At 44.9% G+C, this 55245-nt stretch carries 61 protein-coding genes and 1 riboswitch (1 of these 62 only partly in view); of the genes, 35 read left to right on the top strand and 26 right to left on the bottom strand.

The window, feature by feature from the left end; genetic code table 11:
- Positions 1–163, top strand: partial view of a zinc ribbon domain-containing protein gene (locus JGK14_RS34000; protein WP_442921435.1) — the 3' portion only. It extends 119 nt beyond the left edge of the window; only the last 163 of its 282 coding nucleotides appear in the window; its start codon lies beyond the left edge, outside the window; its stop codon occupies positions 161–163.
- Positions 164–564: 401 nt separating this feature from the next.
- Here the strand turns inward: JGK14_RS34000 and JGK14_RS07570 are convergent, their stop codons facing one another.
- A complete protein-coding gene (locus JGK14_RS07570; protein WP_325314917.1) occupies positions 565–777 on the bottom strand; it encodes a hypothetical protein in 213 nt (70 codons plus the stop codon).
- Positions 778–809: 32 nt separating this feature from the next.
- On the opposite strand from JGK14_RS07570, the gene cynS reads away from it, so the two are divergent.
- From cynS to JGK14_RS07545, 5 genes are all read left to right on the top strand, one after another.
- Positions 810–1253, top strand: coding sequence for a cyanase (gene cynS, locus JGK14_RS07565; protein ID WP_293181252.1), 444 nt, complete (start codon positions 810–812; stop codon positions 1251–1253).
- A gap of 120 nt (positions 1254–1373) precedes the next feature.
- The gene (locus tag JGK14_RS07560; RefSeq protein ID WP_293192285.1) at positions 1374–1496 is read left to right on the top strand and encodes a hypothetical protein; all 123 of its coding nucleotides are present in this window, start codon (positions 1374–1376) and stop codon (positions 1494–1496) included.
- A 15-nt stretch (positions 1497–1511) separates the two neighbouring features.
- Positions 1512–2744: an RNA-guided endonuclease InsQ/TnpB family protein gene (locus JGK14_RS07555; protein ID WP_293181255.1), complete on the top strand. Its 1233-nt coding sequence runs from the start codon at positions 1512–1514 to the stop codon at positions 2742–2744.
- A gap of 173 nt (positions 2745–2917) precedes the next feature.
- Complete coding sequence (gene clpX, locus JGK14_RS07550) at positions 2918–4300, top strand: ATP-dependent protease ATP-binding subunit ClpX (RefSeq protein ID WP_293326732.1); 1383 nt, start codon at positions 2918–2920, stop codon at positions 4298–4300.
- Between the two features lie 55 nt (positions 4301–4355).
- Positions 4356–4961 (top strand): type IV pilin-like G/H family protein, encoded by a 606-nt coding sequence (locus JGK14_RS07545; protein ID WP_293192283.1) that lies wholly within the window; start codon positions 4356–4358, stop codon positions 4959–4961.
- 16 nt (positions 4962–4977) lie between these two features.
- Here the strand turns inward: JGK14_RS07545 and JGK14_RS07540 are convergent, their stop codons facing one another.
- A complete protein-coding gene (locus JGK14_RS07540) occupies positions 4978–6252 on the bottom strand; it encodes a serine/threonine protein kinase (RefSeq protein ID WP_325314916.1) in 1275 nt (424 codons plus the stop codon).
- A 58-nt stretch (positions 6253–6310) separates the two neighbouring features.
- Complete coding sequence (locus tag JGK14_RS07535; RefSeq protein ID WP_293326725.1) at positions 6311–8305, bottom strand: serine/threonine protein kinase; 1995 nt, start codon at positions 8303–8305, stop codon at positions 6311–6313.
- Positions 8306–8447: 142 nt separating this feature from the next.
- Positions 8448–8611, top strand: a riboswitch (cobalamin riboswitch).
- 22 nt (positions 8612–8633) lie between these two features.
- On the opposite strand from JGK14_RS07535, the gene JGK14_RS07530 reads away from it, so the two are divergent.
- Positions 8634–9050 carry a DUF1636 domain-containing protein gene (locus JGK14_RS07530; RefSeq protein ID WP_325314915.1) on the top strand — a complete coding sequence of 139 codons (417 nt, stop codon included), beginning with the start codon at positions 8634–8636 and terminating at the stop codon, positions 9048–9050.
- A gap of 188 nt (positions 9051–9238) precedes the next feature.
- Here JGK14_RS07530 and JGK14_RS07525 read toward each other — a convergent pair whose 3' ends face one another.
- Positions 9239–9814 carry a Uma2 family endonuclease gene (locus tag JGK14_RS07525; RefSeq protein WP_293216655.1) on the bottom strand — a complete coding sequence of 192 codons (576 nt, stop codon included), beginning with the start codon at positions 9812–9814 and terminating at the stop codon, positions 9239–9241.
- A gap of 78 nt (positions 9815–9892) precedes the next feature.
- Positions 9893–10873 (bottom strand): metallophosphoesterase, encoded by a 981-nt coding sequence (locus JGK14_RS07520; RefSeq protein ID WP_293253381.1) that lies wholly within the window; start codon positions 10871–10873, stop codon positions 9893–9895.
- A gap of 181 nt (positions 10874–11054) precedes the next feature.
- Here JGK14_RS07520 and JGK14_RS07515 point away from each other — a divergent pair, with 181 nt between their 5' ends.
- Positions 11055–12314, top strand: a complete 1260-nt coding sequence (locus JGK14_RS07515; protein WP_293225012.1) for a CapA family protein — start codon at positions 11055–11057, stop codon at positions 12312–12314.
- Between the two features lie 165 nt (positions 12315–12479).
- On the opposite strand, the gene JGK14_RS07510 is transcribed toward JGK14_RS07515, so the two are convergent.
- On the bottom strand, positions 12480–13229 hold the full coding sequence (locus JGK14_RS07510) for a cobalt-precorrin-6A reductase (RefSeq protein ID WP_293181277.1): 750 nt from the start codon (positions 13227–13229) through the stop codon (positions 12480–12482).
- A gap of 190 nt (positions 13230–13419) precedes the next feature.
- On the opposite strand from JGK14_RS07510, the gene JGK14_RS07505 reads away from it, so the two are divergent.
- Positions 13420–14238, top strand: coding sequence for a tetratricopeptide repeat protein (locus JGK14_RS07505; protein ID WP_293192275.1), 819 nt, complete (start codon positions 13420–13422; stop codon positions 14236–14238).
- A gap of 484 nt (positions 14239–14722) precedes the next feature.
- Here the strand turns inward: JGK14_RS07505 and JGK14_RS07500 are convergent, their stop codons facing one another.
- Positions 14723–15511, bottom strand: a complete 789-nt coding sequence (locus JGK14_RS07500; protein ID WP_293211253.1) for a TIGR01548 family HAD-type hydrolase — start codon at positions 15509–15511, stop codon at positions 14723–14725.
- A 177-nt stretch (positions 15512–15688) separates the two neighbouring features.
- Here JGK14_RS07500 and JGK14_RS07495 point away from each other — a divergent pair, with 177 nt between their 5' ends.
- Entirely contained in the window at positions 15689–16000 is a 312-nt protein-coding gene (locus JGK14_RS07495) for a 30S ribosomal protein PSRP-3 (protein ID WP_293181450.1), read from the top strand.
- 2 nt (positions 16001–16002) lie between these two features.
- On the opposite strand, the gene JGK14_RS07490 is transcribed toward JGK14_RS07495, so the two are convergent.
- The gene (locus JGK14_RS07490) at positions 16003–16230 is read right to left on the bottom strand and encodes a hypothetical protein (protein ID WP_293317424.1); all 228 of its coding nucleotides are present in this window, start codon (positions 16228–16230) and stop codon (positions 16003–16005) included.
- 254 nt (positions 16231–16484) lie between these two features.
- On the opposite strand from JGK14_RS07490, the gene JGK14_RS07485 reads away from it, so the two are divergent.
- The 3 genes from JGK14_RS07485 to obgE all read left to right on the top strand — a co-directional run bounded on the left by JGK14_RS07485 (position 16485) and on the right by obgE (position 20517).
- Entirely contained in the window at positions 16485–17558 is a 1074-nt protein-coding gene (locus JGK14_RS07485; protein WP_293181286.1) for a class I SAM-dependent methyltransferase, read from the top strand.
- Positions 17559–18223: 665 nt separating this feature from the next.
- Positions 18224–19099, top strand: a complete 876-nt coding sequence (locus tag JGK14_RS07480; RefSeq protein ID WP_293181289.1) for a Mo-dependent nitrogenase C-terminal domain-containing protein — start codon at positions 18224–18226, stop codon at positions 19097–19099.
- 377 nt (positions 19100–19476) lie between these two features.
- Complete coding sequence (obgE, locus tag JGK14_RS07475) at positions 19477–20517, top strand: GTPase ObgE (protein ID WP_325314914.1); 1041 nt, start codon at positions 19477–19479, stop codon at positions 20515–20517.
- Positions 20518–20785: 268 nt separating this feature from the next.
- Here the strand turns inward: obgE and JGK14_RS07470 are convergent, their stop codons facing one another.
- A complete protein-coding gene (locus tag JGK14_RS07470) occupies positions 20786–21163 on the bottom strand; it encodes a hypothetical protein (RefSeq protein ID WP_325314913.1) in 378 nt (125 codons plus the stop codon).
- Between the two features lie 236 nt (positions 21164–21399).
- Between JGK14_RS07470 and JGK14_RS07465 the strand changes: the two genes are divergently transcribed.
- The 6 genes from JGK14_RS07465 (at position 21400) to JGK14_RS07440 (ending at position 25832) form a co-directional block, all read left to right on the top strand.
- Complete coding sequence (locus tag JGK14_RS07465) at positions 21400–22305, top strand: D-hexose-6-phosphate mutarotase (RefSeq protein ID WP_325314912.1); 906 nt, start codon at positions 21400–21402, stop codon at positions 22303–22305.
- A 219-nt stretch (positions 22306–22524) separates the two neighbouring features.
- The gene (locus JGK14_RS07460) at positions 22525–22698 is read left to right on the top strand and encodes a hypothetical protein (protein ID WP_293181301.1); all 174 of its coding nucleotides are present in this window, start codon (positions 22525–22527) and stop codon (positions 22696–22698) included.
- Positions 22699–22906: 208 nt separating this feature from the next.
- A complete protein-coding gene (locus tag JGK14_RS07455; RefSeq protein ID WP_293277142.1) occupies positions 22907–23323 on the top strand; it encodes a XisH family protein in 417 nt (138 codons plus the stop codon).
- Complete coding sequence (locus JGK14_RS07450) at positions 23311–23652, top strand: XisI protein (protein ID WP_293192269.1); 342 nt, start codon at positions 23311–23313, stop codon at positions 23650–23652. The genes JGK14_RS07455 and JGK14_RS07450 overlap by 13 nt, the downstream gene beginning before the upstream one ends.
- A 164-nt stretch (positions 23653–23816) precedes the next feature.
- Complete coding sequence (locus JGK14_RS07445; RefSeq protein ID WP_325314911.1) at positions 23817–25346, top strand: phosphomannomutase/phosphoglucomutase; 1530 nt, start codon at positions 23817–23819, stop codon at positions 25344–25346.
- A gap of 258 nt (positions 25347–25604) precedes the next feature.
- Complete coding sequence (locus tag JGK14_RS07440) at positions 25605–25832, top strand: hypothetical protein (RefSeq protein ID WP_293181313.1); 228 nt, start codon at positions 25605–25607, stop codon at positions 25830–25832.
- A gap of 302 nt (positions 25833–26134) precedes the next feature.
- Here JGK14_RS07440 and JGK14_RS07435 read toward each other — a convergent pair whose 3' ends face one another.
- The 3 genes from JGK14_RS07435 to JGK14_RS07425 all read right to left on the bottom strand — a co-directional run bounded on the left by JGK14_RS07435 (position 26135) and on the right by JGK14_RS07425 (position 29473).
- A complete protein-coding gene (locus tag JGK14_RS07435; protein WP_293197135.1) occupies positions 26135–26536 on the bottom strand; it encodes a hypothetical protein in 402 nt (133 codons plus the stop codon).
- A gap of 178 nt (positions 26537–26714) precedes the next feature.
- Positions 26715–28334 carry a serine hydrolase gene (locus JGK14_RS07430; protein WP_325314910.1) on the bottom strand — a complete coding sequence of 540 codons (1620 nt, stop codon included), beginning with the start codon at positions 28332–28334 and terminating at the stop codon, positions 26715–26717.
- A 215-nt stretch (positions 28335–28549) separates the two neighbouring features.
- Positions 28550–29473, bottom strand: coding sequence for an RNA methyltransferase (locus tag JGK14_RS07425; protein ID WP_325314925.1), 924 nt, complete (start codon positions 29471–29473; stop codon positions 28550–28552).
- A 241-nt stretch (positions 29474–29714) separates the two neighbouring features.
- Here JGK14_RS07425 and JGK14_RS07420 point away from each other — a divergent pair, with 241 nt between their 5' ends.
- Positions 29715–29870, top strand: coding sequence for a DUF2256 domain-containing protein (locus JGK14_RS07420; RefSeq protein ID WP_265237541.1), 156 nt, complete (start codon positions 29715–29717; stop codon positions 29868–29870).
- Between the two features lie 64 nt (positions 29871–29934).
- A complete protein-coding gene (locus tag JGK14_RS07415; protein ID WP_293191278.1) occupies positions 29935–30870 on the top strand; it encodes an isoaspartyl peptidase/L-asparaginase in 936 nt (311 codons plus the stop codon).
- Positions 30871–31023: 153 nt separating this feature from the next.
- Here the strand turns inward: JGK14_RS07415 and JGK14_RS07410 are convergent, their stop codons facing one another.
- From JGK14_RS07410 to JGK14_RS07395, 4 genes are all read right to left on the bottom strand, one after another.
- Positions 31024–31389, bottom strand: a complete 366-nt coding sequence (locus JGK14_RS07410; RefSeq protein WP_293191276.1) for an aspartyl protease — start codon at positions 31387–31389, stop codon at positions 31024–31026.
- On the bottom strand, positions 31386–31709 hold the full coding sequence (locus JGK14_RS07405) for a hypothetical protein (protein ID WP_293191274.1): 324 nt from the start codon (positions 31707–31709) through the stop codon (positions 31386–31388). Before JGK14_RS07405 ends, JGK14_RS07410 begins: the two co-directional genes overlap by 4 nt.
- A 228-nt stretch (positions 31710–31937) precedes the next feature.
- Positions 31938–32150 (bottom strand): type II toxin-antitoxin system ParD family antitoxin, encoded by a 213-nt coding sequence (locus tag JGK14_RS07400; protein WP_293191272.1) that lies wholly within the window; start codon positions 32148–32150, stop codon positions 31938–31940.
- A gap of 75 nt (positions 32151–32225) precedes the next feature.
- Positions 32226–33476: a WD40 repeat domain-containing protein gene (locus JGK14_RS07395; RefSeq protein ID WP_325314909.1), complete on the bottom strand. Its 1251-nt coding sequence runs from the start codon at positions 33474–33476 to the stop codon at positions 32226–32228.
- A gap of 197 nt (positions 33477–33673) precedes the next feature.
- On the opposite strand from JGK14_RS07395, the gene JGK14_RS07390 reads away from it, so the two are divergent.
- The 7 genes from JGK14_RS07390 to JGK14_RS07360 all read left to right on the top strand — a co-directional run bounded on the left by JGK14_RS07390 (position 33674) and on the right by JGK14_RS07360 (position 38522).
- Positions 33674–34051, top strand: coding sequence for a hypothetical protein (locus JGK14_RS07390; protein WP_293197138.1), 378 nt, complete (start codon positions 33674–33676; stop codon positions 34049–34051).
- A gap of 115 nt (positions 34052–34166) precedes the next feature.
- Positions 34167–34811 carry a tetratricopeptide repeat protein gene (locus tag JGK14_RS07385; RefSeq protein ID WP_293225846.1) on the top strand — a complete coding sequence of 215 codons (645 nt, stop codon included), beginning with the start codon at positions 34167–34169 and terminating at the stop codon, positions 34809–34811.
- A gap of 41 nt (positions 34812–34852) precedes the next feature.
- On the top strand, positions 34853–35611 hold the full coding sequence (locus JGK14_RS07380) for a tetratricopeptide repeat protein (protein WP_293181336.1): 759 nt from the start codon (positions 34853–34855) through the stop codon (positions 35609–35611).
- 22 nt (positions 35612–35633) lie between these two features.
- Positions 35634–35894, top strand: a complete 261-nt coding sequence (locus JGK14_RS07375) for a tetratricopeptide repeat protein (protein ID WP_293181339.1) — start codon at positions 35634–35636, stop codon at positions 35892–35894.
- A 74-nt stretch (positions 35895–35968) separates the two neighbouring features.
- Positions 35969–36472, top strand: coding sequence for a hypothetical protein (locus JGK14_RS07370; protein ID WP_293181342.1), 504 nt, complete (start codon positions 35969–35971; stop codon positions 36470–36472).
- A 73-nt stretch (positions 36473–36545) separates the two neighbouring features.
- Complete coding sequence (locus JGK14_RS07365) at positions 36546–37046, top strand: hypothetical protein (protein WP_293181345.1); 501 nt, start codon at positions 36546–36548, stop codon at positions 37044–37046.
- Positions 37047–37811: 765 nt separating this feature from the next.
- On the top strand, positions 37812–38522 hold the full coding sequence (locus JGK14_RS07360) for a hypothetical protein (protein ID WP_325314908.1): 711 nt from the start codon (positions 37812–37814) through the stop codon (positions 38520–38522).
- Positions 38523–38690: 168 nt separating this feature from the next.
- Here the strand turns inward: JGK14_RS07360 and glmU are convergent, their stop codons facing one another.
- The 3 genes from glmU to JGK14_RS07345 form a co-directional block, all read right to left on the bottom strand.
- Positions 38691–40076 (bottom strand): bifunctional UDP-N-acetylglucosamine diphosphorylase/glucosamine-1-phosphate N-acetyltransferase GlmU, encoded by a 1386-nt coding sequence (gene glmU / locus JGK14_RS07355; RefSeq protein ID WP_325314907.1) that lies wholly within the window; start codon positions 40074–40076, stop codon positions 38691–38693.
- On the bottom strand, positions 40073–40297 hold the full coding sequence (locus JGK14_RS07350; protein WP_293181360.1) for a hypothetical protein: 225 nt from the start codon (positions 40295–40297) through the stop codon (positions 40073–40075). The genes glmU and JGK14_RS07350 overlap by 4 nt, the downstream gene beginning before the upstream one ends.
- Before the next feature lie 127 nt (positions 40298–40424).
- Entirely contained in the window at positions 40425–40550 is a 126-nt protein-coding gene (locus JGK14_RS07345; RefSeq protein WP_293197143.1) for a hypothetical protein, read from the bottom strand.
- Between the two features lie 16 nt (positions 40551–40566).
- Between JGK14_RS07345 and JGK14_RS07340 the strand changes: the two genes are divergently transcribed.
- Positions 40567–41562 carry a hypothetical protein gene (locus tag JGK14_RS07340; RefSeq protein ID WP_325314906.1) on the top strand — a complete coding sequence of 332 codons (996 nt, stop codon included), beginning with the start codon at positions 40567–40569 and terminating at the stop codon, positions 41560–41562.
- 371 nt (positions 41563–41933) lie between these two features.
- Positions 41934–42758: a sulfurtransferase gene (locus JGK14_RS07335; protein ID WP_293277145.1), complete on the top strand. Its 825-nt coding sequence runs from the start codon at positions 41934–41936 to the stop codon at positions 42756–42758.
- Between the two features lie 92 nt (positions 42759–42850).
- Here JGK14_RS07335 and JGK14_RS07330 read toward each other — a convergent pair whose 3' ends face one another.
- From JGK14_RS07330 to JGK14_RS07315, 4 genes are all read right to left on the bottom strand, one after another.
- The gene (locus JGK14_RS07330; protein WP_325314905.1) at positions 42851–44323 is read right to left on the bottom strand and encodes an MBOAT family O-acyltransferase; all 1473 of its coding nucleotides are present in this window, start codon (positions 44321–44323) and stop codon (positions 42851–42853) included.
- Between the two features lie 478 nt (positions 44324–44801).
- Positions 44802–46361 (bottom strand): ATP-binding protein, encoded by a 1560-nt coding sequence (locus JGK14_RS07325; protein WP_325314904.1) that lies wholly within the window; start codon positions 46359–46361, stop codon positions 44802–44804.
- Between the two features lie 82 nt (positions 46362–46443).
- Complete coding sequence (locus JGK14_RS07320; RefSeq protein ID WP_293181378.1) at positions 46444–47463, bottom strand: ATP-binding SpoIIE family protein phosphatase; 1020 nt, start codon at positions 47461–47463, stop codon at positions 46444–46446.
- A gap of 407 nt (positions 47464–47870) precedes the next feature.
- Positions 47871–48269, bottom strand: a complete 399-nt coding sequence (locus JGK14_RS07315; protein ID WP_293191250.1) for an anti-sigma regulatory factor — start codon at positions 48267–48269, stop codon at positions 47871–47873.
- A gap of 95 nt (positions 48270–48364) precedes the next feature.
- Here JGK14_RS07315 and JGK14_RS07310 point away from each other — a divergent pair, with 95 nt between their 5' ends.
- Positions 48365–48511 carry a hypothetical protein gene (locus tag JGK14_RS07310; RefSeq protein ID WP_325314903.1) on the top strand — a complete coding sequence of 49 codons (147 nt, stop codon included), beginning with the start codon at positions 48365–48367 and terminating at the stop codon, positions 48509–48511.
- A 51-nt stretch (positions 48512–48562) separates the two neighbouring features.
- The gene (locus JGK14_RS07305; protein ID WP_293225836.1) at positions 48563–48691 is read left to right on the top strand and encodes a hypothetical protein; all 129 of its coding nucleotides are present in this window, start codon (positions 48563–48565) and stop codon (positions 48689–48691) included.
- 24 nt (positions 48692–48715) lie between these two features.
- Here the strand turns inward: JGK14_RS07305 and JGK14_RS07300 are convergent, their stop codons facing one another.
- The 3 genes from JGK14_RS07300 to JGK14_RS07290 form a co-directional block, all read right to left on the bottom strand.
- Positions 48716–49090, bottom strand: a complete 375-nt coding sequence (locus tag JGK14_RS07300; protein WP_293146581.1) for an STAS domain-containing protein — start codon at positions 49088–49090, stop codon at positions 48716–48718.
- Positions 49091–49344: 254 nt separating this feature from the next.
- Positions 49345–50214: an STAS domain-containing protein gene (locus JGK14_RS07295; protein WP_293181387.1), complete on the bottom strand. Its 870-nt coding sequence runs from the start codon at positions 50212–50214 to the stop codon at positions 49345–49347.
- A 116-nt stretch (positions 50215–50330) separates the two neighbouring features.
- Complete coding sequence (locus JGK14_RS07290; RefSeq protein WP_293181456.1) at positions 50331–50825, bottom strand: adenylyltransferase/cytidyltransferase family protein; 495 nt, start codon at positions 50823–50825, stop codon at positions 50331–50333.
- Positions 50826–51561: 736 nt separating this feature from the next.
- Here JGK14_RS07290 and JGK14_RS07285 point away from each other — a divergent pair.
- The 3 genes from JGK14_RS07285 to JGK14_RS07275 all read left to right on the top strand — a co-directional run bounded on the left by JGK14_RS07285 (position 51562) and on the right by JGK14_RS07275 (position 55077).
- Positions 51562–52551, top strand: a complete 990-nt coding sequence (locus tag JGK14_RS07285) for an RNA-guided endonuclease InsQ/TnpB family protein (protein WP_442921434.1) — start codon at positions 51562–51564, stop codon at positions 52549–52551.
- A 381-nt stretch (positions 52552–52932) separates the two neighbouring features.
- Positions 52933–53763 (top strand): hormogonium polysaccharide biosynthesis protein HpsJ, encoded by an 831-nt coding sequence (hpsJ-B, locus tag JGK14_RS07280; RefSeq protein ID WP_293146585.1) that lies wholly within the window; start codon positions 52933–52935, stop codon positions 53761–53763.
- A gap of 396 nt (positions 53764–54159) precedes the next feature.
- Positions 54160–55077 (top strand): glycosyltransferase family 2 protein, encoded by a 918-nt coding sequence (locus JGK14_RS07275; protein WP_293191248.1) that lies wholly within the window; start codon positions 54160–54162, stop codon positions 55075–55077.
- The last annotated feature ends 168 nt before the right edge of the window (positions 55078–55245 follow it).

Below are 55245 nucleotides of genomic sequence, written 5' to 3'. Positions count from 1 at the left end.
GGTGTTAGACCGCGACCATAATGCAGCTTTGAATATCCTAGCGAAGGGATTAAAGCAATCAGGAATTATTTTAAATACGGTGGGGCACACCGGAATTAACGCTTGGGGACAGACCGACCTCTACTCGTTGGTGGTGGCATCAACGAGCAAGTTGACTGATTGATCCAAGAATCCCCGTGCGTTCACGCCGGGGAGTGTCAATACTCCACAGATGAATCTGGGAGCAGAGGAACCTGATTCTAAAATTTGGGGCGACTGGCGACTCCTGTCGGGGAATTCTATCCGTGTTTGGGCGGGGGGCACGCTGGCACGATCCAAACTGGGCCGTTTGCCTTTGTTTGTGTAACTTGCACTGGATATACTGCCAACTGTATCATTGTCAGAGGGCAGTTAGGAGTGTTTTTGGGGATTGATCTGTTGCGAGGCAATTTGAAATAAATCATCCAACTGTAGACCAGCTCTAAACCCTGGTAGTCATCAATTATTCCCAATCTCAAATCTTCTATACTACTATGCAAAACTTGTATAAGTTGTCAATCGATTTTAGATTTTAGATTTTAGATTTTAGAGGCGACCTAAATTCGGGGGAAGAGAGGATTTTCGATTTTCGATTTGGGATTGATTCCACGGATAAATCACGTGGCGGGTACCACAGGTCGAAATTCGCTTGTCAAGGTTGATGAGACCTGGTTTTGCTGAAGCTCTGCGATCGATCGCTTCTGTTTTTTCGATCGAGTTGCCATTGACAAAATCACCAAAATGTGAGAGATATTTCATATCTGGTACAGCAGTGAGTTGGAGAATATTTAATGGCAACTTCAGAAATTACAGAAAAGCTTTTGGCTGCTAAAAAAGCTAAGGGAATTAGTTTTGCCGAGTTGGAAAAAGTTTTGGGTCGCGACGAAGTTTGGATTGCGGCGGTTTTTTACCGTCAAGCTACCGCATCGTTGGATGAAGCCGAAAAAATTGTCTCGGCTTTGGGATTGGATGGCGAGACGGCTGCGGTGCTCTGCGAACCTCCGTTAAAAGGTTCTTTGGATGCAGCAGTTCCGGTTGACCCGTTGATTTATCGCTTCTATGAAATTATGCAGGTGTACGGGATGCCGCTCAAAGCAGTGATCCACGAAAAATTTGGTGACGGGATTATGAGCGCGATCGACTTTAGTTTGGATGTCGAGAAAGAAATAGACCCAAAAGGCGATCGAGTGAAAATAATTATGTCGGGAAAATTTTTGGAATACAAAAAATGGTAAGCCAGTTTGGTTTCGGCAGAAGGCTTGCTTTCGGGACTTATGTAGAAGGCCTTGCCTTCGTCAGAATTTTTTATTATTCCCAAGGACTAAGGTAATATAGGGGTATGAAGCGGTCGGACTATGCCAAGAAAGCAGGAGTTTCCTATAATACTGCTCGCAGATGGTGGAAATCTGGTCAGAGCGAGGGCGATCGGCAAGGAAAACCGAGAAGTGAATTTTAGAGTTGCAGTCGAGTTCAGCTAGCAAAGGAGAAGAAGAATGAGATTGGTAGAGCGTCACATTATTGATAAAAGTCACAGTTTCTCTAAGGAGTGCGACGATTTAGCATGGCGTTCCAAAAATCTCTACAACTATTGTAATTACTTAGTGAGGCAGTCTTTTGTTTTAGAGAATACTTATCTTGATAATTGCCAAATCTATCATGAAGTTAAATCTCATGAATCCTACAAGGCGCTTCCTGCCAAAGTCAGCAATCAAGTCCTGATTAGTCTGCATCGAAACTGGAAGTCATTTTTTGAGGCTATGAAGGAATGGAAACAAAATCCAGGCAAGTTTTTGGGCAAACCTAAATTGCCGAAGTACAAAGATAAGCTCAAAGGACGTTTCTGCGTTGTCTATGAGAAAGGAGCGATTAGCAAGCCTGCATTAGTCAAGGGATTAGTAAAGCTTTCCAAGACAAGCATTGAATTTCCCACTAAATGTCAAAATGTTCAACAGATTAGAATCATCCCGCAATCAGGTCAGTATGTCATCGAGGTAGTCTATGAAATAGCATCAAAGCTTAACCAGTTAAACTTCCAGCATATTGCAGCAATTGATATTGGAGTCAGTAACTTAGCGGCAGTAACTTCAAATCAGAAAGGGTTTAATCCTTTATTGATTAACGGCAAGCCACTCAAAGCACTCAACCAGCACTACAACAAGCAGAAAGCTAAGCTGCAATCTCTGCTCAAAGGTAAAGCTCAAACATCAAAGCGAATTCAGCAATTATCCGCTAAGAGAAACAATCAAGTTGATGGTTACTTGCATAAGGCTTCTCGCTTAATCATTAATTATCTGCTCCCGAATGAAATAGGAACGCTGGTTATCGGTAAGAATGATTTATGGAAGCAGGAGTCGAGTCTGGGAAGAAGAAACAATCAACAATTTGTTTCTATTCCTCATGCAAAGTTTGTGGAGATGCTGACTTACAAAGCTGAGTTAGTTGGAATTAAAGTAATTCTCACCGAAGAAAGCTACACTAGCAAATCAAGTTTCTTAGATAATGACCCAATCCCAACTTATGGAAAGAAGGACTCAGCACTCAAGTTCAGTGGACGTAGGATAAAGAGAGGACTCTACAAGTCAGCAGACGGAACAATAATCAATGCTGACGTAAATGGTTCTTATAACATACTCAGGAAAGTATTCCCAACAGCACTTGTGTATAGGGATAGTGGGTGTGCAGTTCGCCCGATTCGGATAACACCGAATGAATTTAAAAAAGCATGACAGGATATTTGTCCATGTTTTTGCTAACTGTTAACTTAGAAATAGAGTCCGCGAAGCTTGACTGGTTTTGGTGTCAGATCGGGAAACCTTTCTAGGGCTGAGCACTCGATCGAGCCCGCTGCAACTTCCCCAGTCAAAACAAACAACCGCAACCGTAAAGTAAGAGGCTAAATATGTCAAAATATGACTCCCATCTCAGATGCTCCTTTTGCGGTAAGTCGCAGGAGTACGTCCGCAAGTTAATAGCTGGGCCCGGCGTCTACATTTGCGATGAATGCGTGGAATTGTGCAATGAAATTTTAGAGGAGGAGTTCTTTGACTCTAGCAAAACAATTGGTCAACAGATTCCCCAGTCAGAGGTGCGAGAGTCTCAGGGACAAGGATCGAAACGCCAGAGTCGATCGAGCAAATCGAAAATTGTTCTAGCTCAAATTCCCAAACCCACAGAAATTAAACAGCATTTAGACAACCACGTCATCGGCCAGCACTCAGCCAAAAAAGTCCTTTCTGTAGCAGTTTACAACCATTACAAGCGCTTGAGCGTAGACCAAGCCAAAGACAGCGGCAAGTCTTCCCCCGACAGCGATGTCGAACTGCAAAAATCCAACATCATGCTAGTCGGGCCGACAGGTTGCGGCAAAACCTTGTTAGCGCAAAGTTTGGCACAAATGCTCGAAGTTCCCTTTGCGGTAGCTGACGCGACGACGCTGACAGAAGCTGGATATGTCGGCGACGATGTAGAAAATATCTTGCTGCGGCTGTTGCAAATGTCAGATTTTGATGTCGAATCTGCACAGCGCGGGATTATTTATATTGATGAAATTGACAAGATTGCTCGCAAAAGCGAAAACACTTCGATCACCAGAGATGTATCGGGAGAAGGAGTGCAACAAGCGCTACTAAAAATGTTGGAAGGAACGGTGGTTAATGTGCCTCCGCAAGGCGGCCGCAAACATCCTTACCAAGATTTTATTCAAGTTGACACGAGCAAGATTCTATTTATTTGTGGCGGTGCTTTTGTCGGTTTAGAAAAAATAGTAGAACAGCGTTTGGGTAAAAAATCTTTGGGCTTTATTCAGCCAACAGAAAGCGACAGCAACTCGACTTTGCCGGCAAAGGATAAGCGGGCGGCTGATATTTTGCAGCAGGTACAGCCGGATGATTTGGTTAAGTTTGGTTTGATTCCTGAGTTTGTCGGGCGGATTCCGGTGGTGACGGTGATTTCGCCGCTGGATGAGGCGGCTTTGATGCAGATTTTGACTGAGCCCCGGAATGCGCTGGTGAAGCAGTATCAGAAGCTGTTGAAGATGGATAGCGTGGAGTTGGAATTTGAGCCGGATGCGCTGCGGGCGATCGCCCAGGAGGCCTACCGACGCAAAACCGGCGCGAGAGCTCTCCGCAGCATTTTGGAGGAGTTAATGCTCGATGTGATGTACGAATTGCCTTCCCGCAAGGATGTGGCTCAGTGTACGATTACGAAGGAAATGGTCGAGAAGCGATCGACTGCCGAGTTGCTGTGGCATCCCGCATGGCACAAACAGCACGAAACTGCATAATTTATAGTTTGTAGGGTGCTTGTGGCGCACCCTACAAGCTTGGCAAATTTACTTTATGACAGTTAAAAAAATGTCAGTCAATGTAGTTAAAGCCAGTAAAAAATCGAGATTGTCAGTATCCAGTTTGCTGCCGAGGATTGCAATTTACAGCGCGCTTGTGGCTGGCATCATGGCGTCATGTTACGATTTCAAACTCAATACGATCGCCCTGCCCTCGTCCCCGCCAAGGGGTAAGACATTTTTAGAAGGCAGACAGTATATTACAAGCATCAATAGAGGGCAGCAAGCTTACTATGCAGAGTACGGTCAATTTAGCGATTCCATTGCAAAATTGGGTCTGGGACTTAAAGAACAGACCAAGAACTATAATTACACGATCGTCTCATCAATGGGTCCGGTTCAAACTAGGCACAATCACCGCGAACCAGCACAATTTGAAAGCGCGATCGCGAGCGCCAAACCTACTGATAGGAACCCCGAGAGATCCTACACTGGCGCAGTATTTGCTTACAAACAAAAGGGTAGCAATCTAATAAAAACTATTAGTGCTATATGCGAGAGCGATCGGGAGAACGCAAGTTCTGCAGAAACTTGGAGTCCGCCAACTTTTGACGGCAAAGAAATTCACTGCCAGCCCGGAACAAGGTTACTGCCCGGTTAACTTCCAGCCCGGAACGTTAAGGTAAGACCTTGAAACTATTTTGCGTCACTTTTTGACCGTCTAAGTAAAATTGAAACTGCCAATTGCCAGGTTTGTCATCTTGTTTAAAATTGTACCAGCACCAAGTATTTAATCGATCGCCCGTCGTTTTTAAATAAGATTGACTCTGGGCTGCGAATAGTCCTTCAGGGTTGACAACCTTACAATAACTTCTATATTTTCCTTCTGGCAAGTTAGTAGCACTTACACTAAAGTAGACTTTCTTTTTTTGTTTCAAAGACCAAACATCTCTAGTTTTTTTCGATTCTAATTCGTCAGTTAACATCACTTGAGTCTGAGGATTTAACTTTACTGCGTTGATTATTCGTTTGAGATTGGCTGCTGTTTGAGGTTCGGGAAATTTCCAGAGTAAAGGAATAAAAATAGCAGCAATTGCTGTTAATAATCCGACTGATATCAGTGCGAGTTTTGACTTGTTACGCTGCTGAACTACCTCTAGGGGAATCAAAGCATTGAGGGCAGCATCCGCCGAAGGATAGCGGTGTTTGAAATTAGGTTCCACCATTTTTTGCAGCCAGTCAAGAAACTCTGGAGTTAGCTGCGGCAAGCGATGTTTAAAATTAATCCGCCCGGTATCGTCCATCAAGCTGCCAATTTCGGTAGAATTGATGCCGATTAGCAAGCAAATTAGCGTCGCGCCGAGGCTGTATAAATCGGATGCGACTGTTAGCTGGCGGTTGAACATTTGTTCTGGCGGCATAAAGCCCAAAGTGCCTTTGACAACGCTGCTGGCGGCCACTTCTCCCCCCCCGATTCTAGCAAATCCAAAATCGACAAGGCTGACATTTAGGCGATCGTCCACCAAGATATTTTCCGGCTTTAAATCTCTGTGGATAACTGGCGGCACCCGATTTTGCAAGTATTTGAGTATTTCTAACACAGAAATAGCAATTTGCTTAGTTTTTTGCGGTGTTTGCTGCGGCGAAGTTGCGAGGGAATTGGCATCTTTGTATTCCTGTACCATGCAGAAACCCGATGCAGTTTGGAAGGAATCTAAATAACGGGGAATGTTGGGGTTATCGAGTGCGCGCAAAATCTGAATTTCTTTTTCATAAGCTTGATATTCCGCCCAATTAGCGCCTGTTTGGGCAAATTGAAATTGTTTGACGGCGACGGAACGTTTGGTATTAATTTCGGTAGCGAGATAAGTAACTCTACCGCCCGCCCGGTTGTGTCCGAGTTCGCGAGTTATTTGATAGCCGTAGTTAGAAAAATCAGGAAAATCATTCATAGGTTTAGTAGTAAGAATTTCATTCATTAAAAACAGTAGAATATCGCCGAACAGTTGGTTAAGGTTTAATTAAATTTGGTTCTGATTTGCGATAGTTGGCAAGGATTCTTTTTGGTCGAAAAACAATGAGTTCAAGTAATGGAATAGCAGTAACTGATAGAAAGGCGATAGTCACTCCTCCGACTGCCCACATTTCCATTGGTTCAACCCATTCTATTTGAGTAAAAAGATTTACAAATACTCGCAATACTACTCCTAAGCTAGTACAAAATCCGGCAGTGAGAAAGGCTATATTGACAGCATCTACCTTAATAAATTTTTGGATCGTTAGCTCGGAAATTAGATTGTAAACCATCGAATTAGCTGTTGTGTAAAAAATAGGAGCAATCAAAATAAAACCTAGGATTTTTAGACCACTTTCATCCCAGATTAGTTCCATAAAACTATACGATACACAACCTAATGCAGATAACAATAAAAAACGGAATAAAATACTTACAGGTCTATTTATTTTACCCAATAAATGTCCAATTAAAGTTAAGACTGGAGCTATCGTTATCACAGCAAACGCACTAAATAATTGATGAATTGTATTAGCGTCACCGCTTATTAAATTAAAAAAAACTAAAATAACGACGGTCACAATATATAATATCAATCCAATTAACCAACCATATAACGATCCAAACCAATTAGACTTAAGTCGATTTAATTTTGCCGTGATTGTGATTTCAGCCAGAGCAAATCCATATAAGGCACTGGAAAAAATACCGCTAGTAGTTAAATAGTTGTAGCCAGTTAAATTGAGATATGCAATCAGGTTCAACAGAAAACCAGCCACAACAAAGCAGCACATAAAATTCAGTCTTCCCTTATACAAGAAAGTAGTTTTTTTGGGTATGGGTAGGGGAGAAGTTGTGACTTGCAATTCAATTGTATAAGTATCCGGCTCAGAATTTGCGTGCAATACAAGCTGACGATTGTAAGTTGTATCAGCTAATAATTTACCAGTATCAATTATGATTTTGCAGTCAACCTCATTGCTTTCAAAATTCTGTGGTTCAAAGGAGATCCAAGGGTGGTCATAAGGTGTGTGGGGCGGGTCACTCGGATGCGGTGCGACTTCCCATCTGCCGCAAAGTATTGTATCTGGAATTGGGTTGCTGATTGCGAGGGATTGTGTTAATATTTCTCTATAGTCTGTAGCAATACTATTTAGCCGATCGCGCTCAAGCCTCACTTTCGGCAAACTGCTGGCATCAAGAGACCTCAAAGCCGTCAAAGCATCAGCCGCCGACTTGTATCTATCTTGAATTCTCGGCGCTACCATTGTTTCCAGCCAGTTCATCCAACCCTGCTGCAAGGGCGGGACTAAATGCCGAAAATGAATGCTATAATTATCGTCGATCAAGTTGCCGACATCCACAGATTTTGTACCAGTCAACAAACAAATTAGCGTCGCGCCCAAGCCGTACAAGTCGGATGCTTCTGTTAATTGCCGGTTAAACATTTGCTCCGGTGGCATGAATCCCATTGTGCCTTTGACAACGCTGCTGGCGGCGATGTTTCCGCCTCCCAAGCGCGCAAAACCGAAGTCTACTAGGTAAACATTTAACTCGTCATCGATTAACAAGTTTTCCGGTTTGATGTCGCGGTGGATTACGGGCGGTTTTTGGGATTGCAGGTAAGCTAAAATTTCTAAAGTGGCGATCGCAATTTGTTTAATATCCGGCGGCGAGAAATTACGGGCGATCGCACTTTCGGCATTTTTGTATTCCTGCACCATGCAAAATCCGCTGTCAGTCCCGAAAGCATCGAGATAGCGGGGAATTCCAGGGAAATCCAAACTTTCGAGAACTTTGATTTCCTGTTCGTAAGCTTCGTATTCTGTCCAGCTAGCACCTAATTGGGCGAATTGAAATTGCTTAATTACAACGAAGTTTGTTGTGTTAATTTTTGTGGCGAGATAGGTAACGCGGCCGCCCAAACTGTTGTATCCGAGTTCGCGGGTTACTTGATAGCCATGGGTGGAAAAGTCGGGAAAAGCGTTCATAAGGTTTGTAGTGAGGACTTCAGTCCGCAGAAATATCAGAGGACTAAAGTCCTTACTACGAACGGGGTTAATTTATGTGGTTAGATATTAAAACTTGCTGTTACCAAGATAACTTTTTTGGGAAAGGGCGGCAAGTGTGATAGGATTTGAATTCGCGATCGGTTCTAGCGGGGAGCAGCCGCCAGAGGAAACGGGGAAAGTTCGGTGCAAGTCCGGCGCTGTCCCGCAACTGTAATGAGGTTTGTAGTAAGGACTTCAGTCCTTTACCTCTCAAGTCAGAATGCCCGCCGATATCTAACTCACTTTTGAACGCATCTGCGAGGTACGGATGATGAATGGAACTAAACGAAACACGGTTGTACGCACAAAACACTGTCTTTTGGTTTGCACTGCTTGCGCTAGTGTTTGGAAAGATGGCAAGCGCGAAGGTAAAAGTGGTGGCCAACAATTCATGGAAGATTTATCTAAACTCGCTAAAGATTGGGAGTTGTCTGATGAGTTTGAGATTCAAGAAGTTGAGTGCATGAGTGCTTGCAGTCACTCTTGTGCGGTCTCTTTTGCTGCTGCTGGAAAGTATACTTATCTGTTTGGTGATTTGCCTCCAAATGAACCGGAAAGTGTCGAGGCTGTACTCGAATGCGCGAGTCAATACTATGCTAAGCCGGATGGTTTGTTGCCTTGGTCTGAGCGTCCTCAAGCTCTGAAAAAAGGTGTGTTGGCTAAGATTCCACCACTGGGAAATTAGAGATAAGGAGCGAAAATTTGGCGTTGCTGAACTTGAGTATGAATTCACATTTTTTACCCTTGAGTAAAACATAGACTTTTTGGGTATAACTCAATTCATACTGTCAATCAGCAATGCGATTGTGTGCTTAGGTAAAGGTTCGTAGTGAGGACTTGAGTCCTCTGTTTTGATGAGGACTAAAGTCCTCACTACGAACCTGTCGTTGATGCTTGCATTCTCAACCAGCTAAATACTTGTTCGGCGGTGATATTCAAGGGAATGATTTCGGGTACGGGAACGACATCGCTACCTTCGCAGAATTGCGGTTGTTGATTGGGTAAAAATGCTAAAATCGATCGATCGCCTGGATCGACTAGCCATCCCAACTGACAGCCATGTTCGAGACAGTGAATAATTTTTTTAGTTACGCGGTTTGAGCTTTGTTCTGGCGATAGAATTTCGATCGCCCAATAGGGTGCAATTAGCACATCATCCAACGGTTCGCCGCTGTCATCAAATTGAATCTGTTCCCACAATAGTACCGCAACATCGGGAACAATAGATCGCCCGCCAAACGTACACCGCAACTCTGGAAAAGCGTAAGCTATCTTGGGAGTCTGCGTCACCTGATTAATTTCGTTGCAGCTTCTTAACTGTAATAGGCTGTGCTTTGTTTTAGGCATAGGTTTTTGGATGATTTCGCCCTCAATGTATTCGCTGGCTGGTTTAGTTTCTGGCAGTTTCAGAAATTCTTCAAGGGTAATGCGCTCAGTTGCGATCGTCATAAATAAATTCCTCCATGCTAGCGATCTTCAGTATAAGCGAAACAATATTTATCTGGGATACAACTGGTGTTAATTTGCCTAATTTTTGGGAACAATCTGCTGTTTAAATTCAAACACGTTAGGATTTTTGGGGTCATAAAAAGCCCGCAACCAATGCACGTTTGGAGAACCAAAAGTTTCAACTCTGGTAAAGTTTAGCAGTCTGGGGAGTTGAGTGTCATCGTCAAAACGAGGTAAAGGTTTGTCGATGCGGAAATAGTGAGTATCGCCGTGCACGAATACGACTTGTCCGGGAAAATTGCGGGTTTCTGTTTCCAGAGTTGCGATAAAATCGTTGTAGCCGGTTATTCTTTTGTCGGTTCGATCGAGTTCAAAGCCCGGATTTGCTTGTGCAACTAACATGATTCCTTTGCTGTTGCTGCGTTTTGCTGAAGCAAAAGATTCTTTAATCCAGGCTAAATTAGCGAAATTGCGATCGGCATATTCTTTATCCTGTTCGGGAGTGCGGCCAAAATTGTTGTTGCTTCCCGGCATATTTATCGCCAAAAATGTTATCCCGTTATAAATCCAGCGGACATTTTCACGATATTTAGCAAACTGCGAATTTTCGCTTTGGCGGGTGAGAGTTAAGGTACGTTTCCCCAAACTTTGAGTGCCTTTGCTGAAGATTTCCCGCAGTTTAGCAAGTCTTTCTATGGGATTGTTGTAACTGGCGTTATTTGAACGGTGACAGTCAGTCCATTCGTTATCACCATAGGCGAGAATGAAGGGCATTTCAAATTTATTAAATAACTGCTGGCGGCTGACAAAAGTTGCATCATCGCAGACAGATCCACCGCTTTTGATATCGCCGTCGTGAATGACAAAGGCTGCGGGCGATCGATTGATATCTGCAATCAAATTCGGAAATTTTGCTTCTTGTTCTGCGCTGTAAGGCAAATCGCCAATTAAGGCAAATTCAAAAGGTCGATCGCTCGAACTCTGAGCGTAACTCAAAATACCAAAACCCGTAATTGAGAAGAAAACAATAAAGGCAATAATGAGATATTTTTTTGTCATTTATTTGGGTGTAACTAATCGAGTCATTATAAATTGCGTAATCCGAACAAAGAACCCGGGCTTTTTAAGGAAGATTGAGAGTTTTTAGCCAATATTTTTGTTGAAAAACTTAGTTTCCAGCCAACGGTGTGCAAGGCATAATGATGATATCATAGATGCCGATAAATCACTCTTAAAAGTTATGACTTTTCGTCGGTTGCTTTCGGTAATTGCCGTGTTTTCGATCGCAAGCTGCGACATCCAAACGCCAAAAACCAACACACAGCGTACAGAAAGCCGTAGCTTGCGGGGCGGGACGCCATCGCCAATTGCAACACCTGCACCGGCTAAACCCAAGTCTGAGATTAAAGAAGCGCAACTAATTGCTGTCGGCGATATCATGATGCACATTACTCAAACAATCTCGGGCTACGATGCAAAAAAGCAAACATACAATTTTGACAGCTTCTTCGCACCAGTTAAAAGTATCCTGTCAAAGGGCGATTGGGTAACGGGAAACCTGGAAACACCTTTAGCGGGCGAAGATGCGGGCGGATATACGGGATATCCGCTATTTAACGCACCAGTGCAATTACTGGATGCTGCGAAAAAAGCTGGATTTAATATCTTGACAACCGCGAATAATCATGCTTTGGATCGGGGAGAAATAGGGGTAATTAGGACGATCGCAAATTTGGGCGATCGCAAAATTGCATCAACAGGGACAGCCAAGTCTAAAGCAGCGGGCGATAGGACTTTAATCGTCACCAAAAACAATATTTCTCTAGCCATGCTAGCCTACAGCTACGGCACAAACGGCATCCCCATACCCAAAGGCAAAGATTACCTAGTTTCGCTAATCGACGAAAAACAGATAATCAAAGACATCGCCAAAGCCCGAAAAAAAGGAGCAGATGCGATCGCAATTTCCCTGCATTTTGGCGACGAATATCAGCGACAGCCAAACACCCAACAAAAACAATTAGTTGAAAACATTTTAAAAGCCGGTGCAGACATCATTCTCGGCAGTCATCCCCACGTCGTCCAGCCTTACAAAATATTTAAATTCAAAGGAAAGAATGGGAAAACCAGAAAGGCCGTAGCAATTTATTCAATGGGAAACTTCATCTCGGGGCAGACCAAAGATTATACAGACTTAGGCGTAATTGTGCAAATAAATATCCGCAAGAAATTTCCCGAAAAAACCACAGAAATTATCAGCATTAAAACAATTCCGACTTGGGTACACCGCTATACTTTGAACAATAAATCTAAGTATCGCATTTTGCCGTTAGAAACAACCGTCACTCAGAAAAAAGATGCGCTGCTAGCAACTTCGCAGTATCCAGTTTTAAAAGCATATCTACAAGAAATGAACAATCATCTTAACTCATTGAATAACAAAGATAAGACGGCGGTTGAAACCGCGCCTAGACAAACAAATTCCGCCTCCGCGGAATGAAGAAAATAACGCGACAATATTTCGTTGTTACCCGCAGATTCAGAAAAACCTGGTTTCTTGATTGCGGTAGCCGAGAAACCGGGTTTTTTTCGACAATATTTCGTTGTCACCCGCAAATTTATAAAAAACCCGGTTTCTTTAGTCGGAGTGCGTAAGTTGTGATTTTCACTTCAACTGCTGAATTAGCCAATCAATCGCCCCCGACACATCAGCAACCCGCTCAACATTAGGAATCGGAGTCCGCTGCACCATTACAACACGAATACCCAACTCCCTAGCGGCGATAATTTTTGGATATGTCGCTGCACCACCGCTGTTTTTGCTAACAATTGTATCAATCTGATATTCCAAGAGCAATTGCCGCTCGTCTCCCAATGAAAAAGGCCCCCTTGCTAATAATAATTCACCATGAGGAACAAGAGTATTTGGTGCCGGAGGATCGATCGCCCGCATCAAACACCAAACATCCTCCAAACCCGCAAACTCCGCCAATTCCTGCCTCCCAATGGTGAGAAACACCCGCCGAGAATGCCCTGACAAAGCCCTTGCAGCCTCCGAGTGGCTGGCGACTTCAATCCAGCGATCGCCCTCCACGGCCTCCCACGCAGGGCGCACCAGCATCAAATGAGGGACATGACACTCAGCCGCAGCCACCGCAGCATTGGCTGAAATCTGCGCTGCAAACGGATGAGTCGCATCAATTAAAAAGTCGATCGGGCTACAACGCAAAAACTCAGCCAGCCCAGCCGCCCCACCAAACCCCCCAATCCGCACCGTACCCGTTTTTGGGGTCAAAGGCTGTTTAGTCCGCCCTGCAAGCGAAGATATCACCTCGATATCAGCAATTTGAGCAGCTCTGGCAGCTACTTCAATAGCATCACCCGTTCCGCCCAAAATTAATAAGCGTTTTTTCATAAAATTACTTTTAACTGATAAGATTTAACCAACGACCGCAATTTAGGTTAATAATATATTTAAGCTGTTCTGTATTTAAATTGTTCTGTGTCAAAAACAAATCAAAGTCTTGTGGGATGGGCTTCTAGCCCGTCCCAAATACTCAATTTAAATACGCAACAGCTTAGTAAAGTTTCAACTGCCACCAAAGATGATTCGCTCACTTTTCACATTTTTTACAGTATTAATTGTAACCGGGTTAGTTTGGTTGGGAAATATCGCGCCCGCCGCCGCACAACTACAAGCAACAGAGCTCACCCCTCAGCAGCAGGAATTAGGAGAACTTGTTCAGAAAGCTTTTGAGGCTACAAACGAAGGCAAATTTCCCGCCGCAGAAACTTTGTGGACAGAAATTATTGACAAATTTCCCTCACAAGCCGCCGCTTGGAGTAACCGAGGCAATTCGAGAGTCAGCCAAAACAAACTACAATTAGCAATTGCTGACTACGAAAAGGCGATCGAACTAGCTCCGAATGCTCCCGATCCCTACCTAAATCGCGGCACAGCCTTAGAAGGTTTAGGACGCTGGGAAGAAGCGATCGCCGACTACAATCATGTGCTAGAATTAGACCCGAAAGATCCAGCCGCCTACAACAACCGAGGTAACGCCGAAGCAGGTTTAGGACAATGGGAAATAGCAATTAAAGACTACAGCAAAGCTTTTGAATTGGCGCCCGAATACGCCTTTGCTCGTGCCAATCACGCCCTCGCACTTTATCAAAACGGGCAAACCAAAGAAGCAATTCGCAACATGAAAAACATTGTCCGCAGATATCCCCAATTTGCGGATATGAGAGCAGCCCTCAGCGCCTGTCTTTGGGAGGCTGGACAGCGCGGTGAAGCTGAGAGCAATTGGGTGGCCGCAGTCGGTCTCGATTCCCGCTACAAAGACCTCGATTGGGTGGCAAAAACCCGCCGCTGGCCGCCAGTTGTAGTTAGCGCTTTAGACAAATTCTTGAACTTGAAATAAGATTAGACGGCGGTTCATTAGACGGCGGTTGATTAGACGGCGGTTGATTAGACGGCGGTTGAAACCGCGTCTACACAAACCAAACCCGCCGACGCGGGTTGAAGATTATACGGCGGTTGAAACCGCGTCTACATAAACCAAACCTGCCGACGCAGGTTGAAGATAAAACGGCGGTTGAAACCGCGTCTACACAAACCAAACCCGCCGACGCGGGTTGAAGATAAAACGGCGGTTGAAACCGCGTCTACACAAACCAAACCTGCCTCCGCAGGTTGAAGATAAAACGGTTAAAATTATGTTATTTTCTTGAGTCCGCGGAGGCGGACATCGTTTGTGTAGACGCGGTTTCAACCGCCGTCTGAGCGGACATCGTTGGTGTAGACGCGGTTTCAACCGCCCTCTTTCTTAAGTCTGCGGAGGCAGACATTGTTTGTGTAGACGCGGTTTCAACCGCCGTCTAATTCTCCAATGTACCGACGCGGTTTCAACCGCCGTATAATTCTCCAATTCGTGCAGCATTCAACTCCTCGATATTCCTAAAAATCGCCGCAGCACCAGCTTTTTTCAGCGCCGCAGCATAGGCTTCACAGCGAGCAGAATCATCCAAAACGTGAGGTGGCAAAATTCCTGCACCCAGCCAAATCCGATTCGGTTGCAATTCCCGCGCCTTCACCACGGTGTAAATATCGGCAACCGTATCTCCGGCGTAAATCACGGGCAAATTGCTTTCTAAACCGTGCCGATTTTCCAACTGTTCAATTGTCGAGAAAAGTCCAGTCGGATCTGGTTTTCCCGGTGCATCTTCCATCGCGACTAACACGGGGGAATTTAAGCCGAGTTTCCCTTCCAAAACATAAGCTGCTTCATCGTGCATCGCGCCACTAAAAAATCCCCAAGCAACGCCTCCAATTGTTAGATTTTCCAGGTAAGCTGGATTTAACAGCAGCGGTTCGTCACAAATGTAACCAGTCCAATTTTTATCGTCATTCCCGCGATAGCGACTTTGGAAAAAAGCGACTAATTCGTCATATTTGAAATCGAGTTGATTTCGCGATCGCCCAATTCCATCAAAATAACGGCAAACTAACTCCAAAGACGCTTCCCAGTCATTATTCCACACACCCTCAGACTTCAGAGAGTCGATATCGATCGAATTCGGGCGAAAAGCACCAGCCGTGAAATGTTCTACCGCATCTGCGATCGCCCTTCGATAGGAACCGGACACATCCCGCACCACACCATCAATGTCAAAAACTAAAATAAATCTGCTCATAACTTAATTATCCCTGTAGCTGGGGCGAGTGAGTGCACAAATTTTATTGGTTTCGGGCCCCTAAGCAGCGGGAAACCCAGCCCTTCGACAAAACTTTTAATCGCCGATGAGCCATTATTGAACAGAATGTGCTACGCTTAGCGATTGTAGAAATTTTTAATAAGTTCGATCGGAACCCTGGAGGTTTGCTTGTCCAAGTTCATCTTAAAAGTTCTCTGGCTAGAAGAGAATGTTGCCCTCGCCGTTGACCAAGTTGTCGGTAAAGGAACTAGCCCGCTGACAGCTTATTTTTTCTGGCCGCGCAAGGATGCGTGGGAAGAACTCAAAAACGAACTCGAAGCCAAACACTGGATTGCTGACAACGATCGCGTCGAAGTCCTCAACCAAGCTACAGAAGTAATCAACTACTGGCAAGAAGAAGGCAGACGGCGCCCGATGACTGAAGCTCAGTCAAAGTTCCCTGAAGTGACTTTTACCGGCAGCAACTAAGCCTAGCTTTCAGTTGCTACCCAGATAAATTGCCTGTGATGGCTAACAGGAGAACGAGAGAGGGGGAGAAGGCGAGAGGATTTGCTTTTTCCACCTCGTCCTGAAAAATACACTTTAAATGCGCTACAGCCGATCGAGATATTGCCCTTTTCAAGGGCGGTGAGGTATGTCAGGTAATGGGTAATGGGTAATTGGTAATTGGTAATGGGTAATTGGTAATTAGTAATCACTTGAGTGCACTAACTTAAGAAGCGCTATATTAACTCGAATTTTCAGACATAATCGGGTTTTGGGCTTGGTAGATTTGAGATGAGAGATTTAAGATTTATCCAAAACAAAGCTCTAAGTAGATAAGGGCAAAAATATCGTATCTACAAGATACTATTGTTTTTTACTAACAACTGACAACTAACAACTGACAACTGGCAACTGTCAACTGTCAACTGTCAACTGTCAACTGTCAACTGACTTCTTCCCGGAACTTATGGGCGCCGAAAGCACGATCGACCAAACCGAACAAATGCCGCTGGTAGTCAATCCCGACATTCTCCAGCAAGCCATCCTCTACAAAATTAACACTCGCGTCACCGCACGCGGAGAATTAGTTTTCCCCTGCGTACCGGGAATGGTAAACCACTATCTCAAGTCAATCGAAAAGCTATTTAGCACCCTCGACAGACCCCTGCCAGAAGACCGTAAAGAGGAACTCAGAAAGCTTTTAGCGACTAAATTAGAACAGGGCTACCGCACTTCAACAGCATCGATGATGATTCTGCAATACGAATCAGTGCAGCCGCCACAAACCGGTTTAGCTTGCAAAGTAATTGTCACTACTTCAACAGTAGGAGAACAATATAAAAGCTGGGTTGACACCAGAGAACCGCCTCTATTTGGTTCCCATCCCGATGCAAAATTGATGGCAACGGCTGCTAAATTGGGAAATCCCGATCGCATCCGCATCTTAGACGTGGGGGCCGGTACCGGGCGCAATACCTTACCGCTGGCAAGATTGGGCTATTCTGTAGATGCGATCGAGCTAACCCCAGCTTTTGCAGAACAATTGCAAACAGCCGCCACCGCCGAAAACCTTCCCGTCACAGTAACAGAAGGCGACGTGCTCGATCCCTTAATGCGGATGAAACCAGCCCGCTACCAACTTGCAGTTGCCGCCGAAGTCATCTCACATTTTCGAGACATCGATCAAGTACGGCTTTTCCTGGCGAAAATGTGCGATTTCCTCTGTCCCGGAGGCGTGTTGCTATTTAGCACATTCTTAACCGTCGGCGACTACCAGCCAGACGCCCTCGTGCGACAAGTTGCACAACTTTCCTGGTCTACTTTATTCACGCCCCAAGAGCTCGCCGCCGCCATGGAAGGCTTACCCTTAGTCCAAATATCCGACGAATTGGTGTGGGAATACGAACGCCACCACCTGCCAAAAGAAGCCTGGCCGCCAACGCCTTGGTTCCCGAGTTGGGCCACAGGTAGAGATGTCTTCCCGATGGCAAATGGACGGCCGCCCATGGAATTGCGCTGGATTTTGTGCCGTCGCAGCTAATACTATTTTCGATCTGAGGTACGTTGTTGCGCTTGAGCGCTCTTTATAATCTTAGGAAAGAGCGCTTTCATTGCAACAACGTACCTTGATTTAATTTTGATTGTTCCGTCTTGGTATTTCTGCAAAACCCAGATGCACCCGGAGCGCTGAAGCGCAACTACGTACCTTCGGAGCGCTGAAGCGCAACTACGTACCTTCGGAGCGCTGAAGCGCAACTACGTACCTTTTTTTATTGTGATTGTTCCGTCTTGGACTGATTTATAAGCTGCCCCAGCAATCAAAACCTTTGAGATAGCGTGATAGTTCCATCAAGTCTTTTTATTTTCACAGCATAAAGCCGACTTATTGTCAAATGTTACGGAGCCGACACACAAAAATTTACAAATATATATATTAAAATGTAAACATAGCGAAGTAAAATCGCCCGTGGGTGAGAAACCCGGTTGCTGATTAGATCCTATCTTGGCAAACCTGTGATTGCTTGCGATAAATTGGGTCGATCTGGCGTTGAAATTACGTAAAATTCGATACGCTATCTAAAATCGGTGCAACTATACTTAACAATGAATCAACAAAACCTATTCCTCCAGATAGACGACACTTTAGGGGAAGAGGATTAAACCATAGATTAGCTCGCTAATTGGCGAAGCTCCTGAGACACAAATATGCTTTTAACACGTCCACTACAAGCGTTTGGAGCAATCTTCGGGCACAAACCTTTCACAAAAAGATCGATCGAGCAAAAAACCAGTAAAAATTATTTAGAGGGGAATAGTTATCCCGCTCCAAACCAACAACTAGACTGGTATATCATCCAACTGGAAACGCTGATGAGTAACGCAAAATCTAACTGCACCGATGGAGAGATTGCCGCTTGGCTGCGGGGATTGCTGACAATTGCTTGGGCTGACGGCAACTTTGACGAAAACGAGCAAAAAATGATTGCTAGCCTGACTCAGGATGAACTAAATCCGGTATCTTTTGAGACCGGTTTTGAACCGATTACCGCAGAGGAACTAGCTGCTGTATTCGGGACAGGTACCGCCAACGGGGAGAATTTTTTGAGAACAGCAGTCATGGTAGCCTTAGCAGACGGTACTTACTCTCTGAGCGAAGACGAGGTACTTTACAAGTTTTGCACAGCTTTGGGTCATAACGTGGAGGCGATCGAATCTCTGCGACACACGATCGAAGATAGCAGCGCGCAGCCGCAGGAATCAAGCAGCCAAACAGCCGTTGATTATGCAGCAACACCGCTTTCTGGGCGGCCTCAACCTCAGCAGAAAAATGTCCTGACACCCGTGAAAGACTGGCTTGACGGCTGGGAAGTTCACGATCCGAGAGTGGCACGTTTTGTCTGCAAAATGATTCCACCGCAGTGTCCGTTTGAGCGAGATGTCGTATTATTCGGCCGCAAAATCGTCCACATTCCACCGATGTGCAAGCTTAACCCGCTGTACGAACAATTGGTGGGGATGCGCTTTCGAGCTCTCTGCTATTTGGCAGATGATTGCAAGGAAGATGTATCGTCATATTGTTAGGGGAATTGGGCATTGGGCATTGGGAATGGGGAATGGGGAATTGGTAATTGGTAATTGGTCAATTTTGTGAGATTTTCGATTAATGACTGTATGCTATGAACCAATGACTCCTAATTAGTTGAGTAGGATGGTGAATTTCTGTTTTGTAAAAAGCATTTTTTCTTTGAGTGCTGTCCCTGCTCGCGTGATTATATAAGCACTAGAACGGGGACAGCACTACATACAAAAGTAAAACACATCCTACTCCCTACTCGGGAGTAGGATGTGTAATTCACACCAAAAGATAAACATTTTACTTGGATCTGGTATCATAACTAATGACTACTGACTAATGACTACTGACTACTGACTATTGACCAATAATTATTGATTAAATTATGCAATTTATCGATCGCGCAGATGTTCAAGTCGCAGCCGGCAAAGGCGGCGACGGTATGGTAGCTTTTCGCAGAGAAAAGTATATACCGGCGGGCGGGCCAAGCGGCGGCACCGGCGGGCGGGGCGGTTCTGTGTTTATGGTGGCGGTGGAAAGCCTGCAAACGCTGCTGGATTTCCAGTACAACCGGATTTTTAAAGGCGAAAACGGGAAGAAGGGCGCGCCGAAGAATATGACTGGTGCTTCAGGAGCCGATCGCACGATCGAAGTTCCCTGCGGTACAGTAGTTTACGATGCGGAAACTCAGGCAATTTTAGCAGATTTGGTGACGCCAGGACAGACTTTTTGTGTTGCCAAAGGTGGTAAAGGCGGTTTAGGAAATAAGTGTTTTCTGACAAATTCTAACCGCGCTCCAGATTATGCGTTACCGGGAAAAGAAGGAGAACACAAGTTTTTGCGCTTGGAATTGAAGCTGTTAGCTGAAGTTGGAATTATTGGTTTGCCGAATGCTGGCAAATCGACGCTAATTTCTGCTTTGTCGGCGGCGCGTCCGAAGATTGCAGATTATCCGTTTACAACTTTAATCCCGAATTTGGGCGTAGTCAAAAAACCAACCGGCGACGGTACTGTTTTTGCTGATATTCCAGGATTAATTGCTGGGGCTCACGAGGGCGCGGGTTTGGGTTATGAGTTTTTGCGGCACATTGAACGGACTCGGTTGTTGCTGCATTTGGTGGATATTACCGATGAAGATCCGATCGCCGATTACATCACAATTCAAGAAGAATTGAAAGCTTACGGGCGAGGTTTGGGCGATCGGCCGCAGATTTTGGCTTTTAATAAGGTAGATGCGATCGATCTTGAGGATGAGGAAATTGGAAATGCGATCGCGCGATTGCAGGAAATCAGCGGTGCTCCGGTGTTGATGATTTCGGCTGTGAGTCGAGTTGGGTTGGATGAGTTGATGCACCAAGTTTGGCTGAAACTCGATGAGATGAATGAGGTTGAAGCGGAGGCGCTGTTAGCAGTGGGAGTCTTGTAGCCCTTATTTCCTGACATAGGGATTGAAACCGTTATCTGTGAAGATTGACACAATCAAAAACAGCAAAAAAACCAAAATTCCCGATCGGGGATTTTGCATTATTTTTGGCAATTGATATCAGAAACCAGTTGTATTAATCTTTGCATAATTCCCAGAAACCGGGTTTCTTCCGAAATCTCTGGCCACCAACCTAGGTTATCTGAGAAACCCGGTTTCTTAATCTTTGCATAATTCCCAGAAACCGGGTTTCTTAACTAAATGAACGCGATTATGGCTTGACAACAATAATTCCCTTACCTGGGCCCGAGAAAATTTCAACGTGAGCGACTCGCCCAGTCCCAGAATAAAATCTGACTTCGGCTTTCGCTTCAGAAGGCATTGATTTCCAACCACCATTAGAGGAAACTAGAATAGTTTTTAATCCATCATTCCAGTCAATTATAATTTGGTTGGGACTCTGCTTGATCGAACAGCCTATTGTTTGAGCCTGCGTTTGATTCTGTCCGTAAAAACTGCATTTGGAGCTATAATTTTCACCAGAATTTCTCGTCTGGGCTTGAGTATTGGTACAGAAAGCTATTGTCGAACCTAGTAGCAAATTAGCCACTAAAAATGTTTTATAAAATAAAGATAACTTAAGTTTCATAGTTGGGCGCTCCAGATACAAAAATGCGGTATTCGTTCAAAATTCAGACAGTGAAATTGCAACCAGGATAAAAATTCAACAAACCTTGTTAACTCTCAAATCTTCTTAATGTCCTCCCAACACCAGAATACAACCAACATTAGCCGATCGCACATTCCACTCAAACTCAACAATACAAACAATCGCAGCAACCATAATATCGGATAATTGGGAAGCAATTAACCTCCGCCACCAGCATGAGTATTGACCAACTAAACACAGACTACAGCATCGCCGGCCACCTCACCTTCGCCAGCGGAAACGGCGGTTTCCCGATGATTCACATCGACAACGGCCAAGCCAAAGCCTTGATATCTGTGTATTCCGGCCAAGTGCTCTCCTTCCAACCAGCCACCGAAACCGCAGACTTGATGTTCCTCAGCGACAAAGCCTACTACGCCGAAGGGAAAGCCATCAAAGGCGGTGTACCCATCTGTTGGCCCTGGTTTGGCCCAGATCCCGAAGGCTTGGGCCGCCCAGCCCACGGATTTGTCCGCAATCGCCTCTGGAATGTCGTCAACACCGGTACAACTCCTGACGGCGCCACCCAAGTCACCCTAGGCCTCAAGGATACCGAGGAAACTAGAGCAATTTGGCCCCAAGCTTTTGAACTGGCGATCGCAATTACGATCGGCACCACTCTCACAGTAGAATTAATCACCCGCAATCTCGGCGACAAAGCATTTCCCCTCACCCAAGCCTTCCACACCTATTTCCTAGTCGGAGACATCAACCGCGTGCAGGTGTTGGGTTTAGAAAACAGCCAATATCTTGATAAAGTTGACGGTGGAGTCGAAAAAACTCAAGTAGGTGCAGTCGTAGCTGTCGGTGAGGTCGATCGAATTTATCTCGATGTCACCAACGAATTCGTCATAGACGATACCGCCCTCAATCGTCGGATTCGGATTAAATCATCTGGCAGTAAATCCGCCGTTGTGTGGAATCCCTGGGTGAAAATTTCTGCAAGCATGGCCGACCTTGATGATAGCGATTATCAGCGTTTAATCTGCGTGGAAACGACCAATGCGGCGACGGATATTGTCGAAGTCCCCGCGAAAGGCGAGTTCCGCTTAGCGGCAGTTTACAGCGTTGAGCATGATTAAGGATTGAGAGCTTAATCTCAGCGGTGATGGGGCTAAAATTCCCAGAGTTGGATTGAAAAACTCTGTCACCGTAATGCCTAAGTCTTACCCTCAGAGATATTGCTATAATGAGATATCAAGATAAGTTATGGAAAAATCAACAGCTAATATCGTTTAAGCTTGGATCGGAATGATTTAACCGCAGAGAGCGCAGAGAACACAGAGTCAGAAAAGAGAGAGATGAATAATTCTAATACCAATGAATTTGATATAATATCCGAATATACTGAGTGGCAAAGTACCGAGTGGCAAGACTATTCATTAACGCAACTTTTCTACGAAGATGATGAAATTGAATATTCCTTGGAAGATGCTCAAGAAATCTATCAAATTAATCAATTTAAATCTACATAATGGATACAAATAAAAGACCATTCTTTGTCGTAAAATAAACCTCAAAGAACAAAAAAGTGATTTTTCTTATTGGCAAACTCAATCTTATCAAGCCAGACTTAAGGCATTAGAAGAAATTCGTCATAGTTATCACCAATGGAAATACAAAAATACTGAATCAAGACTTCAAAGAGTTTATACAATTTCTCAACGATAATCATTAATTACTATGGCAAAAGACATATTTCATAACACCGTCAAAATCGCTCTTCAAAAAGAAGGTTGGCAAATCACCCACGATCCTTATCAACTGCGCTATGGTATAGCTGATATCTACATTGACTTAGCTGCCGAATCAGCGATCGCAGCCGAAAAAGAAGGCAGTCAAATCGCAGTAGAAGTAAAAAGCTTTATTAGTGGCTCTAACATTTCAGCATTTCATACGGCTCTTGGTCAATTTCTAAACTACCGAATTGCCATAGAAGTTTCTGATGAACCAGGGCGTATTTTGTATCTAGCAGTACCCAAAGATGCTTATCAAACCTTTTTACGTTTTGAACCAGCAAAAACTGTCATTGAGCGGTATCAGGTTCGGTTAATTGTTTATAATCCAAATAGTGAGGCTATTGAACAATGGATAGAATAAATGAGTATCGCCAAATTGTTTGTCAATTTCTCGAAGACTTCGCCAAAGACGACACCCAAGCTCAGTTAATTTTTGACCATTCACGCGATCGCTATTTGGTGATACATCATAGTTGGCGCGATGAATATCGCATATATGGTTGCGCCATGCACTTAGATATCATCGAGGGCCAAGTTTGGATTCAGCAAAATAGCACCGAAGTCTTCATCGATCAAGAGCTAATTCAGCGCGGTGTCTGTAACAAAGATATCATTTTGGGATTTCGCTCACCCACAATTCGCAAACATCTTGCAGCTATCCTAGACAGTCAAGAAAGTGATACAGTTTGACAAGGCTTTTAACAATGGGCAATTGATAATTGGATCGAAAGCGGGTTTAACTCCCTCACCTATAATATGGATTGTTTGAGGGTAGGGTTTGAATCTCCATCAAAAAAATTCACTGTCAACTGTCAACTGTCAACTGTCAACTGCTATACTTACCATCAATGATTATGCAAAACTATAACTGGAAAAAACTCCAAAATGGCTCAGATATTCGCGGTATCGCCCTCGAAGGGGTTCCCGATGAAAAAGTTAACCTCACTCCCGAAATTGCGACAATTTTAGGTCAATCCTTTGTCAGTTGGTTGGTGCGAAAAGTCCATAAACCTGCGGAAAAGTTGATAATTGCGATCGGGCGTGACAGTCGCCTATCCGGGCCAACTTTAATGCAAGCAGTCATGGATGGTATCGCCTCAGTTGGTTGTACAGTATATGATTTTGAAATGGCATCAACTCCCGCCATGTTTATGAGTACAATCACTCCAGGTTTTGAGTGCGACGGCGCGATTATGCTGACTGCTAGCCATTTACCTTTTAATCGCAACGGCTTAAAGTTTTTCACCGCTAAGGGTGGATTACAAAAAAAAGATATTACCGATATCTTAACATTTGCCGAAACCAATGAGTTTAAAAAAGCTGCCGTTTTCGGTACTATTACCAAGCATGATTTTATCTCAGTTTATGGCAACCAATTTGTCGAAAAGATTAGGGAATCAGTCAATCATCCCGATAATTTTGAGCAGCCGCTGACAGGCTTGAAAATTGTTGTGGATGCGGGGAATGGTGCGGGCGGATTTTATGTGGATAAAGTCTTAAAGCCTTTAGGTGCTGACACTACCGGCAGTCAATTTTTAGAACCGGATGGTACATTCCCGAATCACGTGCCGAATCCCGAAGATAAACAGGCAATGCAGTCAATTTGTCAAGCGGTAATTGCCAATCAAGCTGATTTTGGGATTATTTTTGATACGGATGTCGATCGCAGTGCGGCTGTGGATCAATTTGGCAAGGAACTGAATCGCAATCGGTTAATCGCGTTGATTTCGGCGATCGTCCTACAAGAGCACCCAGGCTCTACCGTCGTTACGGATTCTATCACATCCGATGGTTTAACGCAATTCATCGAACAGGATTTAAAAGGAATTCACCATCGCTTTAAACGCGGTTACAAAAATGTGATTGACGAGTCGATTCGCCTCAATGCAGCGGGACAGGAATCGTGGCTGGCGATTGAAACTTCTGGACATGGCGCTTTGAAGGAAAATTACTTTCTGGATGATGGCGCTTACTTGGTGAGCAAATTATTGATTGAGTTGGCTAAATCCAAATTAGCTAATCAATCTTTGCCGGATTTAATTGCGAATTTACAAGAACCTGAAGAAAGTGCAGAGTTTCGGATTAAAATTGGTGTGGATGATTTCAAAGCTCAGGGAAATTTGGTAATTGAGAAACTGCAAGAATTTGTCTCAACCCAAGCCGACTGGGGAATTGTACCCAATAATTACGAAGGTTTGCGAGTTTCCTGCACGTCAGCTAGCGAATCGGGCTGGTTTCTGCTACGCTTGTCACTGCACGATCCGGTGATGCCTTTGAATGTTGAGTCGAATGTTAAGGGTGGTGTTGCTCAAATAGTCGATCGCCTTTTAGCTTTTTTCCAAACAACAGAATCTCTTGATTTGTCGGCACTATCGAGTAGATAAAGAAGACGGCGGTTGAAACCGCCAGAAAGATAAAGAAGACGGCGGTTGAAACCGCCAGAAAGATAAAGAAGACGGCGGTTGAAACCGCGTCTACACAAGCAAAGTCCGCCTCCGCGGACTGAAGAAAATAACTGAAGAAAATAACGCAATTTTCACCGTCAATTCTTCAACCTGCGGAGGCACGTGCAAGTTTGTATAGACGCGGTTTCAACCGCCGAGTTTTCTATTAATAAACCAAACCCAAGGAGGGATTTTATCATGTGGCTTTTAATCATTAAATGTTCTGCGGAAAGCTGGACTCTCAATTCCAAAGCTTTCAAAGTCATTGCTGACAAATATCCGGCTACGCCTCTTTCTTCCAAAAAGATGAAAGGCGACGGTGAACGCATCATGGAATATAAACTGGAAAATGTCAATGATGTAGAGGATTTTATGGAAGAATGCTTGACTTTAGAGGGTTTTACTGCCACTTTTGAATCTCTGTAAATCTCAAATCAAAAAGGTACGTAGTTGCGCTTCAGCGCTCTTTCATAGATTAGGATGAAAGAGCGCTAAAGCGCAACAACATACCTCAAATCAAAAAGGTACGTAGTTGCGCTTCAGCGCTCTTTCTTATATTAGGATAAAAGAGCGCTAAAGCGCAACAACATACCTCAAATCAAGAGCGCTAAAGCGCAACAACATACCTCAAATCAAAAAGGTACGTTGTTGCGCTTCAGCGCTCTTTCTTATATTAGGATGAAAGAGCGCTAAAGCGCAACTACATACCTAGAAGAGTCCTGGTGTTTCTAAAATCGGCTTGAGCTACGAATGCGTCCGTTGTAATTAACTGTGATTCTGCCATGTTGGGAAACAGTCACAACTGTCTCTACCGTATAGACAGACGAACCGGGTTTGTAACCTTGAAAAGTAAATGTCCAAGTACCATCACCATTGTCAACAAAAGGCGATTCGGCTGATGCGCCGTGCATCGATGCTTCGGCTCGATATTCGCCCAAACCGCCGTTAGCATTCTCTGCTGCTTGACGGGCTAAATTTTTGGCTCGATTCAGTTCAATGTTATTGGAAATAACTGTAATATCCGTGAATTCACTTTGAGAAGAGCGAAGGGGATTGCTGAAGGCGGGGGAGACTCCCACGGCTAAGGTTGAGAGTGCTAGCAAACAAGCAAGTCGGGTGGTTAGTTTCATAATACAAACTCATTTATAGTTTGTAAACTCTACGGGACTTGCGCTAACTGGCCCGGAATAGAGAAGACGGCGAATTCCATTCGCCCGATTTTCTTCAACCCGCGGAGGCGGGTTTTGTTTGTGTAGACGCGAATGACCTTCGCCCGGTTTTCCTTAAACATATTTTAGGGTGAATCAATTAATTTTTAATTTTCACTTTGGACTCGGCGGGTGTTTCCCCGTCGTTTAAATAGCGGTAACTCATCTTAGAAATATCCCGAATCAATGTTTGAGCTGGCTTCTCGGTTTCCGGCGGATGCTTCACCATCACCGCTACTAAATAACGCTTGCCGTTTGGCAAATCTACCATCCCCGCATCGGCTAGCATTGTATTAATGTTGCCGGTTTTGTGAGCAATCACTGCTCCTTCGCCCAAGCCTCTCGGTAGCAAAGAATCGTTTTTAGTTTGCCGCATGATTTGCAAAATACGATCGCGCGATTTGACAGAAACCAAATTTCCGCGATCGACTTGAGCTATAATATTTATCAAATCCTTCGGGCTGCTAGTATTCGTTCCCTCCAAATCTGGCAACTTATTGTGCAGCACCGTCGCCCTCAATCCCCAGTTGGCAAATTGCTGATTTAAAACCTCCGCACCTCCCAGCAACTCAACCATCATATTTGTCGCGGTATTGTCGCTGACAACAATCATCTTTTTCGCAACTTCCAAAGCCGAATATTTTTCACCCGGTGCGTCGTCTTGCATATCCCCAGAACCGCCGACAATGTGTTCCGGTTTCAGCGTCAGCACTTGATCTAACTGGATTTTGCCTTCATCTACTGCTTGGAAAAAAGCTACTAAAATTGGCACTTTTATCGTGCTCGCTGAAGCAAAAGGAGCATCGCCGTTAAAATTTACATAGCTTCCTGTATCTAAATCAACTAGAAATATTCCCGCTGTCAAAGTGGCATTTTCCGTTGCTATCACCTGAACTTCTGTTTTCAAAGCTGCTATTTCTTGATTCAATTGCAATGCTTCTGGGGTGGCTGGTGCAGCAACTGCGCTATCGGCTGGGTTTTTCTGGCCTGCGGGGGTTTCCTGTGTCGCTACGCCCGATCGACTCACAGCATTCACCACTGACAGCAGCGTACCGCAAATCACCGCCATCCCAACTCCCAAAATCAGCAACCGAGTAGCATATACCAACGGCGGCACGTTCCCAGTTGCAGAGCGTTTGCCCGGTCTCTGATTCGCTTGCGGGCGCGGTTTCGGCACGGGGGCTTTTTTGACCTTGGGGGCTGTTACCGGGTCTGGAATGCTCTCTGGTGGTGCGCTGGCTCGACTTTTACGGGCTGGGGGAGGAGTTGTCGTTTCGGGTTCGCTGATGGGATTGCTGGCCCGAGTGCTGACAGGGGAAGTCGGTTCAGGAAAAGCGAACATATCGACAGCAGCGAGGCCTTTTTTGCGAGGTTGGCGACTCTTCGCCTCCCCAATTTTGGTGGTTTTGCTGCTTCTGGGTTTTCTGGGATTAATTGCTGATTGGGGATTGGACAAAAAGTCCTGCGCGCTCAATTCTTCGGAGGTAGGTGCGGGAGAATTGGCTCTACTTCTCTTGCTGCGGCTTGGTTGTGGTGAGAAAGTCGCAGTTTCTGATGTGGGAATTTCGGAATTGCTGTTTGGCTGTTGGGGAGGGCGACGGCGGCCGGATTTGCCAGACTCGCTTGCTGTGCCGGATTGAGGCGGCTGCGGGCCGGAGTTGGCAGAGGCTATCGAGGACATCACTGATAATATCGATCGTTTGGGAAACCGCTCTGCCACGTCTTACTCCTTCTGCACTGTAAATTTCAAGTTTAAGATTTTTTAGCTTAACAGCCAATCGATTTTAGATTTTAGATTTTAGATTTTAGATTTTAGATTTACTCCACACGCACCCCTGCACCCAATTGTCACCCAAGAAACCGGGTTTCTTGACTAAAAACCTACGCTTTAAGTTAATTTCCCGGCAAGAAACCCGGTTTCTAATACCACGACACCTAGCTATCCGTTGGATTTTCCGGCAACGCCCCATCCAGAGTATCAGAAACTGGCGATCGCGGATAACTTTTCAATCCCCATTCTGTTTGACGAATCGCGCCCCGCAGCATGGCGACTTCATCCACTGTCGGATAAGCCCTGTTGTACAAACGCCGAAATTTTTCCATCCGACTTGCTGCTGTGTGCGGCTGCAAATATCCAATTTTCAGCAGCAGCCCTTCTAGTTGCTGGTAGTATCCCTCCAACTGTTCCAAGGGAGCACTGTTGGGGAGAGGGGGAGAGGGGGGGATTGGGAGAGGGGGGGATTGGGAGAGGGGGAGAGGGGGGGATTGGGAAAATATTCCCTCTTCCTGATTCCTTGTATCCGTTACATCCGTTACAGAATCTGTTGCCGAACTTCCCTCTTCCTTCTTCCCTCTTCCTTCTTCCCTCTTCCTTCGGAAATCTTCGTCCCGATACAATTCATAGCAGCAAATAGCTACAGCTTGAGCGAGATTTAAGGAAGTGTAAGCATCGCTGCTGGGAATCCGAATCAAGCGCTGGGCGCGGTTTAATTCGGCGTTAGTCAATCCACAATCTTCTCGACCAAAAATTAGGGCGCTGGGGGCTTCTAATAACCAAGGTAAAGCATCTGCTGGTGATTCTAGCGGCATTGGGTGCGATCGACCATCATCTCCTGTCGTTGCGATCGCCCTGACACATCCTACCAAAGCAGCCGGCAAACTCTCAACTACTTTAGCCGTTTCCAGTATGTCGGCGGCGCGCACAGCCATCAACCGGGCTTCTTCCCCTAAATAATCGCACTGGGGATTCACCAAAATTAATTGGTGCAAACCCATATTTTTCATCACGCGGGCTACAGATCCCACATTTAAGGGCCCTGCGGGTTCGACTAAGACGATTCGGATGTTGGCATGGGGCATTGGTAATTGGTAATTGGTAATTGGTAATTGGTAATTGGTAATTGGTAATTGGTAATTGGTAATTGGTAATTGGGCATTGGCTATTAGAAAAATCACTAACAAGTAACAAGTAACCAGTAACCATTCCCGATTCCCGATTCCCGATTCCCGATTCCCGATTCCCGATTCCCGATTCCCGATTCCCCATTCCCTCAAATAATTAAGAAAGACTATAGTTAATTTACCTACTGTCAAAATTAGCATGGCAAAGCAACGATTGAAGTCCGATTTACCGACTAAGATGTGTCCGGTGTGCGATCGACCTTTTACTTGGCGCAAAAAATGGGCCGACTGCTGGGATGAGGTGAAATACTGCTCGGATCGCTGTCGCCGCCGCCGTAATAGCACAGAAAATTAAGAATGTCTTGCCATTTGCCAAACTGAGGCTAAGATTGCAAAGGAAAAATTTCACGGTTAGAAGTATGGCATCGCAACAGGTGCAACCAAAGCTAGTTATTCACGGCGGTGCCGGTAGTTGTCTGCAAAGCAAGGGCGGAATTGAAGCGGTGCGGAAGTCGCTTTACGATGTTTTGGAGGCAGTGTATCCGCTGCTGAAAAATGGCGCAAGTGCCGTAGATGCAGTAGTGCAGGGCTGTCGGTTGTTGGAAGATGACCCGCGATTTAATGCGGGTACGGGTTCTGTGGTACAGTCGGACGGGCAAATTCGGATGAGTGCTTCGCTGATGGACGGTTTGGCGCAGCGTTTCAGTGGCACAATTAATGTGGCTCGGGTTCAAAATCCGATCGAACTTGCTCAATTTTTGCAGACTTCGGACGATCGCGTATTATCTGATTACGGTGCGGCGGAATTGCTGCGAGAACTTCACTTACCGATTTACGATCCGATGACGGATTTGCGGTTGCACGAGTGGATGCAGGAACGCCAAGGCAATTTTAACAGAGCAATGGCTAATGTGGTCGCGGAACCTGCGGGTGTTGGCACCATCGGCGTTGTAGCTTTGGATACTCAGGGACGCTTGGCTGCTGGAACTTCGACTGGCGGCAAGGGTTTTGAGCGCATCGGGCGGGTTAGCGACTCCGCAATGCCTGCGGGAAATTATGCGACGGGCAATGCGGCGGTTAGCTGTACGGGTATCGGCGAGCACATCATGGATGAGTGTTTGGCGGCGCGAATTGTGATTCGGGTAACGGATGGTTTGAGTTTGAAAGCTGCTTTTGAGCGTTCTTTTGCGGAAGCTGACGATCGCAAACGGGATTTTGGTGCGATCGGGATTGATGCTAATGGTGCGATCGCGATCGGCAAAACTAGCGAGATCATTCTCGGTGCTTTTCACAACGGTACGGAAATGGGCGATACTTTGGAAACAAACAAGGGAACGTTAGTTTTTGTTGCTTAAATTTGCATAGAAGCGGTGGTTTAGATTCCCGACTTCGCAGGAGTTGTCGGGAATCTCGATCGGCGTTAGTTTAATATCATGTCCGGTAGCCTCGTTCCGATTCGGACTTGATATTAAAACGAACGGTAGCTATCCCGTAACGAGCCAAAAACTTCACCCCAAAGTCAGGATTCCCGCCGCCAAATCTACCACTAACCGTTTAGTTTTCAGCCATTCCATCCCGATGATAATTTCTGGTATCTCATCTCCTGCTACCACAGGAATATTAAATTCTTGACCGTCAATTTGCACAGTGCCGATATAAATATTAAAAGTACCTTCTCCTCGTGCAGTCTTCATGGGGTATTCATCATCTACAAGCAGCCAATTAAAATCTAAATCTTGGCTGTTTATCGCCAACCAACCGCTGAATCCCGTATCTAGAAGCGCATCCGCAAATATGACTTCCCCATCAGCCGCTACCAAACTTATTTCAAAAAATAGTTGATTTGTCTCTTCATCAAACTTTCCTTGAATCATAAAATACTGCCACAAACTCCGGTCTCATTCAAGCGCCGAACAACCATTAGTTTTTGGGGAGAATTTGTTAACAGCTTCCCAAAAGCGACGAGTTGATCTTTCTCAACAAAATATTCGCCACTATCAGGATCGATAACAACGTACCAATTGTAGTGAGTCGCCATGAGTTCGTCGCGGACTCGTTCAAAAATCGGGCGACAGCGCTGCCACCGCACTTGGCTTTCAGCTTTTTGTTTTGCTTTCTCTTCGGGAGAAATCGGAGTTTTTTTGTATTTGTCAGAGATGTGGCGGGGTTTCCATCCGGCAGGTGCTGTTATCATAGTTTTTGTATTAGCTCTGAATCTAGTTTAGCAAAGATCGCCGACTCATTCCGGCTCCAGACTCAGAAATTAAGCGAATTTTTTCCTGCAATCTGGCAAAAACTACTGGGAGCATCTCAGTTTTGCAAGAAGCATTTTTTCTTCACAGTGCTGTCCCCGCACAGCAAAGCGTATAAAAGCACGCGAGCGGGGACAGCACTGTAAATGCAAAACTGAGATGCTCCCAAACTACTTCACCGTCACTTTTCCTTGAGCAATTTGCTCAGTACCGCTAGCAATTTTTTGTCTGAGTGCTGCCAGACGCTGCTGTTTCAATGCGCGATTTCTTTCTTCTAGCAGTGGTAATGCTTCGCTAATTAGTTCTTGAACGCTGTCATAGTTGCCAGCTTGTAATTGCGATCGCACGTAATTTTCTTGTTCGGGTTTTAGGGTAACGTTCATTGTCTGGGCCCCTCTAAAAAACCTTAAATCAATTATACTATAATAATTTAATCATCACCATTCACCTCAACGATCTTAAATTCGCAACTGCCAAAGTTTAACTGTACCATTATCGCTACCGCTGACGAGAGTGTCGCCCAACTGCCCGATCGCCACCGCCGACACCGGGCCCGAATGTCCCTCCAAAGCGTGCAGCAATTCGCCACACAAATTCCAAAGCCTAACAGTACCGTCAAAACAGCCCACAGCAAAGTATTTCCCGTCGGGGCTAATGGCAGCGGCGGAAGTGATGCGAATTCCGGTTTGCACCGAATGCAATAATTCGCCTGTTTCCAAATCCCACAGGGCGATCGTTTTGTTGGCATGACAGACTAGAATTTGGCTGTCTGGAGTAATTGCTACATAATTTTCGCTACCAAATGTTCGCCGCACTTCTCCCCCCGGTAATTCCCACAAAGTCACGGTAGCGCGACAGAAACCGCTGGTTGCATTCAGCCCGCTGGCTATTAACATTTTGCCGTTGGGACTCAGGGCGATCGCACTTATGTCATCTCCTTGATAGCCTTTCAAAACTTGCAGCAGTTGGCCGCTGTTGAGGTGTTGCAGCTTGACAGTGCCGCAGGTGGTGCCGATCGCCAAAATTTGCCAGTCGGGACTCACAGCGACAGATTCGTGGCGGTGTACGTCTGCTAAACGCTTCATCTGTTCTCCATTTTGCAGGTTCCACAGTTTGACTGTACCCGCGCGCGATCGCGTCAGCAGCGTTTTGCTAGCGGGGCTGAAAGCAACTAGCAACACGGCGGTTGAATGTCCGCAAATAGTCCGCAGCAGTTCCCCGCTGTGCAAACTCCAAACTTTCACTGTACTGTCGTGGGAACCGGTTGCTAGTAATTGTCCGTCGGGACTGATCGCAGCCGAGAGAATGCTGTCTGAATGGTGGAGAGTGGCTTTTAAGACTGCGCCGGATGAGGTTTTCGGTTGTTTTTTATACCCGGCTATTACCAGCCAGTCGATCGCATCCCTCCAATTTTTGAGCGCATTTCGGGGTCGATTTGTCAATATTTCTATGTATCGGTACAAGGTTTTGGATAAGTCAACCTCTACACCCTTGATTTGTTTGTTAAGAAGTACCGCCATCTCGGCGGGGCTGTAACCGCACAGCAAGCCGCACAAGTGCCTTTTTTCCACGGGTGTCAGCCCTCTTCGGGTGTGGGGGGCGAATTCTAGTTTGGCATTGGCTAAGTCGCTGTAGAGCTTTTCGATGTCCCAGTCGTAGGTAGCCCGTGTAAAAGGTTCTTCGGGTCGATCGAGGTTTGAGGGTGTCATTTGTGGCAGTCGCGATCGAGTTCCTAGTCAAATTCCTAACCAAAATCCTAACATTCGCTGTGCGCGATCGGACTGGATTCACCACTAATCTATTTTTAACACAGCAAACAGCCAAAAGAGTTTCGGGTTGAAAATGCGTTTCAATCCTTACCTTTACAGTTTGCAAAACAACTATACATCAAGCGGAGAAATAGAAAATGTCTGGAATTGCGATCGGCTTATTTTTTGCTCTAGGTTTAGTTTTAAGTTTAGTTGGTTCTATCTGGGGATTGGTTCAAGCTTTCCAAGAGGAGGTTGTTTGGGGTGTGCTTTACCTGGTTGTCCCATTTGCTGGATTCGTTTTTTATGCCAAAAAATGGGGTAATCTCAAAATTAGAAAAACTTTTTTAATTCAATGTGCTGGATGGTTCATGATTGTATTGGGAAGCATTACTACAGCAATTTTTGCACCCGCACCCTCACCTAATGTAGATCGGGGTTCTAACGAGCAATCGCCCTCTGCTTTTCCTTCGGATTCCAATACTTCTCCATCACCTAAGCTATCGCCTGCTCCCAAACCCAAACCATCTCCTTAAGTTTCCGCAGCACCTAGCGCCGAGCCTAATTCTGTGCTTGTTGCTGCTCAACCATCTGACTTACTTGAAGCAATCGATTTGGAAAACAACTATACATCAAAAGGAGAAATAGAAAATGTCTGAAATTGCGATCGCCTTATTTTTTAGTCTGGGTTTTATTTTAGCTACTGTTGGCTATATCTGGGGATTAGTTCAAGCTTTCCAAGAAGAAGTAGTTTGGGGATTACTTTACTGGTTTATTCCATTTGCTTCCTTAATTTTTTATATTAAAAAATGGAGCAATAAAAAAATCAGAAAAACACTTTTGATTCAACTAGCTGCATGGCCAATGTTTTTATTAGGAGGCATTATTACTGTGGTAAGTTATGGCGCAGAGTTTACAAAATTGGCTCAGTCGGGAACCATAACCGTAAACCAAGGATCTAGCGAGCAATCGCCCTCTTCTTTTCCTTCAGATTTCAGCACTTCTTCATCGCCAAGTCAAGAGCAATCTCCTGCTTCCGAGAAATCTCCTAGTTCCGAGTCATCCCCTCAACTTTCGCCAGCACCTATTCCTGAGCCTAGCTTTGGTACCGTTGGCGGTCAACAATATGACTTCAAACAATCGATGAAGCTCGGTTATGCCTACTACGGACAGGGAGACTATCAAACAGCTTTAATCAACTTTAACAGAGCTTTGCAGGTACGCCCGGGCAATACTTATGCTGTCAAGGCTGTTGACAATACCAAAAACGCGATCGCCCAATCAAATAGCAAATAATCCACATCAACATTCACTTAACATTAACTCAACACAAAATCATGAAACAAACATCAGACAAACTAGAATTCGTAGAAATGTTCGCATTTTGGATGCAGCTATTTGTTGGGGGAAGTTTTTTATTAGTAGGCGTATTTGGAGGTTTGTCTTCTGGCAGTTTTTTCCTTTATTTATTTGCTGTCGTTGGTTTGCTATTGGTGATATTTGTCGAGATAGAAACCATTGCCTTTGATAAAAGTCTCGGTCATCTGACTATCAAGCGGCATAAACCACTGATTGCCAAAACGAAACTTATCAAACACCTGCTTCAAGATATTTCAGGCGTGGAAATACAGGAGATGTCGAGCAGTGAGAGCAATACCTATCGTGTATGTCTGGTGTTGAACTCAGGTAAGAGACGTGTTCCTCTAACTTCTAGTTTCAGCACTGGTTTAGGAAGCAAGCACAAAACAGCCGAAGTCATTGCGACATTCTTGAATATTAGAAATTATGGTCTTGACGGCTTTCCCACAGATAACTCTAACGAACTCAAATGGGACACTATAGAAGAGGAAATTACCCACTGGAAAACAGCAATTAAAAGTGATCCTAATGATGCTGATGCTCGCATGAAATTGGGATTAGCTTTGATGGTTCAAGATGCAACCAACAATAAAGAACAAGCAATGGGCTATCTCAAAGAGGCCGAGGCTTTGTTCAAAGCTCAAGGCTATGACGAGGAAGCAATGCAGGCTGCTCAACTTTACGGTGTGGCTTATTGGGGAATGATGGGAAAGCGAGGTTCAGATTATCAAGATTGATGCACTTAGACTCAACAAACTGATGTTTCCCCACCCACCAGCAACTCAAGAATCATCTCCGGGTACTCAGCCATCTCCTCGACTTGATGCAGCATCTGTACCCGGTAACAAAGATGAATTTAAAAAATTAATAAAACTTGGCTATGTCTGCTACGCGCAAAGAGACTATCAAACGGCTTTAATCAATTTTAACAGAGCTTTGCAGGTGCTTCCGGGCGATGCTTATGCTGTCAAGGCTGTTGGCAATACCAAGATGGCGCTCGTCGGCCGCCGGACTAAATAATCCGTGCATAACAAATTGCGTACAGCAGAGAAATCAGTAATTTAGATCGTTCTCAAAAATAACAGGATAAGCTTATGAAAGTTCTCAAGCAAACACCAACTAAACTAATAATTCAAAACTCTAGCATCTGGGACGGTTTAGTCTTAATTTCTCCCTTCATTATAATTGGATTATTGCAGATCATCTTGGCATCCAACTGGATCGGTGGAGGCATATTTCTGTTATTCTCCCTGTGTTTGTTGGATGGCGCGATATCTGAAATTTATATCTTTGATAAAACTTTGGGGAAAATGACCGTTAAACGACGGGGTTTGTCGCTTAATCATGTTGTCGAACGATCGATTCGCGATATTTGTGCAGTCGAATTAGCCGAAATAGAAGATGGCGAGGGAAATTATAGCTACTATGTTGAGTTATTGATGTTGGGGTGCGATCGCATTTGTTTGAGAAGCAATTCAGTAACAGAACAATGCCAAATGGCTGACTTAATCCGCAGCTATGTCTCGACGTGCGATCGCAGTCATAGCACTGAAGCAATATCTTTGCCAAGCAAGTGCACCCGAGGCATTGTCAAATAATTTGTGCATGATAAAATGGACACAATAGAGAAAATACCTATTCAAGCTTTTGTGTCATCAAAAAAATGAACTCATGAAAAAACTCAAGGGAACGCCTTTTAATGAACTAAAAATTACAAGATCTAACATCTGGCTGGACTTGTTATCTAGCTTGCCCTTCATTCTCATTGGATTGTGGCTGGCTTTTAATGCAACAAATACAACTCTAAGTTGCCAACGCATAGAATCTAAACAAGGCAATTGTAAACTCACAGGATGGAGCTTTTTGGGTTCAAATATTCAAGAAATATCTCTGGATAATTTAGTGGGAGGCAAAGTTACCACAGGTAGGAAGCGTAGCACCAGAGTTGAACTGTTAACCAAATCGGGGGAAATTCCGTTTACGGATGGCTACACTGCTTGGGGGGATAAAAATGATATTGCTAATAAAATCAATGATTTTGTTGCAAATCCCGATCGCAAATCGTTGAATGTAAGTCAAGACGATCGTTGGTTTCTATGGACATTAGGGAGCATATGTGTGGTGACGGGGGTATTAGAATATGTTTGGAAGCGCGAAAAATTAAATCTATAGCTTTGATAAAACTTTCGGTAAAATGACTGTTGAACAACGGGGTTGGTGGGTGAATAATTTTACCGGATACTTCTATTGCGAGATTTATGAGTAGAAGTAGGTACTGGAAAATATAAAAATTAAGGTATTCGCTACTATCTTTGTCTGTTAATGTTATCTCAACCCAAGATGTACTTTAACAGCAGAAAGCAAAAACAACAAAAAATGGCTGACTCCATTTGCAGCTATTTGGACAAGCGATCGCACTAAATGAATGCACCTGCGACTTTAAGTACGCGCGGCGCAGCTATCCCTCTGGGCTAATCGCCCAAATCAATAATTAACGATACTTAGGTAGGCGCCAATAAACTTTACATTCTGTTACATTATAAAGTTTTCTTCATTTTTGTTTGCCATTACTTCCTGTACGATCGCGCTAGAAAGCTAACGTTTCACTCCCAATGAGATAATTAATATTTTTTAATATTCCTGTCCTTAAATCACGGAAAGCTATCTGAAACGCAGCCGCAGGTGAACTCGCGACATTTGTTGTCGGTTAGACATTTTAGTGCTAGCCTATTAGCAAGATAAAAAGGGTTATCCTATAGGATCGCTTCCAATAATATATAACTTAACAATTTGACGTAGCCTGGTCGGGAAGTCGATCTGTAACATCAGTTTTGGATTTAAAAGGTGAAGTAAATGAAAATAATCAAGTACACAGCAACGGAACTAATAATTCAGACTAAAAGCATATTAGATTTTTGGTTCCCTAGTTGTTTATTAATGACATTTGGACTGATCGGGCTGACTTTTGACTATCATGCAGCAACTTTGAGCTGCCAGCGATCGCACGAAAAACAAGGAAATTGTCAGTTGGTGCGATCGCACTTACTGGGATCGAACATCCAAGAAATTCAGCTTGCTGCTTTGCAGGGAGCTAAAGTAGAAAGATTTGGCTCCAAAAGCAGAGTTGTACTTGTGACGAATGTTGGCGATGTTCCTTTTAGTGCTAACTCGACTAACTGGGGGAATAAAGACGCTGCTGCTTCGGACATCAATTTTTATCTTAAAAATGCAAAATTTCGCTTGCTGCGCTTAAGCCAAGACGATCGCTGGTTGGGATGGACAGGAGGCATATTTTTGCTCGCAGGAGTCGGAGTCATCGCCTTGGGAAATAAAGAAACCTACAGCTTCGATGGAACTTCCAACACCTTGACTGTTAAACGGCGGGGTTTGTTGGCCCGTAAAGTAATTAAACGCTCTCTGTTCGAGATTTATGGGGTGGAAGTCGATCGCACAAAAGATCGGGATCATGATGTTTGGTACCAAGTTAGACTGTTAGTTAGTGGAGGAGATCGCATATCCCTTCCCCACACTATGAGCCCTTACAAGCAAGTAGAAATCGCCAAAGCGATTAACAACTACCTCCACGCGCGATCGCACGAAAGTATTTGTAGTGATGATTGCAGTCAGAGTGAAAATTCTGCGGACTAAAGTCTTCACTACAAACCTAGTTCTTTTTGCGGACTAAAGTCTTCACTACAAACCTATAGCGGTTCTCAAAAAAGTGAGGTATGCCCTATGCCCTATGCCCTATGCCCTATGCCCTATGCCCTATGCCCTATGCCCATGAGTACCTCATCTTTGTGAGAAAGGCTATAGTTATTTGTTTCCATCTTTCAATTTCCAACCTGGTTTGACAACTTGGCGGGAACGGGCAATTACTAAACAGTCATTGGGAACATCTTCTGTTACTATAGAACCAGCCGCGACATTAACATCTTCTCCCAAAGTTATCGGTGCTACCAACACACTGTTGGAACCTGTTTTGCTCCGATCGCCTATCTGAGTTTTGTGCTTATTTTTGCCATCGTAATTGGCGGTAATTGTCCCAGCGCCGATGTTGACTTTTTCTCCCAAAGTCGCGTCGCCTAAATAAGACAAGTGAGCGACATTCGTTCGATCGCCTAGTTGAGCATTTTTCAATTCTACAAAATTGCCCACGCGACAGTTGGCGCCTATTTGCGCGTGTCCCCGCAGGTGTGCGTAGGGGCCAATTCGCGCATTTTCTGCCACAATACTGTCCGAAATTACTGAATAAAGCACAGTCACGTTTTCCTTGATTTGACTGTTTTCAATCAAACTACCGGGCCCGATGCGACTCCCAGAGGCGATCGAAGTTTTACCCCGCAAGTGAGTTTGCGGTTCAATTACGACATCCGACTGCAACTCTACGGTATCGTCGATCGTGATGCTGTTGGCATCGATCAGCGTCACGCCCGCTTTCATCCACTTATCCTTTACCCGCGCTTGCAAAATATCGGAAGCTGTGGCTAAATGTTTGCGATCGTTAATTCCCAAGATTTCTTGATAATCTTCAACATCCACCGCCATCACGGGAGAGAGAATACTTACCGTATCAGTTAGGTAATATTCTTTTTGGTCATTGTCTGCTTTCAAATCTGGCAAAATTTTCTCTAAATGCGGCCAGTGAAAACAATAAACACCTGCATTGATTCGCTGGTTTTGCTTTTGAGTTGTTGTACAATCGCGGTCTTCGACAATTTGCTGGACTAAGTTTTGACTGTCAGTAAATACTCGCCCATATCCTTGAGGATTCGGCAAATTAGCTGTCAATATAGTAGCAGAGTTTTGGTGCTGTTGGTGAATTGCCATCAATTGTTTGATAGTTTCTGCCCTCAGCAAAGGTACATCCCCATTTAATACCAGCAAATCTCCTGGAAATCCCTTTAAGTGAGGCAGCAATTGCTGGATGGCGTGACCGGTTCCCAATTGTTCGGTTTGTTCGACAAATTCTAGGGGAGGAAATTGAGAATTGTCCGATTTTTCATGAGCTTCCATCAGAGATTGTTTAACGAGTTCACCTCGATAACCGACTATGACAAGTCGCCGGGAAATTTCTATTTCTTGACAACTTTGGAGGACTCGCTCAACTAGCGATCGACCACCCAATTCGTGGAGAACTTTGGGCAAGTCAGATTTCATGCGCGTGCCGCGTCCAGCAGCTAAAATTGCTATTGCTATCATTGTGCGATCGAGCTATTTGCTATAAAAAATTGACTAAATGATGATATCACTCGCTGTCCGTCGATGGCACTGCGATCGCACAATTTTTTAATCTCCAATCTCGAATCCGGGCGCGGCAAGTCTTTTTGCAGCCTGATGTCGGTTTGAGGGGCGATGCTTGCGGTATCTTGGAGTTGCGCGCCCGAGATCGAATTTCTGAGGGCTGAAGTCCGAACGATCAAACCTGAGTTCGTTTCGTAGTAAGGACTTCAGTCCTTCCCCAAGAGATGCGAGGGGGAGCGAGGGTGATAATTTGCATCTTTGAGCTTGAATTTACCGAGATAGATTATACTATTCGTTGAATTTCAGTTATGGTGTTTTTAACTCAAAAAAACTATTAGTTGCTTCTTCCTCCTTCCTTCTTCCTTCTTCCGACTTTCTTCTTCCTTCTTCCTTCTTCCTTCTTCCTTCTTCCTTCTTCCTTCCTTTCTGCATTATCAGGTGTCCAGCTATGACAGAGCTTAATTTTCAGGAACTTGCCAAGCAGGGAAATCCACAGGCGATCGCATCTTGGCTCAACAGCCAGTTGCCATCTGAAGGGATCGCAGCCTCCGCGAATCTCGACGGCGACTGTTTGGATGTAATTCTGGAGGCAGAGCAACTACCGATAGAAGATACATTAGTTGATTTTGTCCGTGAAAAACTGACGGATTTGCAGCCGAATTCGATTCGCAAAGTGAAGGTTGAGGGGCGAGAAAGCGGTGAGATTGGGGCTGCTTGGAGTCAAGAGTTTAGTTTGGAGAGCAGCATTTTGGAACCACAAAGCTTTGCGGGAGAATCTGTCCCTAATATTGCGGTTGCTAATGTTGCTAATATGGACGATCGCACAGAAAGAGAGAGTACAGATATGGATGAGGAGAAATCGCCGGAATTGGCTGCATTTGAGAACCGATTGCGATCGACTTTCATTGTCGTCGGGCTGGTAACGGGTTTGTTGGCGATCGCCGTGGTGGCATTTGTCAGTAAGATGTTAAACGAGCCGCCAGCAACTGCTCTGAAGAATCCAGATGAAACTGCCAATGTAGCAAGAGTACCGGATACCTTTCGAGAAGCCGTTAACAGCGCCCTCAAAGCAGCAGAGTTAGGGCGATCGGCAAAAACGAAGGAAGATTGGACGATCGTTGCCGATCGCTGGCAAGAAGCGGTATCGTTGATGAGAAGAGTACCCGTATCCAGCGCCAACCATCAACTAGCTCAGACAAAAGTAATCGAGTATCAAAAATATCTGCTTTACGCTCAAGAATCAGCAGTAAATCCACCTCCCCCAGAGCCAACTCCCGCAACAGCCGAAAAAGCAACTTCTAAGAAAGCCAATTCCGAAAAAGCCGAACCGGAGAAAGCAACTTCTAAGAAAGCCAATTCCGAAAAAGAAAGCTCCGAAAAACCTAATCCTAAGAAAGCTAATTCCGAAAAAGCCGAACCGGAGAAAGCAAATCCTTCTCGATAAATTAGGTACGTTGTTGCGCTTCAGCGCTCTTTCTTATATATATGTAAGAGCGCCCAAGCGCAACTACATACCTAAGAATTAGCCTAGATCAAGCGCTCTTTCCTATATATCTTAAAGAGCGCTGAAGCGCAACTACATACCTAAGAATTAGCCGAGATTAAGCGCTCTTTCCTATCGCTCTTTCCTATATATCTCAAAGAGCGCTGAAGCGCAACTACATACCTAAGAATTAGCCTAGTTCAAGCGCTCTTTCCTATATATCTCAAAGAGCGCTAAAGCGCAACTACATACCTAAGAATTAGCCGAGATATTCTGCTTTCTTGGGTATTTATGAATTACCGAGAGATGTCCTAGCACAAATTTGAATAGTTATGAATGACAATAATTTAATCGTTTCCCCTGAATGGTTGGCCGCCAATACCGAAAATCCGCAAGTGGTAATTGTAGACTGTCGGTTTGCTCTCGCCGATCGAAAATTGGGACAAAAACAATATCAAGAAAGTCACATTCCCGGATCTTTCTATTTAGATTTAAACGAAGATCTGGCGAGTGTAGTTGGCACCCACGGCGGCAGACACCCGCTGCCCAATATTGCAGAATTAGCTAATAAATTCAGCGCTATCGGCATTAATTCATCAGAAACTTTAGTCGTGGCTTATGACGATTCGCGACTAGCTTTTGCGTCTCGCTTGTGGTGGCTGCTGCGATACATGGGACACAGCAAAGTCGCTTTGTTAGACGGCGGTTTCAGTGCTTGGAAAGCGGCGGGATATCCGGTAACAGATACTTGGACAGAAACCCGCGATGGTAAATTTGTAGTGCAATTGCAGCCGAATATGGCGGTTGATATCGAGGCTGTAAAAGAGCGAAAAGACTTGCCGGAGACAGTTTTGGTTGATTCGCGAGAAAGTGAGAGATACGAGGGCTTGCGGGAGCCGATCGACCCTATTGCAGGCCACATTCCGGGTGCTGTCAACTACCCTTGGCAAGGAGTGACCGAGGAAACTGGAAAAGTGCGATCGATCTCCGAACAAAAACAGTGGTGGACGGAATTAGAAAAAGCGGAAGAAATCATCGTTTACTGCGGTTCCGGCGTGACAGCTTGCGTTAATTTACTGTCCTTAGAAATCGCCGGAATTCCCGATGCTAAACTCTATGTCGGTAGCTGGAGTGACTGGTGTTCCTATCAGCTATAACCCGGCGGTTAAAACCTTGTTTGTACAACATTTTCTTCAACCCACGGAGGTGGGTTTTGTATGTATAGACGCGGTTTCAACCGCCACGTTTCCTAAAAATCGAAATAAATATAAGGTAAACCGCCTTCCGGCGCCAACACCCAAACCGCATACAAACAAAGCGGCACTAATACCAATTTCACCGGCCAATTTAACTCCAACTTCAAACCCCGACTCAAAATATAATTTCCCAGCATAGCAGCAGCCACAGCAGCCAAAATCCAAGTTAAATGTATTCTTTCCAAGCCCAAAGCTTCCACATAAACTTTATGCGAAAACTGCACATCAGCAGGATGTCCCCACAAATGCGAAATCGCCCATCCCGAATTCTTTAAATCGGGAAGCCGGAAAAATATCCAACTACCAAAAACCATCGTTTGAGTTAACAGCCAACCGATCGCCATTCCGATCGGATTTTCCCACAAAAAGTCGATCCGCAACTTCTTAAAAGTCACATCCGTCACCCGGTGCACCGCCAAAGCCAAACCGTGCAAACCCCCCCACACTATAAATCCCCAAGCTGCACCGTGCCAAATTCCCGCAATTAACATGACAAGAGACAAATTGAAACAAGTGCGCCACAAACCAACGCGCGAACCTCCCAAGGGAAAATACAAATAATTCCGCAGCCAATCCCCCAAAGTCATGTGCCAGCGCCGCCAAAAATCAGCGATGCTCGTACTAAAATAAGGAAAATCAAAATTTGGTGGCAAATACCAACCCAACAGCAAAGCAGTACCGCGCGCCATGTCAACGTAGCCGCTAAAATCGAGATAAAGTTGCAGCCCGTAAGCAAAAATCGCCAGCCACAAATCCTCGCTACCCGCGCGCTGCAAGTTGGTAAAACTTAAATCGACATAAATTCCCAAGTTGTCGGCGAAAAGACCTTTTTTTACTGCACCAAAGGCGATCGTCCAAAGGGCCTCAGAAATGCGATCGGGCGTCGGAAATTTCTGGGATTTCAGTTGATATATCAAGTTATGATAGCGAGTAATCGGCCCGGAAATCAGTTTCGCAAAAAACAACTTGTAAGCAGCAAAGTGCAGCAGCGAAGTAGCAGCCGGCGCGCCTCGGTACACGTCAATCAAATAAGCAATGCACTCAAAGCAAAAGAAACTCAATCCCAGGGGTGCGATGACGTGAGTTTTTACCCAGTTAGCGCTGTCTAAAGCAACAGGCCAATTTAACAAAGTGCCGATCGAATTCAAGAAAAAAGGTACATACTTAAAACCCAGCAGCAGCAAAACATTCAGCCCTATTCCCAGCCACAGTACCAACAAGCGCCGGCGATTCCAAGATTCATTAGCAATCCGCCAATCCAAAGGTTCCCCGATCGCCATCGCCAAGCAGTAATTAAACACAACACCGAGTAACAGCAGAGGAATATACCAAATTTGCAGCGAAGCATAAAAAATCAGACTTCCCGCCAGCATGACAAACAGCCGCCACCACCGCAGGGGAACCAACCAGTAAGCCACGAACAAAACTAATAGAAACAGGGCATATTGAAGGGAAATGAAAGTCATGCGATTTTAGATTTTGGATTTGGGATTTTAGAATTGGGAAGGGCTGATTATGTGTGGGTTGGGAGCGCGGGGCTACTGTTTCATTGTTTTTTAAATCGAGACTAAAGCTAATACTAACTATTAAAATTTGTTTGCACTAGGCGATCGATACCATCAGTGTGTCGCTACTTAAAAAATCGTTTTTTGAGAGATTGTGAATGGCGACACACCCTACAGTTGCTACTGAGAACGCATATATTTTACAGCACAAGAGTTAAATGCTGTTGCAAATTAAAGAAACTTCGTTGTTGTAAACCCGGTTTCATCTCGTACCCGCTCGATTAACCGCACTACAAACGGTTCGCAGTACGGACTTCAGTCCGCTCTCCGGTTCGTAGTACGGACTTCAGTCCGCTTTCCTGCTGCGGAATGGGAGGGCGCACTACAAACCATGTTTGTTATCCTAATCGATCGAACACGATATCCATACCTCGGAACTTCACCATCGTTGGCGGCGCACGTCGCAGTACAATGGATTTCTGCCCGCAAGTCTTTCACCAAATAGCGAAAAACTCTTTTGCTCTTTCACGATCGCAACTTTTGGTGCCCGATCGCGCGCAGCCGATCGCAAATTCTCGATCGCCCGCCCTGTTTCCTCTGGTTGAGATTCCGAGATTTCCGCAGATACTTCTGAATCTCCAGCATAGGCGATCGGCAAATTCACCAAAAAAGTCGAACCCACCCCGGGCGAACTTTCTATTTTAATACTCCCCCCCAGAAATTCAGCCATTTTTCTACACAGAGACAATCCCAATCCTGTGCCTTTCACCCCCTTCTGCAAGTGATTTTCCACTTGAACAAATTCTTCAAAAATCCGCGTTTGGTCGGCGGTTGGAATTCCAATACCCGTATCAGCCACTGAAAAAGTAACCATTCCCCCCTTTCCCATTTCGGCCGCAACTCTGACTTCTCCCGCTTCGGTAAATTTCAGCGCATTAGAAATCAGATTACGCAAAATCTGAGAAACTTTTCCCTCATCAGTGGTAAGAGTTGGTAGTTCCAAAGGCACTTCAAAAATTAGACTGACGGGCGAGTTTTGTGGTAGCAGGGGGCGCATCATTCCGCGCAGCGCGCTGAACAAATCTTCGACTTCAAAATCAGCCACGCGAACCGTTACTTTTCCGGCTTCCACCTTAGCTAAATCTAACGAGTCATCAACAAGTTCTGCGAGAGACTCGGCAGATTTGCGAATAAAATTTAACTGCTTGTCTTGTTCGGGCGAAAGTTCTCCGTCGAGGCGATTTAACAAGATTTCGGAAATACTGAGAATTGTCGTTAGCGGAGTGCGAAACTCGTGGCTCATGTTGGAGAGAAAGCTGGTTTTGAGTTCGCCCTCTTGCTGGAGAGATTCGGCTTTATCGTTCAATTCGGCATAAAGTGCGACGACTCCGCGATTCGTATCTTCTAGTTCTTGATTTAATTGTACGAGTTCTTCTTGACGCTGGCGGAGTTCGTCTAAAGTACGCAGCAATTCTTGATTTTGCTGCTGAATTTCCGCATAGGGATCTTCAGGAATTTGGCGCGCTAGTTTATCAAGTAATTTGTTTAGATCGATCGCACTTAGCGCAGGCATCTGCTTAGAAAACTGCTTGATTAATTGTACAGCCGTCCCGCGATCGCGCGCCGAATCGATTTGCACCTCATCCATCAACCGTTTGGCTGCTGCTAAACCGAGGCCCGCACCAGTTTGCGATCGAAAATTGGGGCCTAAAACCTGCGCTAAATCAGCAATTCCCGGCCCGCTATCAGAAATCCGAGTCCGAAAAACCTGTGGCGATTCCCCTTCCACAAAAAATTCTACTTTACCACCACCTGCATATTTAAAAGCATTGCGGGCAATTTCGGAAACTGCTGTCGCGATGCGGGTTTGTGTTTGGGAATCGAATCCCAACAATGCGCCAATTTGGCGAGCTCTTTGGCGTACTTGTACGATGTCTTGTTCAAAGCGGACTTCCGTTGTCAGAATTGGGTAAATCATGCCATTTTCGCATTGAAGCATTGGGGATTGTCGATCGGGAAATCACTCATGACGATCGTGATTTATAGTTCGCCTACAGTTTCATGCTTGTTAGGAAATATTCTCAAGCTGCTTGTCTTACCTTGGCTACTACAACTGTCATGTCATCGCGAGTGCGTTTAAAGTCTCGGTAGAGTACGGCTGCAATTAAAGCCGGATGTCTCGCAGCCAAACCCGGGTAGCGGTTTAAATCCCACTGTGCCGCCAAACCATCGGAGTGCATAATTAACAAGGAATGGGACGACCAAGGATAGACAAATTCTGCTACTTTTCGCATCATATGTCCAACAGTGCCGTTGTGGGAAACCATGCTGCGGGTTTGGTTATCTGTGAACACTACACCAGTAATGTTGCCAACTCCGGCAAAACAGATGGTTTTTTGAGTACGATCGATCAGGGCGATCGCAGCAGCCGCTCCTCTGGTATTTTTTAAAGCAGCGTGAGCCTTCTCTAAAATAGCTTTCGGCCCGAGTTTAGCATTTTCCCCAAAAACTCGCACAGCTTCCTGCGACGCTTCCTGGGCCAAAACCCCGTAGCCAAGCCCATCAGCAACTAAAATCAGATTTTTGTTCAGATGATTTTGCGTCGCCCAGGAATCGCCACAAATCTGCTCTCCTACTTTCGGCAAGCGAACAACCCCAAATTCCAAGTAATTGCCGTTTTCCGAGGCTTCCACGCGATTCTGGGTAGGGGAGAGTCGCATTAACAAAGCAGTCCCCAGTTTCGGCACAGAATGAATATCAAAAAAACTAGAAAGGCGTTGAATCGCGCCGAGTCCGGTTCCCAGAGTTCCCGCAGTCGAAAAACCATCCCGCAAACACTGACCGACATTTGCCATACCCGGCCCCCGGTCTAGCGCTACTATTTGAATGCTATATCCTGCCGCTGTTTGTACGGTTTGCAGCAAAATTTCTCCTTCGCGGGCGTGTTTGACAACGTTTTTTGCTGCTTCGGCGATCGCAATTGCAACTTTACCGCGATCGGTCTCATTAAATCCAACTTCCGCCGCGAGGGCGACTGCAATTCGTCGCGCTTCTCCGACTTGACTTTCTTCTGTTACGGGTAAGGCTATGACATTTATCATTATTTGTGTAGTTCTAATCTTAAGCTGTCGCGCCAAAAAGTCAGTTGACAGTGGACAGTTGACAGTGGACAGTTGACAGTTATCATGAGTGATCTCAGAAACCGGGTTTCTTAGAAAATTTATCGCCACTCAATGCAAAATTCGTATAAACCCGGTTTCTCGCCCTCATCAGTCAGCAGTAATCAGTGATTAGTGACACCTCAGAAACCTGGTTTCTTAAAAGATTTATCGCCACTCAATGCAAAATTCGTATAAACCCGGTTTCTCGCCCCTCATCAATCGTTTTATAAACCGAATTTCTTCCTATATTTCTAGTTACCAAACACAAAACTCCTAGAAACCCGCTTTGTCCCCCCATCTCCCCATCTTCCCCTCTCCCCATCTCCCCCTCTCCCCATCTCCCCTTCTCATTTCCAACGGACGATCGCAATTTTAGTACCCTTACCCACCTTAGAAACAATCTCAAATTCGTGCATCAACCGCTTAGAACCGCTGAGCCCCAAACCCAAACCACGATCGGAAGTATAACCATCAGTCATCGCCAATTCAATATCTGGAATTCCCGGGCCCTTGTCTTCAAATATCAGCCGCAGCCCTTTGCGAGTACCTAATTGCAGCGTTTCCAGAGTTACAGTTCCCCCCTTGCCGTAGTCTACAGTATTGCGGGCTAGTTCACTGGCTGCGGTAACAATTTTCGTTTGGTCTACCAAGCCGAATCCCATTGCTACAGCCAAGTTTCGCACTTGCTGCCGGACGTGGACTATATCGGAGGACGATCGAATTTCTAGTGTCTCACGTTTTGACATGGCGCTACTCTAGTTAAAATAGAACTTCTCCACAAAACATAGAAGTTGCACTCCTCACCCTAGTTCCTTTTCAGTTGACAGTTGACAGTTGACAATTGACAGTTGTTACGAAGGAAGAAGGAAGAAGAAGGAAGAAGGAAGAAGGAAGAGTTGACAGTTTACAGTTGACAATCAAAAATCTTAAATCCCCAATCCCCAATCCCCAATCCAAAATCCAAAATCCAAAATCCAAAATCGTTTGACAGTTGACCGCACGAGTAGCACTTGACAAAAGAAGGAAGAGGATTGGAGTCATGAATAGTCTTCTTTTAATTTCTCGCAATCGGGGATCCGGCTTTCAACCCATTCTTTCTGGCAATAAATCTTCACTGTCTCAAAAACGTATTTACAAACAAACCTGTTTTTTAATTCTCTCTCTCTAAGTTACCGGACAATTCATCGATTATTTACACCTCTGAATCAGACAAACCCAAGGATTTTCGCAATAAATTCATCCCCTTCTCAACGCTTAAAGCTGTCCGAACTCCTGTCAAAGAAAGCCCCAATTCAACCAGCGTAATCGCCACCGCCGGCTGCATCCCCACCACAACTGTTTCAGCATCTAAAAATCGCGACATGGTAGCGATATTGTTGAGAATGCGACCGATAAAAGAATCTACGATTTCCAGGGAAGAGATTTCTATTAAAACTCCTTTGACTCCAGTTTTTACTATGCGGTTTGTCAGGTCGTCTTGCAACGTCATTGCCAAGCGATCGTGCATATCTACTTGGATTGTTACTAGCAGAAATTCTCCCATTTGCAGGATAGGAATCCGTTCCATAAATTCACCTCTATTTGAGTTTTGAATTAAATGAATTTTTAGCAGCAATAAACACAACAGAGCGGTTTTCAATGTAAATAACAGAGGAATTACCAATTACCAATTACCAATTACCAATTTACCAATTACCAATTACCAATTACCAATTACCAATTACCAATTACCAATTACCAATTACCAATTACCAATTACCAATTACCAATTACCAATTACCCATTACCCATTACCAATTACCAATTACCCATTACTATATTTTATCTTTCCTCTTTAATATTTTTGATAGTTAAACCTTGGCGTTGCAAAGCTACTTTAAAAGCATCTGCCAAAGTCGCTTTAGTCAGAATATCCTGCAAGTCAACTCCCAAATGAACGATGGTTTGAGCGATTTGCGGGCGAATGCCGCTAATGATGCACTCAGTACCCATCAAACGGGCGGCGGCTACAGTTTTCAATAAATGTTGAGCGACTAAAGTATCAACAGTAGGCACCCCTGTAATATCTAAAATCGCAAATTCTGATCCTGTTTCCATGATTTCCTGCAACAGAGTTTCCATGACTATTTGAGTGCGGGCGCTGTCAAGAGTTCCAATCATTGGTAAAGCGAGAATACCTTGCCAAAGTTTGACTACAGGTGTTGACAATTCGAGCATTTCTTGCTGCTGGCGTTCGATGACTTCTTCGCGAGCTTTGAGAAAGATTTCTGTCACCCAAAGCCCTAATTGGTCTAATAAGCTGGTGGAAAGCCAAAGTTGTTCGACAAGTGCGTCGCGGTTTTGTGTCAATTCGCGACAAAGCCGATCGAACAATGGCTTTTTGAAGCATAAGATAAAACTGGCTATCTCTGATGGGGTAAAGCCCCTCTGAACGCGCGATCGCGAAACTTCGGCCAGCAGCAGCCGCATATTTTCCCACTCTGGTGTCTGGATGTCGCTCAAGTTACCGTGTCCCACAGCTATTTGGAGCAATTGCAGGAACTCTTGACACTCCGATCGCAATTCTTTGGCTCTCATCAAGTCGTCCCGCCGCAGCCCGGTGTTTTGCAGTTCTTTGAGCCAGTCTGCTAGTAACTCAGCTTTGTTTTTTTCGAGGATTTCCGCGATCGTGTTATTGCTTGTGAGTTCCATTAAAATTATCTCCTGCTTAGCAATTTGGATAAAATTGTACGAGCGATCGCACTCTTGGTATTTTGGATGGGGTAACTTCTGAGTTTAGCTCACTGTTTGCTGTTTGCGATCGGGGGTTAAACGCCTAACTGCAAAATGCGTTTGACGATCGCACTGGTAGAACTCGGAACTTCTATTTCGATCAAGGAAATCTTGCCACCTCCGGCGATAACTGCCGGTGCTTCCGGCAAACTTTCGAGTTGATAGTCACCTCCTTTAACGTATATCTCAGGCTTCAGGATACTTATCAGTTTAGTAGCTGTAATTTCGGAAAAAATTACTACGCCGTCCACTGGTTTGAGAGCAGCCAGCACTTCCGCTCGCTGAATTTCCGGTACGATCGGGCGGGGTGGCAATCCCGGCTGCTGCGGCTTGATAGTTTGCACGCTAACATCGCTATTCAAGCCCACCACGAGCGATCGCCCCAAAGCTTTTGCCGCCTGCAAATAGCGGACGTGCCCCGCGTGCAGGATATCGAAGCAGCCATTAGTAAACACCATCGGACGCCACTTTTGAGGATCGGAGGCGATCGATCTTTCAAGTTCTCCCAACGTGTAAACACCCGAAATCATTACAGTCATAACTAAAAAAATGCACGGCGATGAATCATCCTAGCAAAAAATGTGAGATAAGAGCGCGTTTGCCATTGAACGAGCCAGCGATCGAACTGCCAATAATTAGTAATTGGTAATTAGTAATTGGTAATTAGTAATTGATCGCTCTTAAGGAGAAAGCAACAAACAAGAATGCCCTTCTGCTGCGCTTTCCGGCAAACAGAACGAAAAAGGGGAAAATAGCTACTCCTGTATCTCTCCTCCCACCAAAAAAACCGATACTTGCTTTCCCACAGCCGCCAGCAGCCCCAAATTTGAGACTAAGAGTTCAAACTCCCAGATTCATCTATCGAGTAATAAAAATTTCGATTTTCAAGAGCGCGGTAGGCGATGAGGAATGACTTATTCTGTATGGGTTCGATCGCGAGCCGAAAGTTGCATTGTTTTTGTCAATAGGTACAAATCCTACAATCGAAAACGGAAAATCTCAAATCGATCGAGTGACTGCCGTGTTGTGCAGTTGGTAATTGGAGGTTCAAAAGATTGGGAAACAATTATTTGTTTCAGATCTCTGTGAGATCAATTACTATAAGACAGGGGATGAAAGTGCCACGCCATCTGGCAAGCGAGAAATATAGCGGTGAAACACACCTAAATCTTACCAAAAATTTGGGTCTAAAGCCCCATCCTTTTAGGACAGCTTTAATTCTGCCAGAACTGTGTTAGAGTTTTTATATCCGGTTCGGTAACGTAAATGTTAGTATTTGAAGCCAAGCTAGAAGGAAAAAGCGAGCAGTACGAACGGCTAGACGAAGCCATTCGTACTGCTCGCTTCATTCGTAATAGCTGCATCAGATACTGGATGGATACGAAAGGGGTGGGTCGCTACGACTTAAGCGCTTATTGCGTAGTTCTTGCCAAGGAATTTCCTTGGGCCACCAAGCTTAATTCAATGGCTAGGCAGGCTTCCGCAGAAAGAGCTTGGTCATCAATTGCGCGGTTCTTCGACAACTGCAAAAAGGCAAAACCAGGAAAGAAAGGTTTTCCGCGCTTCAAAAAGCACTCGTCGCACGGTTCTGTAGAATACAAGACTTGTGGGTGGAAACTTTCTGAAGACAGAAGAAGCATCAACTTCAGTGATGGCTTCAAAGCAGGTTGTTTCAAGTTATGGGGAAGTCGCGACTTGCACGAATATCAGCTAAATCAAATTAAACGGGTGCGCGTAGTTTGTCGGGCAGACGGCTACTATGTGCAATTTTGTATTGACGCTGAACGCAACGAAAAGCGTGAACCGACCAGGAAAACTATCGGTTTGGATGTAGGGCTAACTCATTTCTACACGGACTCTGACGGTAATACCGTCGAGAACCCGCGTCATCTAAGAAAATCAGAGAAGTCGCTAAAACGACTTAATCGGAGACTCTCCAGAACCAAAAAGGGTTCCAAAAACAGAGATAAGGCGAGAAATCGCTTGAACAAAAAACACCTTAAGGTAAGTAGGCGACGTAAAGACTTTGCTGTGAAATTGGCAAGGTGCGTAGTCCAGTCTAACGACTTGGTAGCCTATGAAGACTTGCAGGTGAAGAACATGGTCAAAAACAAAAAGCTATCCAAGTCGATATCTGATGCGGCTTGGACAACTTTTAGAAATTGGATTGAATATTTTGGCAAAGTGTTTGGGGTAAGCTGTTCGACATTCAAACTGCACTATTTGTGTGCCAGACCCCATACTGTAAGGGGTTGAGGCAATAAATTTAAATGACTAACAGCTTAGCAACTGGTGGGAGGAAATTTGAGGCGATTACCCGATCGAGCTATTTTGGTGGAAAATAACCTGAAGTACCAACCTGTGCAAGCATCTTGTTGGGACTTCCCAAATCATCAAATGGGGGACGGTTTGATTCGTCTTTCGCGTGCGGAGTTTCCCGTCTCAGCAGCCCTTTTCAGATTCAGGACTCCTGTTTGCACAGATTCGGGACTTAACCTCTGCGATGGTGTGGCACCGGCCGCGCGATCTCCCCAAACGAAGCAATCAGTGAGGAAGAGCAATTGAACCCTCTCATCAGTCAACTCATTAAACAAAATTTCGTTTAATCTAACAGTGTAGAATTATCTAACAGCAATTATGAAAGCAACTAACAGCCGTCAATTTTCTTCAGTAGCTGCTCGCACTCTCAAAGTAGTCGGGATTATCTTGATTCTCTCTGCCTTGCTTAACAGCATTGTTCTATCGCTGCCGGGAGAAATCTCGGACATGAGCAATCGAGGCTGGCAGTTGGCCGCAGCAACTCAGATAGTTGACCGGGGCATTATTCCTTTGATGGGTATCGCCCTGCTGATGACGGGCTTTTGGGTGGACAGCAGCAGTGGAGTCTCTATTGACCGGCGCAATGTTTGGGTTGATTTGCGATTTTGGGCACTATTGATTTCCAGCTTGTTAGGGCTAATTTACCTATTGCTGGTTCCCGTTCATCTCAACAATACTCGCCTGGAACTCAAGGATGCTCTGGTTCTACTCGATAAGGAAGCCGGACAAGCAGAAGCTAAACTAGATGCCCAAATTAAAAGCGAGCAGTATAAATCTGAGTTAGAACAGCGTAAAAGCCTTCTCCGGAACCAGATAGGCGCGCTACTGCAAGACGACGGGAAGCTGCAACAAGAACTCAAGAATCCAAATCTTCCCAAGGAATTGAAAGCCGTGCTTCAGGAGTCGAAAAATGACCCGAAAGCCCTCGATAAGTTCTTGGAACAGCAAGCCCAAGAACTGCCAAATCAAGCTCGCAAAGAGATTGGTACCCAGAAGCAACAAAAAGAGAAAGAGTTGAGAACTCGATCGAGAAATTCGAGTTTGCAGACTGGAATCAACAGTTTGCTGTTGGCGATCGGCTACATTACTGTTGGTTGGAGTGGACTCAGAAGTATGGGAATTCTGCGGTTCGGTCACCGCAAAAATTGATCGGCCCGACTGCTCGGAACGCGCAAGTCGAGATATCCCTAAGAAATACTTGATCTGCTGAATATAGCAACTGCACCTAGTAGTTAGGACGCTGTTAATTGCTGAAACCATCGTTCTTCTTGCATTTTCACATCTTCCTTCTTCCTTCTTCCTTCTTCCTTCTTGCTTCTTGCTTCTTCCTTCTTGCTTCTTGCTTCTTGCTTCTTGCTTCTTCCTTCTTCCTTCTTCCTTCTTGCTTCTTGCTTCTTGCTTCTTCCTTCTTGCTTCTTGCTTCTTGCTTCTTCCTTCTTGCTTCTTGCTTCTTGCTTCTTCCTTCTTGCTTCTTCCTTCTTGCTTCTTCCTTCTTCCTTCTTCCTTCTTCCTTCTGCTATAGTTTGCCCTTACTGAAAGCTGGGAATGTTCTCAATTTATATTCTGACTTACAACGAAGAGATTGATATCGCCGCTTGCATTGAATCGGCACTGCTTTGTGACGATATCATTGTAGTTGATTCTTTCAGCAGCGATCGCACCCTTGAGATTGTTCAAAACTATCCCGTGCAAACAGTGCAGCATCGCTTTGAAACTCACGGACGCCAGCGGACTTGGATGCTCCGAGAAGTAGAATGCAAGTACGAATGGGTTTACATCCTCGAAGCTGACGAGCGGATGACGCCTGCACTGTTTGCTGAATGCTTAAAGGCGATCGAAAGTCAAGAATATATAGGTTATTACGTAGCTGAAAAAGTAATATTTATGGAGCGCTGGATTCGTCGCAGCACTCAATATCCGCGCTATCAAATGCGCCTGTTTCGCAAAGACCAAGTATGGTTTACTGACTACGGTCACACTGAACGGGAAGTCTGCAACGGGCCCACTCACTTTTTGAAGGAAACCTACCCTCACTATACTTGCAGCAAAGGTCTTTCTCGCTGGATTGAAAAGCACAACCGCTACTCGACTGACGAGGCGGCGGAAACTCTCCGCCAATTAGCAGCCGGTCAAGTAAATTGGTGGGATTTATTGTTTGGCGCATCGGAGGTGGAAAGGCGCCGCGCTTTGAAAGATTTTTCTTTGCGTTTGCCTTTGCGGCCTGTGGTGCGCTTTTTCTATATGTATATTTTACTCGGCGGATTTCTTGACGGTCAAGCTGGATTGGCTTGGTGCACGCTACAAGCTTTTTATGAATATCTAATTTTGCTCAAAGTTTGGGAAATGAAGCATATGCCACTGCCGAATTTGAAAGCAGGGGAAGAACAGTCTATTTCCGAAGTAGTGAAAGTTGAGCCGTCTAAAGTTTCTTATAATCTTGGTGCTTCCGATACTCGCAGTTGAAAATTGGGAATTGGGAATTGGTAATTGGGAATTGGGAATTGGACACTGATTGAGTTGCTAGGGTGCTAGAACCCACATTCCGCAGATATTCGATCGGATTTAATTTCAAAAGAATTCAGAATTCTCAAAACCTCAAATAATTGCTCTGCAATCATTTGAGGCTTTTTT

The sequence above is a fragment of the Microcoleus sp. PH2017_28_MFU_U_A genome, assembly GCF_020738035.1.
Lineage (GTDB): Bacteria > Cyanobacteriota > Cyanobacteriia > Cyanobacteriales > Microcoleaceae > Microcoleus.
This window is presented reverse-complemented; position numbering and strand designations above follow the sequence as displayed.

Excerpts from the sequence above, each read along its gene's own strand:
- JGK14_RS07515 (WP_293225012.1), top strand. The coding sequence starts at position 11,055 with ATGACTTTTCGTCGGTTGCTTTCGGTAATTGCCGTGTTTTCGATCGCA.
- glmU (WP_325314907.1), bottom strand. The coding sequence starts at position 40,076 with ATGATAGCAATAGCAATTTTAGCTGCTGGACGCGGCACGCGCATGAAA.
- JGK14_RS07395 (WP_325314909.1), bottom strand. The coding sequence starts at position 33,476 with ATGACACCCTCAAACCTCGATCGACCCGAAGAACCTTTTACACGGGCT.
- JGK14_RS07440 (WP_293181313.1), top strand. The coding sequence starts at position 25,605 with ATGTGGCTTTTAATCATTAAATGTTCTGCGGAAAGCTGGACTCTCAAT.
- JGK14_RS07390 (WP_293197138.1), top strand. The coding sequence starts at position 33,674 with ATGTCTGGAATTGCGATCGGCTTATTTTTTGCTCTAGGTTTAGTTTTA.
- JGK14_RS07375 (WP_293181339.1), top strand. The coding sequence starts at position 35,634 with ATGTTTCCCCACCCACCAGCAACTCAAGAATCATCTCCGGGTACTCAG.
- JGK14_RS07385 (WP_293225846.1), top strand. The coding sequence starts at position 34,167 with ATGTCTGAAATTGCGATCGCCTTATTTTTTAGTCTGGGTTTTATTTTA.
- hpsJ-B (WP_293146585.1), top strand. The coding sequence starts at position 52,933 with ATGAAAGCAACTAACAGCCGTCAATTTTCTTCAGTAGCTGCTCGCACT.
- JGK14_RS07450 (WP_293192269.1), top strand. The coding sequence starts at position 23,311 with ATGGATAGAATAAATGAGTATCGCCAAATTGTTTGTCAATTTCTCGAA.
- JGK14_RS07300 (WP_293146581.1), bottom strand. The coding sequence starts at position 49,090 with ATGGAACGGATTCCTATCCTGCAAATGGGAGAATTTCTGCTAGTAACA.
- JGK14_RS07570 (WP_325314917.1), bottom strand. The coding sequence starts at position 777 with ATGAAATATCTCTCACATTTTGGTGATTTTGTCAATGGCAACTCGATC.
- JGK14_RS07340 (WP_325314906.1), top strand. The coding sequence starts at position 40,567 with ATGACAGAGCTTAATTTTCAGGAACTTGCCAAGCAGGGAAATCCACAG.
- JGK14_RS07530 (WP_325314915.1), top strand. The coding sequence starts at position 8,634 with ATGATGAATGGAACTAAACGAAACACGGTTGTACGCACAAAACACTGT.
- JGK14_RS07285 (WP_442921434.1), top strand. The coding sequence starts at position 51,562 with ATGTTAGTATTTGAAGCCAAGCTAGAAGGAAAAAGCGAGCAGTACGAA.
- JGK14_RS07510 (WP_293181277.1), bottom strand. The coding sequence starts at position 13,229 with ATGAAAAAACGCTTATTAATTTTGGGCGGAACGGGTGATGCTATTGAA.
- JGK14_RS07290 (WP_293181456.1), bottom strand. The coding sequence starts at position 50,825 with ATGATTTCGGGTGTTTACACGTTGGGAGAACTTGAAAGATCGATCGCC.
- JGK14_RS07305 (WP_293225836.1), top strand. The coding sequence starts at position 48,563 with ATGAATAGTCTTCTTTTAATTTCTCGCAATCGGGGATCCGGCTTTCAA.
- JGK14_RS07370 (WP_293181342.1), top strand. The coding sequence starts at position 35,969 with ATGAAAGTTCTCAAGCAAACACCAACTAAACTAATAATTCAAAACTCT.
- JGK14_RS07500 (WP_293211253.1), bottom strand. The coding sequence starts at position 15,511 with ATGAGCAGATTTATTTTAGTTTTTGACATTGATGGTGTGGTGCGGGAT.
- JGK14_RS07360 (WP_325314908.1), top strand. The coding sequence starts at position 37,812 with ATGACATTTGGACTGATCGGGCTGACTTTTGACTATCATGCAGCAACT.
- JGK14_RS07345 (WP_293197143.1), bottom strand. The coding sequence starts at position 40,550 with ATGCAGAAAGGAAGGAAGAAGGAAGAAGGAAGAAGGAAGAAGGAAGAA.
- JGK14_RS07540 (WP_325314916.1), bottom strand. The coding sequence starts at position 6,252 with ATGAATGATTTTCCTGATTTTTCTAACTACGGCTATCAAATAACTCGC.
- JGK14_RS07505 (WP_293192275.1), top strand. The coding sequence starts at position 13,420 with ATGATTCGCTCACTTTTCACATTTTTTACAGTATTAATTGTAACCGGG.
- JGK14_RS07400 (WP_293191272.1), bottom strand. The coding sequence starts at position 32,150 with ATGAACGTTACCCTAAAACCCGAACAAGAAAATTACGTGCGATCGCAA.
- obgE (WP_325314914.1), top strand. The coding sequence starts at position 19,477 with ATGCAATTTATCGATCGCGCAGATGTTCAAGTCGCAGCCGGCAAAGGC.
- JGK14_RS07435 (WP_293197135.1), bottom strand. The coding sequence starts at position 26,536 with ATGAAACTAACCACCCGACTTGCTTGTTTGCTAGCACTCTCAACCTTA.
- JGK14_RS07460 (WP_293181301.1), top strand. The coding sequence starts at position 22,525 with ATGAATAATTCTAATACCAATGAATTTGATATAATATCCGAATATACT.
- JGK14_RS07535 (WP_293326725.1), bottom strand. The coding sequence starts at position 8,305 with ATGAACGCTTTTCCCGACTTTTCCACCCATGGCTATCAAGTAACCCGC.
- JGK14_RS07275 (WP_293191248.1), top strand. The coding sequence starts at position 54,160 with ATGTTCTCAATTTATATTCTGACTTACAACGAAGAGATTGATATCGCC.
- JGK14_RS07455 (WP_293277142.1), top strand. The coding sequence starts at position 22,907 with ATGGCAAAAGACATATTTCATAACACCGTCAAAATCGCTCTTCAAAAA.
- JGK14_RS07445 (WP_325314911.1), top strand. The coding sequence starts at position 23,817 with ATGCAAAACTATAACTGGAAAAAACTCCAAAATGGCTCAGATATTCGC.
- JGK14_RS07380 (WP_293181336.1), top strand. The coding sequence starts at position 34,853 with ATGAAACAAACATCAGACAAACTAGAATTCGTAGAAATGTTCGCATTT.
- JGK14_RS07470 (WP_325314913.1), bottom strand. The coding sequence starts at position 21,163 with ATGAAACTTAAGTTATCTTTATTTTATAAAACATTTTTAGTGGCTAAT.
- JGK14_RS07320 (WP_293181378.1), bottom strand. The coding sequence starts at position 47,463 with ATGATAAATGTCATAGCCTTACCCGTAACAGAAGAAAGTCAAGTCGGA.
- JGK14_RS07520 (WP_293253381.1), bottom strand. The coding sequence starts at position 10,873 with ATGACAAAAAAATATCTCATTATTGCCTTTATTGTTTTCTTCTCAATT.
- JGK14_RS07410 (WP_293191276.1), bottom strand. The coding sequence starts at position 31,389 with ATGATTCAAGGAAAGTTTGATGAAGAGACAAATCAACTATTTTTTGAA.
- JGK14_RS07420 (WP_265237541.1), top strand. The coding sequence starts at position 29,715 with ATGGCAAAGCAACGATTGAAGTCCGATTTACCGACTAAGATGTGTCCG.
- clpX (WP_293326732.1), top strand. The coding sequence starts at position 2,918 with ATGTCAAAATATGACTCCCATCTCAGATGCTCCTTTTGCGGTAAGTCG.
- cynS (WP_293181252.1), top strand. The coding sequence starts at position 810 with ATGGCAACTTCAGAAATTACAGAAAAGCTTTTGGCTGCTAAAAAAGCT.
- JGK14_RS07330 (WP_325314905.1), bottom strand. The coding sequence starts at position 44,323 with ATGACTTTCATTTCCCTTCAATATGCCCTGTTTCTATTAGTTTTGTTC.
- JGK14_RS07325 (WP_325314904.1), bottom strand. The coding sequence starts at position 46,361 with ATGCTTCAATGCGAAAATGGCATGATTTACCCAATTCTGACAACGGAA.
- JGK14_RS07425 (WP_325314925.1), bottom strand. The coding sequence starts at position 29,473 with ATGCCCCATGCCAACATCCGAATCGTCTTAGTCGAACCCGCAGGGCCC.
- JGK14_RS07415 (WP_293191278.1), top strand. The coding sequence starts at position 29,935 with ATGGCATCGCAACAGGTGCAACCAAAGCTAGTTATTCACGGCGGTGCC.
- JGK14_RS07465 (WP_325314912.1), top strand. The coding sequence starts at position 21,400 with ATGAGTATTGACCAACTAAACACAGACTACAGCATCGCCGGCCACCTC.
- JGK14_RS07335 (WP_293277145.1), top strand. The coding sequence starts at position 41,934 with ATGAATGACAATAATTTAATCGTTTCCCCTGAATGGTTGGCCGCCAAT.
- JGK14_RS07525 (WP_293216655.1), bottom strand. The coding sequence starts at position 9,814 with ATGACGATCGCAACTGAGCGCATTACCCTTGAAGAATTTCTGAAACTG.
- JGK14_RS07295 (WP_293181387.1), bottom strand. The coding sequence starts at position 50,214 with ATGGAACTCACAAGCAATAACACGATCGCGGAAATCCTCGAAAAAAAC.
- JGK14_RS07545 (WP_293192283.1), top strand. The coding sequence starts at position 4,356 with ATGACAGTTAAAAAAATGTCAGTCAATGTAGTTAAAGCCAGTAAAAAA.
- JGK14_RS07555 (WP_293181255.1), top strand. The coding sequence starts at position 1,512 with ATGAGATTGGTAGAGCGTCACATTATTGATAAAAGTCACAGTTTCTCT.
- JGK14_RS07405 (WP_293191274.1), bottom strand. The coding sequence starts at position 31,709 with ATGATAACAGCACCTGCCGGATGGAAACCCCGCCACATCTCTGACAAA.
- JGK14_RS07560 (WP_293192285.1), top strand. The coding sequence starts at position 1,374 with ATGCCAAGAAAGCAGGAGTTTCCTATAATACTGCTCGCAGATGGTGGA.
- JGK14_RS07480 (WP_293181289.1), top strand. The coding sequence starts at position 18,224 with ATGCTTTTAACACGTCCACTACAAGCGTTTGGAGCAATCTTCGGGCAC.
- JGK14_RS07315 (WP_293191250.1), bottom strand. The coding sequence starts at position 48,269 with ATGTCAAAACGTGAGACACTAGAAATTCGATCGTCCTCCGATATAGTC.
- JGK14_RS07365 (WP_293181345.1), top strand. The coding sequence starts at position 36,546 with ATGAAAAAACTCAAGGGAACGCCTTTTAATGAACTAAAAATTACAAGA.
- JGK14_RS07485 (WP_293181286.1), top strand. The coding sequence starts at position 16,485 with ATGGGCGCCGAAAGCACGATCGACCAAACCGAACAAATGCCGCTGGTA.